General features: G+C 72.1%; 54 protein-coding genes and 1 pseudogene (1 of these 55 running past the window's edge). 30 read left to right on the forward strand and 25 right to left on the reverse strand.

Translation table 11 applies throughout. From position 1 onward, the window contains the following. Window positions 1-20: 20 nt before the first annotated feature. Window positions 21-833 carry an alpha/beta fold hydrolase gene (locus Pma05_RS21420; protein WP_203859239.1) on the reverse strand — a complete coding sequence of 271 codons (813 nt, stop codon included), beginning with the start codon at window positions 831-833 and terminating at the stop codon, window positions 21-23. A 126-nt stretch (window positions 834-959) separates the two neighbouring features. Further along, a complete protein-coding gene (locus tag Pma05_RS21425; RefSeq protein WP_239312805.1) occupies window positions 960-2,129 on the reverse strand; it encodes a MalY/PatB family protein in 1,170 nt (389 codons plus the stop codon). A gap of 149 nt (window positions 2,130-2,278) precedes the next feature. On the opposite strand from Pma05_RS21425, the gene Pma05_RS21430 reads away from it, so the two are divergent. Further along, complete coding sequence (locus Pma05_RS21430; RefSeq protein WP_203859240.1) at window positions 2,279-2,620, forward strand: hypothetical protein; 342 nt, start codon at window positions 2,279-2,281, stop codon at window positions 2,618-2,620. 10 nt (window positions 2,621-2,630) lie between these two features. On the opposite strand, the gene Pma05_RS21435 is transcribed toward Pma05_RS21430, so the two are convergent. Continuing rightward, window positions 2,631-3,161, reverse strand: coding sequence for a hypothetical protein (locus Pma05_RS21435; protein WP_203859241.1), 531 nt, complete (start codon window positions 3,159-3,161; stop codon window positions 2,631-2,633). Window positions 3,162-3,406: 245 nt separating this feature from the next. Then, complete coding sequence (locus Pma05_RS21440; protein ID WP_203859242.1) at window positions 3,407-5,308, reverse strand: ABC transporter ATP-binding protein; 1,902 nt, start codon at window positions 5,306-5,308, stop codon at window positions 3,407-3,409. 145 nt (window positions 5,309-5,453) lie between these two features. On the opposite strand from Pma05_RS21440, the gene Pma05_RS21445 reads away from it, so the two are divergent. Continuing rightward, window positions 5,454-7,070, forward strand: a complete 1,617-nt coding sequence (locus tag Pma05_RS21445; protein WP_203859243.1) for a glycosyltransferase family 39 protein — start codon at window positions 5,454-5,456, stop codon at window positions 7,068-7,070. Window positions 7,071-7,145: 75 nt separating this feature from the next. On the opposite strand, the gene lon is transcribed toward Pma05_RS21445, so the two are convergent. The 6 genes from lon to Pma05_RS21475 all read right to left on the reverse strand — a co-directional run bounded on the left by lon (window position 7,146) and on the right by Pma05_RS21475 (window position 14,489). Continuing rightward, the gene (gene lon, locus Pma05_RS21450) at window positions 7,146-9,488 is read right to left on the reverse strand and encodes an endopeptidase La (RefSeq protein WP_203859244.1); all 2,343 of its coding nucleotides are present in this window, start codon (window positions 9,486-9,488) and stop codon (window positions 7,146-7,148) included. Window positions 9,489-9,682: 194 nt separating this feature from the next. Next, window positions 9,683-10,714, reverse strand: a complete 1,032-nt coding sequence (locus tag Pma05_RS21455) for a response regulator transcription factor (protein WP_203859245.1) — start codon at window positions 10,712-10,714, stop codon at window positions 9,683-9,685. Window positions 10,715-10,847: 133 nt separating this feature from the next. Then, window positions 10,848-12,038 (reverse strand): hypothetical protein, encoded by a 1,191-nt coding sequence (locus Pma05_RS21460; RefSeq protein ID WP_203859246.1) that lies wholly within the window; start codon window positions 12,036-12,038, stop codon window positions 10,848-10,850. A 224-nt stretch (window positions 12,039-12,262) separates the two neighbouring features. Further along, the gene (locus Pma05_RS21465) at window positions 12,263-13,270 is read right to left on the reverse strand and encodes a fibronectin type III domain-containing protein (RefSeq protein ID WP_203859247.1); all 1,008 of its coding nucleotides are present in this window, start codon (window positions 13,268-13,270) and stop codon (window positions 12,263-12,265) included. 119 nt (window positions 13,271-13,389) lie between these two features. Next, the gene (locus tag Pma05_RS21470) at window positions 13,390-13,629 is read right to left on the reverse strand and encodes a DUF397 domain-containing protein (protein ID WP_203859248.1); all 240 of its coding nucleotides are present in this window, start codon (window positions 13,627-13,629) and stop codon (window positions 13,390-13,392) included. Window positions 13,630-13,634: 5 nt separating this feature from the next. After that, window positions 13,635-14,489, reverse strand: coding sequence for a helix-turn-helix domain-containing protein (locus Pma05_RS21475; protein ID WP_203859249.1), 855 nt, complete (start codon window positions 14,487-14,489; stop codon window positions 13,635-13,637). Between the two features lie 266 nt (window positions 14,490-14,755). Between Pma05_RS21475 and Pma05_RS21480 the strand changes: the two genes are divergently transcribed. Together Pma05_RS21480 and Pma05_RS21485 are read left to right on the forward strand one after the other, a co-directional pair. Next, complete coding sequence (locus Pma05_RS21480; protein WP_203859250.1) at window positions 14,756-15,061, forward strand: hypothetical protein; 306 nt, start codon at window positions 14,756-14,758, stop codon at window positions 15,059-15,061. Window positions 15,062-15,117: 56 nt separating this feature from the next. Then, window positions 15,118-15,348 (forward strand): hypothetical protein, encoded by a 231-nt coding sequence (locus tag Pma05_RS21485; RefSeq protein ID WP_203859251.1) that lies wholly within the window; start codon window positions 15,118-15,120, stop codon window positions 15,346-15,348. 36 nt (window positions 15,349-15,384) lie between these two features. On the opposite strand, the gene Pma05_RS21490 is transcribed toward Pma05_RS21485, so the two are convergent. The 6 genes and pseudogenes from Pma05_RS21490 to Pma05_RS21510 form a co-directional block, all read right to left on the reverse strand. After that, window positions 15,385-16,314 carry a hypothetical protein gene (locus tag Pma05_RS21490; protein ID WP_203859252.1) on the reverse strand — a complete coding sequence of 310 codons (930 nt, stop codon included), beginning with the start codon at window positions 16,312-16,314 and terminating at the stop codon, window positions 15,385-15,387. A 203-nt stretch (window positions 16,315-16,517) separates the two neighbouring features. Further along, a complete protein-coding gene (locus tag Pma05_RS21495; protein ID WP_203859253.1) occupies window positions 16,518-17,432 on the reverse strand; it encodes a CU044_5270 family protein in 915 nt (304 codons plus the stop codon). Beyond that, the gene (locus Pma05_RS21500) at window positions 17,425-18,039 is read right to left on the reverse strand and encodes an RNA polymerase sigma factor (protein ID WP_203859254.1); all 615 of its coding nucleotides are present in this window, start codon (window positions 18,037-18,039) and stop codon (window positions 17,425-17,427) included. Before Pma05_RS21500 ends, Pma05_RS21495 begins: the two co-directional genes overlap by 8 nt. Window positions 18,040-18,144: 105 nt before the next feature. Then, window positions 18,145-18,903, reverse strand: coding sequence for an AAA family ATPase (locus Pma05_RS42655; protein WP_307836875.1), 759 nt, complete (start codon window positions 18,901-18,903; stop codon window positions 18,145-18,147). A 16-nt stretch (window positions 18,904-18,919) separates the two neighbouring features. Next, window positions 18,920-19,111: pseudogene (locus tag Pma05_RS43525) on the reverse strand (ATP-binding cassette domain-containing protein); the annotation flags it as partial. Window positions 19,112-19,187: 76 nt separating this feature from the next. Beyond that, window positions 19,188-19,490 carry a hypothetical protein gene (locus tag Pma05_RS21510; RefSeq protein ID WP_203859255.1) on the reverse strand — a complete coding sequence of 101 codons (303 nt, stop codon included), beginning with the start codon at window positions 19,488-19,490 and terminating at the stop codon, window positions 19,188-19,190. 255 nt (window positions 19,491-19,745) lie between these two features. Between Pma05_RS21510 and recD2 the strand changes: the two genes are divergently transcribed. Both recD2 and Pma05_RS21520 read left to right on the forward strand, forming a co-directional pair. Beyond that, a complete protein-coding gene (gene recD2, locus Pma05_RS21515) occupies window positions 19,746-21,941 on the forward strand; it encodes an SF1B family DNA helicase RecD2 (RefSeq protein WP_203859311.1) in 2,196 nt (731 codons plus the stop codon). An 83-nt stretch (window positions 21,942-22,024) separates the two neighbouring features. After that, entirely contained in the window at window positions 22,025-22,603 is a 579-nt protein-coding gene (locus Pma05_RS21520; protein ID WP_203859256.1) for a CGNR zinc finger domain-containing protein, read from the forward strand. A 46-nt stretch (window positions 22,604-22,649) separates the two neighbouring features. On the opposite strand, the gene Pma05_RS21525 is transcribed toward Pma05_RS21520, so the two are convergent. From Pma05_RS21525 to Pma05_RS21535, 3 genes are all read right to left on the reverse strand, one after another. Beyond that, window positions 22,650-23,531 carry a hypothetical protein gene (locus Pma05_RS21525; RefSeq protein WP_203859257.1) on the reverse strand — a complete coding sequence of 294 codons (882 nt, stop codon included), beginning with the start codon at window positions 23,529-23,531 and terminating at the stop codon, window positions 22,650-22,652. Between the two features lie 297 nt (window positions 23,532-23,828). After that, window positions 23,829-26,573 (reverse strand): AfsR/SARP family transcriptional regulator, encoded by a 2,745-nt coding sequence (locus tag Pma05_RS21530; protein WP_239312808.1) that lies wholly within the window; start codon window positions 26,571-26,573, stop codon window positions 23,829-23,831. A 277-nt stretch (window positions 26,574-26,850) separates the two neighbouring features. Next, complete coding sequence (locus Pma05_RS21535; protein WP_203859259.1) at window positions 26,851-27,759, reverse strand: prepilin peptidase; 909 nt, start codon at window positions 27,757-27,759, stop codon at window positions 26,851-26,853. A 432-nt stretch (window positions 27,760-28,191) separates the two neighbouring features. Here Pma05_RS21535 and Pma05_RS21540 point away from each other — a divergent pair, with 432 nt between their 5' ends. The 12 genes from Pma05_RS21540 to Pma05_RS21595 all read left to right on the forward strand — a co-directional run bounded on the left by Pma05_RS21540 (window position 28,192) and on the right by Pma05_RS21595 (window position 37,875). Further along, the gene (locus tag Pma05_RS21540; RefSeq protein WP_203859260.1) at window positions 28,192-28,770 is read left to right on the forward strand and encodes a hypothetical protein; all 579 of its coding nucleotides are present in this window, start codon (window positions 28,192-28,194) and stop codon (window positions 28,768-28,770) included. Further along, window positions 28,764-29,720, forward strand: coding sequence for a hypothetical protein (locus Pma05_RS21545; RefSeq protein WP_239312811.1), 957 nt, complete (start codon window positions 28,764-28,766; stop codon window positions 29,718-29,720). Before Pma05_RS21540 ends, Pma05_RS21545 begins: the two co-directional genes overlap by 7 nt. Beyond that, a complete protein-coding gene (locus Pma05_RS21550) occupies window positions 29,717-30,376 on the forward strand; it encodes an SAF domain-containing protein (RefSeq protein ID WP_203859261.1) in 660 nt (219 codons plus the stop codon). Before Pma05_RS21545 ends, Pma05_RS21550 begins: the two co-directional genes overlap by 4 nt. A 2-nt stretch (window positions 30,377-30,378) precedes the next feature. Continuing rightward, window positions 30,379-31,182 (forward strand): CpaE/TadZ family protein, encoded by an 804-nt coding sequence (locus Pma05_RS21555; RefSeq protein WP_203859262.1) that lies wholly within the window; start codon window positions 30,379-30,381, stop codon window positions 31,180-31,182. Further along, window positions 31,172-32,764 carry a TadA family conjugal transfer-associated ATPase gene (locus Pma05_RS21560; RefSeq protein WP_203859263.1) on the forward strand — a complete coding sequence of 531 codons (1,593 nt, stop codon included), beginning with the start codon at window positions 31,172-31,174 and terminating at the stop codon, window positions 32,762-32,764. Before Pma05_RS21555 ends, Pma05_RS21560 begins: the two co-directional genes overlap by 11 nt. A 226-nt stretch (window positions 32,765-32,990) precedes the next feature. After that, window positions 32,991-33,887 (forward strand): type II secretion system F family protein, encoded by an 897-nt coding sequence (locus Pma05_RS21565; RefSeq protein WP_203859313.1) that lies wholly within the window; start codon window positions 32,991-32,993, stop codon window positions 33,885-33,887. Then, window positions 33,887-34,756: a type II secretion system F family protein gene (locus Pma05_RS21570; RefSeq protein ID WP_203859314.1), complete on the forward strand. Its 870-nt coding sequence runs from the start codon at window positions 33,887-33,889 to the stop codon at window positions 34,754-34,756. Before Pma05_RS21565 ends, Pma05_RS21570 begins: the two co-directional genes overlap by 1 nt. 34 nt (window positions 34,757-34,790) lie before the next feature. Continuing rightward, window positions 34,791-35,024 (forward strand): hypothetical protein, encoded by a 234-nt coding sequence (locus tag Pma05_RS21575; protein WP_203859264.1) that lies wholly within the window; start codon window positions 34,791-34,793, stop codon window positions 35,022-35,024. Window positions 35,025-35,099: 75 nt separating this feature from the next. Beyond that, entirely contained in the window at window positions 35,100-35,516 is a 417-nt protein-coding gene (locus tag Pma05_RS21580; RefSeq protein ID WP_239312825.1) for a TadE/TadG family type IV pilus assembly protein, read from the forward strand. A 14-nt stretch (window positions 35,517-35,530) separates the two neighbouring features. Next, on the forward strand, window positions 35,531-36,061 hold the full coding sequence (locus tag Pma05_RS21585) for a TadE/TadG family type IV pilus assembly protein (protein WP_203859315.1): 531 nt from the start codon (window positions 35,531-35,533) through the stop codon (window positions 36,059-36,061). A 92-nt stretch (window positions 36,062-36,153) separates the two neighbouring features. Continuing rightward, window positions 36,154-36,642, forward strand: coding sequence for a pilus assembly protein TadG-related protein (locus Pma05_RS21590; RefSeq protein WP_239312813.1), 489 nt, complete (start codon window positions 36,154-36,156; stop codon window positions 36,640-36,642). Window positions 36,643-36,657: 15 nt separating this feature from the next. After that, window positions 36,658-37,875, forward strand: coding sequence for a LysM peptidoglycan-binding domain-containing protein (locus tag Pma05_RS21595; RefSeq protein ID WP_203859266.1), 1,218 nt, complete (start codon window positions 36,658-36,660; stop codon window positions 37,873-37,875). 33 nt (window positions 37,876-37,908) lie between these two features. On the opposite strand, the gene Pma05_RS21600 is transcribed toward Pma05_RS21595, so the two are convergent. Next, window positions 37,909-38,757: a Rieske (2Fe-2S) protein gene (locus Pma05_RS21600; RefSeq protein ID WP_203859267.1), complete on the reverse strand. Its 849-nt coding sequence runs from the start codon at window positions 38,755-38,757 to the stop codon at window positions 37,909-37,911. 107 nt (window positions 38,758-38,864) lie between these two features. Between Pma05_RS21600 and Pma05_RS21605 the strand changes: the two genes are divergently transcribed. From Pma05_RS21605 to Pma05_RS21625, 5 genes are all read left to right on the forward strand, one after another. Beyond that, entirely contained in the window at window positions 38,865-39,911 is a 1,047-nt protein-coding gene (locus Pma05_RS21605; protein WP_203859268.1) for an NAD-dependent epimerase/dehydratase family protein, read from the forward strand. Between the two features lie 86 nt (window positions 39,912-39,997). Beyond that, window positions 39,998-40,357: a nuclear transport factor 2 family protein gene (locus Pma05_RS21610; RefSeq protein ID WP_203859269.1), complete on the forward strand. Its 360-nt coding sequence runs from the start codon at window positions 39,998-40,000 to the stop codon at window positions 40,355-40,357. 135 nt (window positions 40,358-40,492) lie between these two features. Continuing rightward, window positions 40,493-40,972: a ribonuclease FAU-1 family protein gene (locus tag Pma05_RS21615; RefSeq protein WP_239312815.1), complete on the forward strand. Its 480-nt coding sequence runs from the start codon at window positions 40,493-40,495 to the stop codon at window positions 40,970-40,972. 104 nt (window positions 40,973-41,076) lie between these two features. Next, window positions 41,077-42,051, forward strand: coding sequence for an EamA family transporter (locus Pma05_RS21620; RefSeq protein ID WP_203859271.1), 975 nt, complete (start codon window positions 41,077-41,079; stop codon window positions 42,049-42,051). 61 nt (window positions 42,052-42,112) lie between these two features. Further along, on the forward strand, window positions 42,113-42,874 hold the full coding sequence (locus Pma05_RS21625) for a crotonase/enoyl-CoA hydratase family protein (RefSeq protein ID WP_203859272.1): 762 nt from the start codon (window positions 42,113-42,115) through the stop codon (window positions 42,872-42,874). A gap of 22 nt (window positions 42,875-42,896) precedes the next feature. Here Pma05_RS21625 and Pma05_RS21630 read toward each other — a convergent pair whose 3' ends face one another. From Pma05_RS21630 to Pma05_RS21645, 4 genes are all read right to left on the reverse strand, one after another. Beyond that, complete coding sequence (locus tag Pma05_RS21630) at window positions 42,897-43,481, reverse strand: pyridoxamine 5'-phosphate oxidase family protein (RefSeq protein ID WP_203859273.1); 585 nt, start codon at window positions 43,479-43,481, stop codon at window positions 42,897-42,899. A 221-nt stretch (window positions 43,482-43,702) separates the two neighbouring features. Further along, entirely contained in the window at window positions 43,703-45,337 is a 1,635-nt protein-coding gene (locus Pma05_RS21635) for a glycoside hydrolase family 13 protein (RefSeq protein WP_203859274.1), read from the reverse strand. 408 nt (window positions 45,338-45,745) lie between these two features. After that, complete coding sequence (locus tag Pma05_RS21640) at window positions 45,746-46,747, reverse strand: LacI family DNA-binding transcriptional regulator (RefSeq protein ID WP_203859275.1); 1,002 nt, start codon at window positions 46,745-46,747, stop codon at window positions 45,746-45,748. Window positions 46,748-46,835: 88 nt separating this feature from the next. Further along, a complete protein-coding gene (locus Pma05_RS21645; protein ID WP_203859276.1) occupies window positions 46,836-48,275 on the reverse strand; it encodes a dihydrolipoyl dehydrogenase family protein in 1,440 nt (479 codons plus the stop codon). Window positions 48,276-48,418: 143 nt separating this feature from the next. Between Pma05_RS21645 and Pma05_RS21650 the strand changes: the two genes are divergently transcribed. The 4 genes from Pma05_RS21650 to Pma05_RS21665 all read left to right on the forward strand — a co-directional run bounded on the left by Pma05_RS21650 (window position 48,419) and on the right by Pma05_RS21665 (window position 53,692). After that, window positions 48,419-49,942: a bifunctional 3-(3-hydroxy-phenyl)propionate/3-hydroxycinnamic acid hydroxylase gene (locus tag Pma05_RS21650; RefSeq protein WP_203859277.1), complete on the forward strand. Its 1,524-nt coding sequence runs from the start codon at window positions 48,419-48,421 to the stop codon at window positions 49,940-49,942. Window positions 49,943-50,375: 433 nt separating this feature from the next. Continuing rightward, the gene (locus Pma05_RS21655; protein WP_203859278.1) at window positions 50,376-51,755 is read left to right on the forward strand and encodes an ABC transporter substrate-binding protein; all 1,380 of its coding nucleotides are present in this window, start codon (window positions 50,376-50,378) and stop codon (window positions 51,753-51,755) included. Between the two features lie 80 nt (window positions 51,756-51,835). Further along, the gene (locus tag Pma05_RS21660; protein ID WP_203859279.1) at window positions 51,836-52,792 is read left to right on the forward strand and encodes a carbohydrate ABC transporter permease; all 957 of its coding nucleotides are present in this window, start codon (window positions 51,836-51,838) and stop codon (window positions 52,790-52,792) included. 12 nt (window positions 52,793-52,804) lie between these two features. Continuing rightward, complete coding sequence (locus Pma05_RS21665; RefSeq protein WP_203859280.1) at window positions 52,805-53,692, forward strand: carbohydrate ABC transporter permease; 888 nt, start codon at window positions 52,805-52,807, stop codon at window positions 53,690-53,692. Window positions 53,693-53,728: 36 nt separating this feature from the next. On the opposite strand, the gene Pma05_RS21670 is transcribed toward Pma05_RS21665, so the two are convergent. Then, window positions 53,729-54,676, reverse strand: coding sequence for a phytoene/squalene synthase family protein (locus tag Pma05_RS21670; protein WP_203859281.1), 948 nt, complete (start codon window positions 54,674-54,676; stop codon window positions 53,729-53,731). A gap of 192 nt (window positions 54,677-54,868) precedes the next feature. On the opposite strand from Pma05_RS21670, the gene crtI reads away from it, so the two are divergent. From crtI to Pma05_RS21685, 3 genes are all read left to right on the forward strand, one after another. Then, entirely contained in the window at window positions 54,869-56,356 is a 1,488-nt protein-coding gene (gene crtI / locus Pma05_RS21675; RefSeq protein WP_203859282.1) for a phytoene desaturase family protein, read from the forward strand. A gap of 242 nt (window positions 56,357-56,598) precedes the next feature. Further along, entirely contained in the window at window positions 56,599-57,270 is a 672-nt protein-coding gene (gene idi / locus Pma05_RS21680; RefSeq protein WP_239312827.1) for an isopentenyl-diphosphate Delta-isomerase, read from the forward strand. Beyond that, a protein-coding gene (locus Pma05_RS21685; protein WP_203859284.1) for a MerR family transcriptional regulator crosses the window boundary here: on the forward strand, window positions 57,260-57,671 show its 5' end (the start). Its footprint extends 515 nt past the window's final position; only the first 412 of its 927 coding nucleotides appear in the window; its start codon is at window positions 57,260-57,262; its stop codon lies beyond the right edge, outside the window. Before idi ends, Pma05_RS21685 begins: the two co-directional genes overlap by 11 nt.

The raw sequence follows: 57,671 nt of genomic DNA on the forward strand, positions 1-57,671 counted from the left end.
CCCAAATCCGGACATCGGGGCTAGGACCGGACAGCGACGAACCATTCAAGCAGCGCCAGGGCGGCAGCCGGATCCTCGACATGGGCGTTGTGCCCCAGACCGGACAACGTACGCGACGCTACGCCCAACCGGGCCAACTCGTCGTCGCCGACCATCGGGTCACGCTCGCCACGGGCCAGCAGCACCGGCACCGACACCGCCGCCAGCAAACTGCCCATCTCGGGTGCCCCGACACCGAACGCGCACGGATCCATCGCCAGCCGCCAGCGGCCGTCCTCGGCTGGGACGATTCCGGCGTCGACCATCGGATCGTCCGGTTCGACCAGGCCGAGCAGGCCGGACACCCGCAGATACCGCTGGACGGCCTCGGCACGGGAGTCGTACCAGGCGACCGGGCGGGCGGCCAGCGCGGCGGCTCTGGCCACTTCCTCGGCCGTCCAACCGACCTTCACACCCAGCCCAACCACCGCCTCGACCGCCCAACCCGGCCCGGTACCGGTCGACTCGTCCGAGCCCCGCCCGGCCAGCGCCAACCCGACCGCACCGCCCAGCGAGTGCCCGAACACCACCACCCGGTCGCCGGGAGCGAACAGCCCGGCCAGGCCGTCGGCGAAGGATGCGAAGGAGTACCGGTCGAGTGGGGCCGAGCCGCCGTGCCCGGGCAGGTCCGGCGCCAGCCAGCGGCCCGGCCAGCGGTCGGCGAGCAGCCCTGCCCAGCCCCGCCACACCGCACCGGTCGCGCCCATCCCGTGCAACAGCAGCAGCACCGGTTGGCCCGTACCACCACCGAGCGCCACCCGCGGGTCCCGGGTCGCCGGATCTCCGTCCGTCATGCCGAGCAGTCTGCCACCGGAGGCCGTCGACACCTGGTGCGACGACCGGCGCGACTTCTGACCCGCCGCCGACCGGTCAACGCAGCGCGGCGGTCAACGCAGGCGGCCGTCAACGCAGTACGGCGGTCAACGCAGCGCGGCGGCCATCCGGCGGACCGCCTCGGTGACCAGTTCCGGCGAGGTCGCCAGGTTGAACCGGGCATGTCCGGTACCACCGGTCCCGAAGAGCGGCCCGGAGACCAACGCGACCCGGCCCCGCTCCAGGAACACCTGGGCCGGGTCGGCCGGTGCGCCGGAGTCGCCGTCCGGCAGGACCAGGTCCCGGCAGTCCAGCCAGGTCAGGTAGGTGCCCTCCGGCGGCCGGTACCGCACCTGCGGCAGGTGCTCGGCGAGCAGGTCACCGAGGAGCCGGCGGTTCTGGTCGAGCCCGGCCAGCAGTTCGTCGAGCCAGGGGCCGCCGTAGCGGAGCGCGGCGGTGTGCGCGAGCGCGCCGAGATGACTGGCGCCGTCGCCGGCCACCTTCGGCATCCGGGCCAGGTCGTCGACGGCCGCCGGCCCGGCGACCGCCAGCGCCGCCTTCACCCCGGCCAGGTTCCACGCCTTCGAGGCGGAGAGCAGCGTGAGGCCGCGTTCACTGCCGGGCATCGAGAGGTACGGCCGGAACGTCACGCCCGGATAGATCAGCGGCGCGTGGATCTCGTCCACCACGACGCGTACGCCGTACCGGTCGGACAGCTCGATCACCATCGCGAGTTCGTCGGCGGTGTGCACGGTGCCGGTCGGGTTGTGCGGGCTGCACAGCAGGTAGGCGGCCTGCCGTCCACCGGCGACGGCCTCGGCGAAGGCGCGGTCCAGGGCGTCCGGGTCGAGCCGGTACTCCGCGTTCAGCGGTGCCTCGACGACCCGCCGGTCCGCACCGCGGAGGAAGTCGTAGAACGGCGGATAGACCGGTGGGCTGATCACCACCGCGTCGCCGTACCCGGTGACCAGTCGGACCGTCTCGACGATGCCGAGCATCACGTCGGGGACCAGCCGGGTGTGCTCGACCGTCGGGGCCCAGCCCCAGCGTTCCCGGGCGAACCCGGCGAGCGCCGACGCGTAGTCCGTACCGTCCAGCGGGTAGCCGGTGTCACCGAGCGCCACCGCCTCGGTCAGCGCCCGCGCGACCGGTTCGGCGAGCGGCACGTCCATCTCGGCGACCCAGAGCGGCAGTACGTCCGGCGGATACCGCCGCCACTTCTCGCTGGTACGGCGCCGCAGGTCAGCCAGGGAAAGGGTCTGCAAGGGGTTGCCCACCAGGCCACGGTACTTGCCCGCCGCCGCTACCTCACGCCCCGCCGGCACGGCTCCCTGGCCGATGGTCGGCTGCCCTCCCGGCCGGGAAGAATCTGTGGCGTAGCGAGCCGAGCAGAGTGGTTCGGCACTCGGAGCCAGGAGCAGCCGCGATGGAGAGACCCGAGCTGATCGCCGCGCTCCGGCGCGGCACGCTGCTGGTGGCGCCCTGCCCGGCCGTCCGACCCGGCTGGCGTGCCTGGGTGTCGGTGGCCGGCGCTGGGATCCGCGACATCCGGCCCGGCTGGCGCAACCCCGAACTCACGCTCCATTGGCAGGTACGGGAGTGGGATCCGGTCTACCTCGCCGACGACCTGTGCTGGGCCGAGGACGACGGCATGCGCGCCCTGGAACGGCACACCTCGACCGGCGAGGAGCAGCTCTGGACGACTGTCGAACGGTTCGGTGGCTGCACCGCCTTCACCTATCCGTGGTACACCGAGTTTCCCGGCTGACGGCCGGCGGCTACGGCATCTGGATGGGATACGACCCCGGCCCGTGCGGCATCGAACTCGGCTGTACCGGATAGGTGTCCCGGCGTTCGGCCTGGGCGAACCCGGCGGCCCGACTGTTCACCTGTGGCCAGCCGCCGGCCTCGTGGAACAGTCGCAGCGCGGTCGCCACCACCTCGGCGAGCGACTCGTTGGCCTCGATCTCGATGGTGGCGCCGGGAGTGTCGATCCGGACCTTGGTCGGACTCGCCGAGCTGTCGCCCGACGACTTCCCCGCCGTCGAGTCAGCCGGGGCGGAGTCGGTTGGCGCGGAGTCGGCCGATGCCGGCGCCGGTTCGGTGGCCGACGGTGCCGGCGTCGCCGCGGCCGGGGCCGGCGCCTCCGCCGTGTCCGGCACCTCCGGCGTGGTCGGCACGTCCGGTGTCGCGGGAGTGGCCGGGATCTCCGGCGGCGAGGTCTCGGGGGCGGGCGAGGTCTCCGGCGCGACCTCCGGTGTGATCTCTGGGGGCGCCGGCTGGGCGGGAATCGATCCGGCAGATGACATGGGTCGGGATGGCTCGGTTGTCACCCCACCATTGTCGGGTCGGGCCGCACCGGTCCGCCACGCCGTCCCCCACCGGCCGCCTCCTCGGCCGCGAGCCGGTCGGGCAACCCCTGCTGTTCGAGCAGCCGCGCCGGTCGAGCAACCCTGCCCATCGAGCAGCCGCGCCGGGGCCGTCGACCCACGCGGCAGCAGAGGCAAGCCGGTCGAGCGGCCGGGCCGGGGCCGTCGACCTACGCGGCGGCGGGTCAGCCGGGAACCAGCGCCGTCTCCTCGGCCCGGGGCCGCTCGTCCTGCTCGAACTGGGTCCGGTACAGCTCCTCGTAGCGGCCACCTACGGCGAGCAGTTCGTCGTGGCTGCCGCGCTCCACGATCCGGCCCTCCTCGACCACCAGGATCTGGTCGGCGGCCCGTACGGTGGAGAGCCGGTGCGCGATCACCAACGCCGTACGGTCGGCCAGCGCCTCGCCGAGCGCCGCCTGCACGGCCGCCTCGGAGGTGGAGTCGAGGTGTGCGGTCGCCTCGTCAAGGATCACCACCCGGGGCCGGGCCAGCAGCAGCCGGGCGATGGTCAGCCGCTGCCGTTCACCGCCGGAGAGCCGGTAGCCCCGCTCGCCGACCACCGTGTCGAGCCCGTCCGGCAGTCCCTCGATCAGGTCGGCGAGCCGGGCCCGGCGCAGCGCGTCCCACAGCTCCTCCTCGGTCGCGCCGGGCCGGGCCAGCAGCAGGTTTGCCCGGATCGTGTCGTGGAACAGGTGCCCGTCCTGGGTGACCAGCCCGAGGGTGTCCCGGATCGAGTCGGCGGTGAGGTCCCGGACGTCCTGCCCCGCCAGGCGTACGGCACCGGAGTCGGCGTCGTAGAGCCGGGGTACGAGCTGGGCGATGGTGGACTTGCCGGCCCCCGAGGAGCCGACCAGGGCCACCAGTTGACCGGGCTCGACCCGGAACGACACGTCGTGCAGCACGTCCACCCCGCCCCGGGTGTCCAGGGTGGCGACCTCCTCCAGCGAGGCCAGCGAGACCTTGTCGGCCGACGGGTAGCCGAAGGTCACCCCGGCCAGCTCGACCGAGACCGGTCCGTCCGGTACCCGGCCCGCGTCGGGCTTCTCGCTGATCAGCGGCTTGAGGTCGAGGATCTCGAAGACCCGCTCGAAGCTGACCAGCGCGCTCATCACCTCGACCCGGGCGCTGGCCAGCGAGGTCAGCGGGGCGTAGAGCCGGGTCAGCAGCAGGGCGAGCGCGACCACGGCACCCGGCTCCAGTTGGCCGCGCAGCGCGTAGAGGCCGCCGAGGCCGTACACCAGGGCGAGCGCCAAGGCCGAGACCAGGGTGAGCGCGGTGATGAAGACCGACTGGACCATCGCGGTGCGTACCCCGATGTCGCGGACCCGGCGGGCCCGGTCGGCGAACTCGGCCGACTCCTCCGCCGGCCGGCCGAAGAGCTTGACCAGGGTCGCCCCGGGCGCGGAGAACCGCTCGGTCATCTGGGTACTCATCGTCGCGTTGTGGTTGGCGGCCTCGCGCTCCAACCGGGCCAGCCGGGTGCCCATCCGGCGGGCGGGCAGCACGAAGACCGGCAGCAGCACGAGCGCGAGCAGGGTGATCCGCCAGGAGATCCCGATCATCACGACCAGGGTGAGCAGCAGCGTGACGAGGTTGCCGACCACTCCGGAGAGAGTGTCGGAGAACGCCCGCTGGGCGCCGATCACGTCGTTGTTGAGCCGGCTCACCAGGGCACCGGTGCGGGTCCGGGTGAAGAACGCCACCGGCATCTTCTGCACGTGGTCGAAGACCGCCGTACGCAGGTCGAGGATCAGCCCCTCGCCGATGCTCGCCGAGAGATAGCGGGTCAGCAGCGCGAGGCCGGCCTCGGCCAGCGCGACGACCCCGATCAGCACGGCGAGCCCGACCACCAGGTCGGTGCTCCCGCCGCCGACGATCCCGTCGACCACCCGGCCGGCGAGCACCGGGGTGGCCACCGCGAGCACCGCCAGCACCACGCTGAGCAGCAGATAATAGGTCAGTCGCCGGCGGTGTGGCCGAGCGAAAGCGGCGATGCGCCGGAGCGTGGCGATGGAGAACGGGCGTCTGTCCTGCTGGGCGTGCATCGCGTGGTAGAGCGAGTTCCACGCCGTGACTTCCATATCCATCGCTGGCACCCCCCTGTGAACACCGAGTCGCCCGGACCCTACCGGCGCCCACCGACACTACGACCTCAAGCAACGTCGAGGTCAACGTCCGGCAGTGCCGTCGGTACGGCACAAACCCGCTGGCCATGTGACAGACTCCCGACTCGTGCCGCTCCGCCTCCCCCGACCCACCCGCCACGGCCGGCCCGCCGCTGCCCGCGACGACCAGGCCGTCGCGCGGCACGGTTGGCTCGGCCCCGCCCGCCACGGCCGGCTCGCCGCCACCCACCATGGCTGGGTCGCCGCCGCGCTGGGTGCGCTCGGTCTGCTCTGGCGGATCTGGCTGACCGTGGTCGGCACCCCGCCCACCAACAGCGACGAGGCCACCATGGGACTGGTGGCGCTGCACATCGCGCAGGGGCGGGACCTGCCGGTCTTCTTCTACGGGCAGCACTACATGGGCACCGTCGAGGCGTACCTGGCGGCGCCGCTGGTCGCGCTGGCCGGACCGTCGGTGACCGCGCTGCGGATCCCCACGCTGCTGCTCTACGCGCTCTTCCTGGTACTGACATACCTGCTGGTCCGGCGCGTCTTCACCGCCGGGCTGGCGGTACTCACCGTCGGGCTGCTGGCGCTCGGCTCCGACCGGATCGTGAAGAACCAGTTGATCGCCGGTGGCGGCTATCCGGAGACCGCCCCGATGGTGGCCGGCCTGCTGCTGCTCACCTACCTGCTGGCCACCCGCGCCGCGACCCGCTGGTACGCCTTCGCCGGCTGGGGCGCCCTGTTCGGGCTGATCGCATGGAACCACTGGCTGCCGGCGCCGTACCTGCTCGGCGCGCTGGTGCTGCTCGGCACCGCCCGGGTGTTGACCCGACGGACCGGCGGGCTGGTCGGGGTCGGGCTGCTGGTGGGGATACTGCCGCTGGTCGTCGGTAACGTGCAGGCCGGCTGGGGCGGGAACTCGATCGGGGTGTTCCTCCAGCTCAACGGGGCCGGTACCGACGCCGGGCTGTGGGAGCGGATCGTCGGCGGCGCCTGGCTGGGCCTGCCGCTGGGGATGGGGCTGTGCGAGCCGAGTTCCTGTGCCGGCTGGTCGCTCTGGTGGGGACCGGTCGTCCTGGCCCTGCTCACCGTCGCCCTGGTGACGGCGGTACGCCAACTCCGCGCCACGGACGCCTCGGACCCGACCGGCCGGGCCCGGCCGGCGATGTGGCTGGTACTGGCCGGCGCCGGCCTGCTCAGCGTGCTCAGCTACGTACGCAGCCCGGCCGCCGCCGACTCACCGGTGGAGAGCGCCCGCTACCTGTCGGTTCTGTTGATCTCGCTGCCGGTGGCGCTCTGGCCACTCTGGCGGCTGGTCCGGGCCGGTGGCCGCCGGGCGGTACCGGCGGCACTGCCGATCGCCGCGCTCGCGGTCACCATGCTGGCCGGCACGGTGAGCCTCACCGGCGCCGTCCCGGAATACCGGGCGGACCGCGAGAACAGGGCGGCGGTGGTGGCGGCGCTGCGCGAGCGGGGCCTGACGTACGTGCACGGCGGGTACTGGACCTGCAACTGGATCACGTACCTGAGCGCGGAGCGGGTCACCTGCGGTGTCGTCGACGACCGGCTCGGCCGGGGGCTCAACCGGTACCCCGGCTACTGGCGCCCGCAGGCACAGGCCGTACTGGCCCCGGTCGGCTCACCGCTGGACGCCGAGCTGGCCCGGCGGATGCCCGGCAGTACCCCGGAGACTGTGGCCGGCTACCACCTCTACCCGGCGCCGCCGCCGGCAACCTGAAAGCCCGGCGGCTGAAAGCCGGCGACGGGCCGCCCGCGCATCGCGGGCGGCCCGTCTGTGGTTCGTCGGGTCGGCTCAGGCGGCGGCCAGCGCCGGGCCGTCGGCGGTGTCGAGCAGCCCCGGGTCGTCCGCCGGCCGCAGGGCCAGCGCCAGTACGTCCGCCACGTCGGCCAGGGTGTGCACGGTCAGTGCCTCCCGCACCTCGGTGGGCAGGTCGTCCAGGTCCGGCTCGTTCCGGGCCGGCACGATCACCTCGGTCAGCCCGGCCCGGTGCGCGGCCAGCAGCTTCTGCTTCACCCCGCCGATCGGCAACACCCGGCCGGAGAGGGTCACCTCGCCGGTCATGCCGAACTCCGGGCGTACCGGCCGGCCGCTGGCCAGCGAGGCCAGCGCGGTGACCATGGTGATGCCGGCGCTAGGACCGTCCTTCGGCACCGCACCCGCCGGTACGTGCAGGTGGATCCGCCGCCCGGCCAGCGCGTTCGGGTCCAGCCCCAGCGCCCGGCCGTTCGACCGGAGGTAGGAGAGCGCGATGTGCGCCGACTCCTTCATCACGTCGCCGAGCTGCCCGGTCAGGGTCAGCCCCGGCTCGCCCTCCATGCTGGTCGCCTCGATGAACAGCACGTCACCGCCGGCGCCGGTCACCGCCAGCCCGGTCGCCACCCCGGGTACCGCCGTCCGCTCCGCCGACTCCGGCGTGAACTTCGGCCGGCCCAGGTAACTGGCCAGGTTGTCGGTGTCGACCCGTACCGGGCCGTCGGTCGAGGCCAGTGCGACCGCGACCTTGCGGAGGATCTTCGCCAGCGCGCGTTCGAGCTGGCGTACTCCCGCCTCGCGGGTGTGCTCGGCGGCGATCCGGCCCAGCGCCTCGTCGGAGACGCTCACCTCGTCGACGGTCAGTCCGGCCCGCTCGATCTGCCGGGGCAGCAGGTGGTCCCGGGCGATCGCGACCTTCTCCTCCTCGGTGTAGCCGTCCAGCGTCACCAGTTCCATCCGGTCCAGCAGCGGGCCGGGGATCGCCTCCACCACGTTGGCGGTGGCCAGGAAGAGCACGTCGGACAGGTCGAGGTCGACCTCCAGGTAGTGGTCCCGGAAGGTGTGGTTCTGCGCCGGGTCCAGCACCTCCAGCAGGGCGGCGGCCGGGTCACCGGCGTACCCGGCGGAGATCTTGTCGACCTCGTCGAGGAGTACGACCGGGTTCATCGAGCCGGCCTCGCGGAGCGCCCGGACGATCCGGCCGGGCAGCGCGCCGACGTACGTCCGGCGGTGGCCACGGATCTCGGCCTCGTCCCGGATGCCGCCGAGGGACACCCGGACGAACTTCCGGCCCAGGGCCCGGGCGACCGACTCGCCGAGGCTGGTCTTGCCGACTCCGGGCGGGCCGCCGAGGGCCAGCACGGCGCCCGAGCCACGACCGCCGACGACCTGGAGGTTGCGGGCCGCGCGCCGGTTGCGCACCGCCAGGTACTCCAGGATCCGGTCCTTCACGTCGGAAAGTCCGGCGTGGTCGGCGTCCAGCACCTCACGGGCCTGCACCAGGTCGGTGTTGTCCTCGGTACGCGTACTCCACGGCATCTCCAGCACCGTGTCCAGCCAGGTACGGATCCAGCCCGCCTCCGGAGAGGCGTCGCTGGCCCGCTCCAGCTTGCCGACCTCGCGCAGTGCCGCCTCGCGTACCTTGTCGGGAAGTTCTGCCGCCTCGACCCGGGAGCGGTAGTCGGCCGAGCCGTCCGGCTCGTCCTCGCCCAGCTCCTTGCGGATCGCGGCGAGCTGCTGGCGGAGCAGGAACTCCCGCTGGGACTTCTCCAGTCCCTCCCGCACATCGGTGTTGATCCGCTCAGTGACCTCCTGCTCGGCCAGGTACGCCTTCACCCAGTCGACCAGCAGTTCGAGCCGGGTGGTCACGTCCGGCGCGGCCAGCAGTTCGATCTTCTGTTCCAGGGTGAGCCACGGCGCGTAGCCGGCCGAGTCGGCCAGCTCGGCCAGGTCGGTCATCCGCTCGACCGCGTCGACGACCTGCCAGGCACCGCGCTGTTGCAGCAGTGACGTCACCAGTGCCCGGTACTCCCGGGCGAGTTCCTTGGCCCGGCCGGCGGGTGCCGGCTCGGTGATCTCGACGGTCTCGACCCAGAGGGCCGCGCCGGGGCCGGGCACGCCGGACCCGATCCGGGCCCGGGACAGGCCGCGCACCACGGCGGCCGGTTCGCCGCTGGGCAGTCGGCCGACCTTCTCGATCGTGGCGATGACGCCGATGGAGCCGTACTCCCCGTCCACCCGGGGCACGGCCAGTAGCTTCTTGTCGCCCGTGGCCCGGGCGGCGTCCACCGCTGCCTGGGTGGTCGCGTCCAGGGTCACCGGGATGACCATGCCGGGCAGCAGGACAGCGTCGGTCAGAGGAAGAACCGGAAGAGTTGCCATCACACACCTGCCATCGTTAGTTGAGCTTGTACGACTCAAGTAACAAACGGTGTTCCATGTTCCGGCTTGTGACCCAGACCACTCCGGCGGCCCGGACGGGTCCCGCGATCTGGTCGTCCCGGATGGGACGGCGTCGGATCCGGTCCGGCGATCCGGCGTCCGTCGGCGCGTTCCCGGTCGGGGCGACGGGACGGTCAGCGTCGGATCCGGGCGAGGGGCTGGGGAACGTACAGGCCGAGGCGCAGCGCGCGGACGGCCGCCAGGGTACGGGTCGGGGCGTCCAGCTTGTCCAGGATGTGTTCGATGTGCGCGGCAACCGTCCGTTGGGTGATCACCAACTGGCTCGCCATCCGCTGGTTGGACCAGCCGTCGACGAGCAGGCCGAGGATCTCCAGCTCCCGCCTGGTCAGGCCGCGCAGGTCCCCGGTCGGGGAGATCAGCACCACCGCGAGCAGGTGCGCCGGTGCCGAGGAGGGGCAAGGCAGCACGGTCACCTGGACGTGCCGGCCGGGCTCGTCCGGCGCCGGGTACGGGCACAGGAACGAGTTGTGCACGTGACCCTCGCGCAGACCCGCCGCCGCCACCTCCAGCACCGGCGACCCGACCGCGAGCAGCGGATGGTCCGACAGCCCGGGCAGCGGCAGCACGTTGCCGCCCCGGGTCAGCACCACGCCGTACTCCGCGTTGGCGACGATCCTCGACAGCGTGACGATCGACCGCATCGGGTCCACGGCGTCGGCCATCATCGGGGTGAGCAGCCCGATGAAGTCCCGGGTCTCGTCGGTCGGCTGGGCCGGGTCGTCGGTGTGCAGGGTGATCAGTCCGAGGTGCCGTCCGTCCGGGCTGAACAGGGTGACGCCGATCCCCTCCCGGTAACCGGCCGGCCCCAGGTGCTCCGCCCAGGACCGCAACTCGTCCAGTGGCACCGGCACGTCGCGTACGCACATCGGCGGCCGGTCCCGGTCCATGCCGACCAACTCCATCTCCCGGTAGTGCTCCGAGCCGTGCATGAAGGCGATGATCGCGGCGTTGTAACCGGACGCGCCCAGCCCCCGGAACTCCCGAAGCTCCGGGTTGAGCAGATGCACCATCGAGGCGACGCTCGGCACCAGCCGGTGCAGCACCCTCAGCAGTTCCCGCACCCGGTCCCGCACGTCTCCCGGTAGCGCCGCGATCCGCTCCACGTCGGTCACGATCTCGGCGGCACCGGGTGGCAGGTCAACCATCCCCCGTACACCGAGCCGTCGCCCGCATGGTGATCCACTCCTCGCCGCATCGACCCGCCCGCACTGGGCCGGCTACCTAAGAGAACGGCGAGCGCCGCCACCGGAAACGGCGACGGATCCGAACGGCGCTCACTCAGTCCGGTGGCGCCGTACCGGGCAGGTGTGGGATGAACCAGCCCCGGCGGGCCGCCCGCAGCAGGGCGACGTGCCGGTCCGGGGCCTGGAGGACGGCGACGCTCCGCTCCACCGCCTCGGCGACCGCCGCGAGCGGCAGGTCGAGACCGACCGCGACGCGCTCGTCCGTCCAGCCGGCCAGGAGCAGTCCCAGGACCACCAGCTCACGACGGTTCAGCGGGCACCGACCACCGGGCAGCGGAGCGAGCATCACCACCCGGGTCAGCGTCGACGGTGCGGCGCAGCCCAGCACCAGGACCCGGAGCAGCCCGTCCCGCACGTCCCCGGCGCCACCCACCGGCCGGGACGCCGGTCGGGACGCCGGTGGGGACGCCGGTGGGGACGCCGAACCGGACGACGGCCGGCGGAGCGGCCGGGCGTGCCAGAGGAACGAGATCGAGCCGTCGCCGTCGGGCGCCTGCTCGCCGACCACCGCCAGCAGCGCCGAACCCACCGCCAGCAGCGGATGCCCGGGCAGGCCGGAGAGCGGCAGCGTCTCGCCCGTACGGGTCAGCACCACCCCGGCGACCGCGTCGTGTACGACCCTCGCCAGCACCGACAGCGACCGCAACGGGTCGAGGGTACGGGCGATCCGGGGCGCCAGTACCCGGATCAGGTCCCGCTCCGCGTCGGTGGGATGGTCCGGGTCCTCGGTACTGAGCACGAGCATGCCGAGGTGCCGGCGGTCTCGGCTGAACAGTCCGACCGCCAGGCCCTCCCGGTAGCCGGCCGGGAGGTAGTAGTCGCTCCAGACCGGGTACTCGGTCGCCGGAACCGGCAGGTCCCGGCCACGCTGCGGAAGGGGCGACTCGGTCAGCCCCGCCTGCTCGGCCTGTGACACCACCTCGGGAGTCTGGAAGTAGTTCCGGATCCGGTCGTCGTACCCGGTGCTGGCCACCTCGGCGAAGAGGTGCTGCCGCTCGTCGAAGAGGGAGAGCCACGCCGCGTCGTACCGGACCACCCGGCGGAGCAGGACGAACCACTGGGCCGGCCGGTCGGCGCCGACCGGGCTGGCGACGACCGCCGCCGCCTGCCGGAAGAGGTCGGTACGCGAGGCACCACCGCCCGCAGGTACGCCGGCACGTGCCTCGGGCGGGCCAGCGCGGTGACCCGCAGGTGTCCCGTTGGCAGGTCGCCCACCGGTCAGCATCCGGACCCTAGGCGCATGCGATCGGACGACTCCTTCGGATATCGGCATTCCTGTCAATCGACAGCACCGGCACAGGTGCGATTACCTAGATAAACGCCGGTCGACATCACAGGACACGCGGCACCCGAATCCGGGGAGAAACCGGCCCGGAGACGGACGGCGGGCCCGCTGGCGCGTAGTCGTGGAGGGCGCGCACGCTCCGGCGCGCCCTCCACCCGTGTCGGCTATCCGACCTCGCAGACCTGGCCGTTCAGGGCGATGCCGCTCGGCCGGAAGATCCCGCCGCCGAGGTACCCGATGCTCACCGTGACCCCCGGATCGAGCACCGCGTTCCAGCTCAGGTTCCGGGCGGTGACGATGCCGCCGGTGTGGCTGACCAGCGCGGCGTTCCAGATCGCGCCGATCTGCTGCGAGTCCGGCAGCGCCCAGGTCAGGCCCCAGCCGTTGACCTGGGTCGGTGCGACGTTCCGGACCGCGATCCAGGTCTCCGCGCCCCGGCGCGAGGGCCAGGCGGTGCAGGTGGGCGCCGGCCCGGTGGTCACGGTCACCACGTTGGACAGCGCCGAGGGGTTGCCGGCCTCGTCCACCGCCCGCACCGCCAACCGGTAGGTGGTCCGGGGCGTCAGGCCGGCGATCGTCGTGCTGGTGCTGGGATAGGCGGGTGGCATCAGGTAGACCCGTCCGACCACGGTGTTGCCGGTCGGCGTGAGCGACAGCACCTCGTACTGGGCGAGCAGCACGTTGTCGGCGGACGCTCCCCACCTGAGCCCGACGGTGTTCTCCCCGACCGCCCCCACGGTGAGGGCAACGGGTGGAGTCGGCGGCTGGCCGTCCCCCGGCGGCATGGTGAAGCGCAGCGACGGCGGCGCCGCCGACCGGTTGCCGGCCGCGTCCACCGCCCAGACCCCGAAGGTGTACGTCCGGGACGGCAGCATTCCGCTGATCACGATGCTGTTGGTGGGGGTCCGGTGCAGCATCGCGATGTCGGTGAAGATCTGCGACACGTGGTACTCGGCCACCCCGACGTCGTCGGTCGAGGCCGCCCAACTGAGCTGGACGGAGTTGGCGGTGGTGCCGACGACGGTGATCGGGCCGGGAGTACTCGGCGGCTCGGTGTCCTCCGCCGCCGCGTGCGCGGCGGTGCCACCGGTGCCGGCCAGGGCGACGACGAGGAAGGGCAGGATCAGGGTACGGGCCCAGCGGCGGGCCGGTCGGGACGGACGACTGCGCACGGGAATCCTCGCTCTCGACTACCGACGCCGGGGCGCCCGGACGTCGGAATATTCATCGTGAACGATGGATAACTGCCCGGGATCCCCCGCCCGGCCAGTAGTCGACGGGGCTGGTCCGGTCAGTTCTCCGGACCGAGCAGACCGCTCCGGACGGCGTCGAGAAAGACCGTCCAGCCGGCGCCCCGGTAAACGAGTACGGGCCCGCCCCGGTCCTTGCTGTCCCGCACCGCCACCCGACCGCTGCTGTCCAACACCGGCCCCGCCTCCACACAGTTGCCGTCCCCGTTGCCGCTACGGGTACTGACGTGCCAGGCCACCTCGGGCAGCGCGACGGCCCGCACTGCGTCGTGTGTCGCCATGTGGCTCACTCCAGATGTGCTTCCAGATCCGACAGGAACGCGAGAGTGGCCTTCTCCGACAGGGCCACCTCGCGCAACCGATCGTACGTCCGGAGCAGAGTCTCGGCCGAGTCGCCTTCCACCACGACGTTGCCGGCTGTGGTCGAGATGTAGCCGGCCACCGGGTAGGGCGGGCGCATCTGGAACACGTCGAAGGCACCGTTCGGGCTCGGGTGCGCACCAACCTCCGCAGGAAGTACCAGCACCTCGACGTGCCGGTACCGGGACACCTCGCGCAGATGGGCAAGTTGCGCCCGCATCACCTCGGCGCCACCGACCAGCCGCCGCAACGAGCCCTCGTCGATAACAGCGGAGAGCCGGACTGGCTCGTCGCCCTCCAGCCGCTGCTGTCGAATCATCCGCAGCTCGATGAACCGGACGATCTGCTCCTCGGTCACATCGGGATGAGCTGCGCGGATCAGTGCTTCGGCATACTCGCGGGTTTGCAGGAGACCGGGCAGCACGCCGACCTGGAAGGAACGGATCTCGGTCGCCCGGCTCTCCAGCCAGATCCAGTCGATGAGGGACGAGGCGACGTTGGCGGTGAAGCCGTCCCACCAGCCCTTCTGCCAGGCGTCCTCGGACATCGTCTTGAGGTCTTCCCGGCGCTGCCGGTCGTCGATCCCGCAGATGTCGAGGTAGGCGAGCACTTCGGGTACTCGGGCCGGCAGCATGCCGGACTCGATGCGGCTGACCGTGGACGGGTCGCGCTTGATGAAGTCACCGACCGCCTTCAAGGTCAGCTTCCGCGACTCGCGCATCTCGCGGAGCTGTTGACCGAGCCACTGCGCCCGCAGCGTGAACGCCTGCTCGTTCGGCATGACACCCTCCTCGCCATCGACTGTCCGGAAGCAGCATCCAGCAAGACTCGTTGATATGCAAGCTTGCACAGACCTCGATTTATGTGCATGCTGAACGTACATCCACAGTCACCTGACGCGATACCCCGAAAGCCGGATGGGCGCTCGGCCGCCGACGGCACGGCCCGCCGGACCCGCCTCTTCCCCCGAAGAACGGCGGGCCGGGCGGCCGGGCGCCCATCCACCTACCCGCACGACACCGACCCTCGGGACTGAGGGGACAGCCGATGACGACCTACCGTTCCCGGGCGAGCGTCGAAGCAGACGCGGCACATCAGGTGCTCGCCGCGCACGTACCCGATCGGGAGACCGGCGTCTGTCCGATCTGCCTGGTCGCCGGCCCGTGCCAGCCGGCCAACGTGGCGGCGAACCGCCTGGTCGAGCTTGGCCTACCGGTGCTGCCACCGGTCGTCCCGCACACCGGACGCGGCCGACTGCTGGCGTACGTCGGGCCGGTGCTCCGGGTGGCACCGCTGCTCACCGTCGGCTGGCGCCGCCGCCTCGGACTCGTGGACGGCGACGGTGGCCGATGACAGGGCTGCCGTTCGACCCACTCCATCCGCCCGCCGAGCCACCTCCGGGTTGCCCGATGCCCACGCTGTGGCGGATCGCGTACGCCCTGCACCAGCTCCATCGTGCCGACGGCAACCGCTGCGCCTGTGGTGCACGGCATCCCTGCACCCACCGGCGGGCCGCCCTGCGCGCCCTGGTCGAAGCCTGCGGCGTACGCCTGCCCGTGCCGCGCGCCGACATCTTCGACCTCTGGCACGGCATCCTGCTCGTCAGCCCGCCCATCCGCCCACACGACCCGAACCGCTGATCGGACACCGAGCGCTCGGAACCCGCCAGCCAGTCGCTACGGCTCCGGCTTCGGGGTCACCAGTTGAGAGGCGACGCTGGCACAGATCCGCGCGCCGTAGTCGAGACCCCGCGCGTCGGGGTAGCGCGTCTGCACCGCCAACACCCACTTGTTACTGACGGCCAGACAGTTGACATGCCACTTGCCGTCGTAGGCGAGCGAGGTCCAGCCGTTCTTGATGCTCACCGGGTCCGTTTCGAGCAGCTCGTCGGGCAGTCCGTCGATGATGCCCCACCGGCCGCCCTCCCTCGTCGCCTGCTGATCCCTCTCGGCGGTGGTACCCCAGACGTTGCGCATCTCCCTAAGGACCCACTTGGTCCACTCGGACCCCGCCGCACGGCCACTCTTGACACACTCGCCCAGCCGTACGGCGTCCTGGGCGCTCATCTCGGTGAAACTCCACCAGCCGACGTAGCCGGGCCTGGTACTCGCCCTCGTGTTCGTCAGCCCGCACCGCGAGATCATCCGTTCGATCACCGCCGTCCGGCCGCCGAGGTCGTAGAGCGCCTCGGCCGAGTCGTTGGAACTGTTGCGGATTGCCTGGCTGGCCTGTCTCAACCGCCTGTCCGACGGCGTATTGCCCGCCGAGGCCGTACGGCGCAGGAAGTCCGAGACGATCCAGATCTTGATCATCGATTCGGTGGAGTTGGTCGATCTGGCGCTGTTGGCCGAGCCGGTGATCTGTTCACTCTCGCGGTCCAGCAGGGCCCACGCGAAGAAGCCGTCCACCTTCACCGAGACCGGACTGTCGACCAGGGTCGGCGGCGGAGGCGGTGGCGGAGGCGGGGTCGACGCGGCGGGGACTCCCGAGCCGGCAAAGGCCGTACCGGGGACGGCGGGGAATCGGGCGTGTCCGTCGAGCACGAGCAGGGCACCACCGAGCACGATCGACACGACCGCGAGCACCAGGACCAGGCGAGAACGCATGAGTTCCAACCTCCAGGGGGTCGGGCGGGGGTCTCCGCAGCCGCCACGGAAGGGAGCGGTCGGTCCGATGCGTGCGCGACGTGGGCGCACAGCCGGGGCAGCTCGACAGCGCGGACCGACGGGAAAGCTCGGGCGGGCCGCCGCGCGGCGGCCCGCCCGAGGTGGTACGGGTGAGGTGGTACGGGTGAGGTGGTACGGGTGGGTCAGCCGGTCTGGCCTACCTTGTCGACAACGGAGAGGGCCAGCACCGCCGACGATCCCGAGACGCCGAGGAAGGCGTAGCTCTTGGCATCGAAGACGAGGACGATGTCGCCCGTTCCTCCCTGCGTCGGCCAGGTGATTCCGATCCCTGGCCGGCCTGCGCCGTCCTTGACGTTCTCGACGGCGCGTAGACCCGGCACCGCTGCCGCAGCCTCGTACAGCGCGGCCCGCGACTGCGGTCGTAGGTAGCCGTAACCGAGATCCATCACGTCCTTGCCGGCGGCGTTCACCGAACCGGGCTCGCCGCTGCGGTGCTCTGCCAGGTAAGCCCCCATCGCCGCCGCGTCGGTGGGCAGGTCGAGGTAATTGGGTTCCGGGGTACACGGCTCGGTCCGGCCCGGAACTACCAGGTTGCCGCGCTCCGCGTTCCTCCGCCCGTCCCGGCAGCCCGGGTGAAGGTCTTCGGTCTTGCCGTCGGCAGAGGTCGTCCTGATGAGGCCGTCCCTGGTCCCGTCCACCGACAGCCAACTCTCGTGCAGGTTCCGGCCCTCCTGGCTCCGGGTATAGATGAACTGGTCCGGACGAGGGGCGACGTCGGGCAGCCGGAGCGCCGCAGCCGCCGCGTCCCGCAGCACCTGGCGAGCGTCGGCCTTGGCAGCGGGCACGTCACCGCCGACCCGATCGGGAGCGAGCACGAATACCGAGACGATCGCCGCCGCGAGACCCGCCGCCGCCACACCGCCGAACACGAACCGCCAGCGTCGGCGAGCCTCGCGTCGGATCGTCGTGGGCGCAGGAGACGCGGCGGGCGTGGGAGTCATCGCGGCCAGGATCCGGTCACGGGTCGGCGCCAACTGGTCGGGGGTTGCCAGCGGGATCTCCTGACCCACCTGCTGGAGCAGTCGCAGATCATCCATTGCTGAGTGCCTCCTTGATGGTGCTGGTGGAGTCGCCGCCCAGTTCCGTGCGGAGCAGCTTGCGGGCGCGGTTGAGTCGTGAACGCACGGTGCCGACCGGGATCGCCAGCGCGGCAGCGACCTCGTCGTAGGTCAGTTCCTCCCAGGCGACCAGCAGCAGCACGTCGCGGTCGCCGGTGGAGAGCCTGGCCAGAGCGCCGAACAACACCTGGCGCAGCGACTGCGCGGTCACCGCCGTGGCGACCCGGTCGGCGTACGACGGCTCGCTCGTCGCCGGGACGTACGCCTGGCGCAGCCGGTACTCGTGCTCTTCCTCGCGTCGGTGCTGGCTGACGACGTTTGTGGCAATCCCGTACAGCCACGGCCGGGCGTCGACGTGGGCGGTGTCGAAACGCTCCCGACGACGGAACGCCGCCAGGAACGTCTCGCCGACCATGTCGTCCGCGACACCGGCACCGAGCCGCCGCGCCAGGTAGCGATGGATGTACGGCGCGTGCCGGTCGAAGATCGCCGCGAAGCTCTCGGGATCCTGGACGGACCGCTCGATGACCGCCGCGTCCGTCAGTGTGGTGACGTCGACAGCCTTGACCCGTCTTAGACGTTTCATGCACGACCTTTCGCGGAGCAGGGCATCATCGCCTGTTATCCGCAGGCCGCGGGAAAACAGTTCACGACCCGGCACCGGTGCTGGCGTACGAGGGCTGGCGGACGATCAGTCGGCGGTGAGGTCGCGGCGGATCGCGAGCACCGCGCCGGCCAGGGCCAGCGCGGTCCAGGCGGCGGCGATCAGCAGACTCGTCCGGTCGCCGCCGCCGGCACCGAGGAACGCCGAGAACGGCAGCGGCGCGGAGAGCCGGCCGAGCAGGCCCTCCACGAAGACGATCTCACCCGCGTGCTCCGGGGAGAGGCCCCACACCTCCAGCGCGTGCCCGTCCGAGCTGACCCGGGCGCCGGCCCGCTCGAACGCCTGCCACAGCCGCCGGGGATCACCGCCCCGGATCCGGAGCCGGCGGGTGGTGCCGCCGTACAGCTCGGCGAGCGGGGCGGCGCACCTGACCCGACCCTTGGCGATGATCACCACGTCGTCGATGAGCTGGGCCAGTTCGGCGAGCAGGTGACTGGAGATCAGGACGGTGCCGCCGGCCCGGGCGTGCTCGCGCAGCAGCTCGCGCAACCAGGCGATCCCCTCCGGGTCGAGGCCGTTCGCCGGCTCGTCCAGGATCAGTACCGGCGGGCTGCCGAGCAGCGCGGTCGCCACCGCGAGCCGCTGCCGCATGCCGAGCGAGTAGTCGCCGGTGCGCTGGTCGGCGGCGTGCGCCAGGCCGACGTACTCGATCAGGTGGTCGACCCGGGACCGGCCGGCGCCGGCCAGGATTGCCTGGGTGACCAGATGCGCCCGGCCGGACCTGGCCGGGGTGGCTGATGCCCTGTTCGAGGACGGCGCCGACCTGCCGCAGCGGATGTGCCAGATCGCGGAACCGCCGCTTGTCGATCAGTGCCCGGCCGGACGTCGGGCGGCTCAGCCCGAGCAGCATCCGCAGCGTGGTGGTCTTACCCGAGCCGTTCAGCCCGAGAAAACCGGTCACCCGACCCGGTACGGCGGAGAACGTCACGCCGTCCACGGCCCGGACCCGCCGGTACTGCTTCGTCAGTTCGATGGCCTCGATCATCGTGGCCATTCTTACCCGGCCCGCCACTACACAGGGGGCAGCCGATCCCGCCTCCCCGGCGGCCCGCCTCCCCCCGGGTCGGCGGCTACATGCGTTGCAGTTGGCCGGTGTCGTCGAGTTCGCGCAGCCCGGCGGCACCACCGAACTCGCGCTCGACCATCTCCTGGAAGGCCGGCGGGACCGGCCGCCCGGTCGCCGCGTAGAGGCGTTTGATCGCCGCGCCGGGGCGGCGGATGTCGTCCAGCATTCCCGGGTTGATCCGGTCGAACTCCGCCTCGATGATCCGGGTGGCCGTCTCGCCGACCGTCTCGTCCCGACTCCTGGCCAGCATCACCAGGAGATCGTGCAGCTCACCGTCGATAACCAGCGCCCGCGCCCCGTCGTCCATGGCCTCACGCTAAGCCGGGCCGTGCCGGCGTGGGCCGGGATCTCCGCAGTTGGCGACGGCCGGGGCCAGCGGGCCCACCGGGGCGACCGGGGCGACCGGGACGTGGGTGACGCAGCCGTGCTGCATGATGCTTCCGTGACCGGACAGCAGGCGCCGACCGCCCCACGGCAGGCGCCGACCGAGGCACCGTCGGCGTCGACCGAGGCACCCTCGGGGTCGACTGCCGAGCGCCGTCCCGCCGACCGGTCGGGCGGCGTGGTGCTGGAGGCGGTGCTGGAACGGATCACCTATGCCAACGAGGAGACCGGCTACACCATCGCCCGGTTCGCCACCGAGCGGACCGGCCCCGACCTGCTGACCGTGGTCGGCTCGCTGCTCGGGGTGCAGCCCGGCGAGAGCGTACGGCTGGTCGGGCGCTGGGGCACGCACCCGAAGTACGGGCGGCAGTTCGAGGTGCAGTCGTACACGACGGTGCTGCCGGCGACGGTGCAGGGCATCGAGCGATACCTCGGCTCGGGGCTGATCAAGGGGATCGGCCCGAAGATGGCGGAGCGGATCGTCGGGCACTTCGGCGTCGACACGCTGCGGGTCATCGAGGAGGAGGTCGGACGACTGGTCGAGGTCCCCGGGCTCGGCCCGAAGCGGACGAAGCTGATCGCCGCCGCCTGGGTGGAGCAACAGTCCATCAAGGAGGTGATGGTCTTCCTCCAGGGCGTCGGCGTCTCCACCTCACTGGCCGTACGCATCTACAAGAAGTACGGCGACGGGTCGATCTCGGTCGTCCGCAACGAGCCGTACCGGCTGGCCGCCGACGTCTGGGGGATCGGGTTCAAGACCGCGGACACCATCGCCCAGGGCGTCGGCATCCCACACGACAGTCCGCAGCGGGTCCGGGCCGGCATCCAGTACACCCTCTCCGAGGCGGCCGACGGCGGGCACTGCTACCTGCCGGAACCGAACCTGATCGCCGACGCCGCCGAGATCCTCGGCGTACCGGTGGAGCTGGTGCGGGGCTGCCTGGCCGACCTCGCCGCCGACGAGGGCGTGGTACGCGAGGCGGTGCCGAACGCGAGCAGCAGTGAGGGCGGCACGATTCCGGCGGTCTACCTGGTGCCGTTCCACCGGGCCGAGTCGGCGCTCGCCGCCAGCCTGCTGCGGCTGCTGCGACACCGGAGCGACCGGATGCCGGCATTCGCCACTGTGGACTGGGCGAAGGCGTTGACCTGGTTGCGTACCCGGACGGGTGCCGAACTGGCCCCGGAGCAGGAGGCCGCGGTCAGGCTGGCGCTGACCTCGAAGGTCGCGGTGCTGACCGGCGGACCCGGCTGCGGCAAGTCGTTCACCGTCTCGTCGGTGATCGCGCTCGCCGCCGCCAAGGGCGCGAAGATCGTGCTGGCCGCGCCGACCGGCCGGGCCGCGAAGCGGATGACCGAACTGACCGGGCATCCGGCGGCGACCGTACACCGGCTGCTGCAACTGCGGCCCGGCGGCGACCCGACGCACGACCGGGACAACCCGATCGACGCCGACCTGGTGGTGGTGGACGAGGCGTCCATGTTGGACCTGATCCTGGCGAACAAGCTCGTCAAGGCGGTCGCGCCCGGCGCGCACCTGCTGCTGGTCGGCGACGTCGACCAGTTGCCCTCGGTCGGGGCCGGCGAGGTGCTCCGGGACGTACTCGGTGCCGAGTCGGTCCCCCGGGTCCGGTTGACCAAGATCTTCCGGCAGGCCCAGAAGTCCGGCGTGGTGGTCAACGCGCACCGGATCAACGCCGGCCAGTCGCCGCTGCTCGGCGAATATCCCGACTTCTTCCTCTTTCCGGTGGACGAGCCGGACGCTACCGCCGAACTGGTGGTGGACATCGTCGCCCGCCGGGTGCCGCGCAAGTTCGGCCTGCGTCCCCGGGACATCCAGGTGCTCACCCCGATGCACCGGGGTCCGGCCGGCGCCGGCAGCCTGAACACCGCGCTGCAACAGGCGATCTCGCCGTACCGGGAGGGGCAGCCGGAGCGCCGGCACGGTGCCCGGGTGTTCCGGGTCGGCGACAAGGTCATCCAGATCAGGAACAACTACGACAAGGGCGCCGCCGGGGTCTTCAACGGCACCGTCGGGGTGGTCACCGAACTGTCGGTGGAGGACCGGAAGCTCACCGTCCGCACCGACGAGGCCGAGGAGATCGGGTACGACTTCGACGAACTCGACGAGCTGCAACACGCGTACGCCATCACGGTGCACCGGTCGCAGGGCAGCGAATATCCGGCCGTGGTGGTACCGGTGACGATGGGCTCCTACACGATGCTGCAACGGAACCTGCTCTACACGGCGGTGACCCGGGCCCGGAAGCTGGTGGTACTGGCCGGGTCACGCAAGGCGCTGGCCATCGCGGTCCGTACCGCCGGCACCGGTCGCCGGCACACCGCGCTCACCCACCGGCTGGCATCGACCCGCTGACGTCCGAACTCATTCCGAGGCATTGACTAAAAAGAATTGATAGCGGCTACCTCAGGCTGGCACCGGGTGCGTACGGTGGCGCCATGAGGCAGCCCGGTGACCGTTCCCCCGCGCCCGGACCGCTGGCACTGGTGCAGGACCTGTTGAACACCGTCGACATCGAGGCGGGCCGCGACCGGCTGCGTACGATCGCCGAACTCACCGCCTTCGCCGCCGCGCACGACGCGGCCGGACTCAGCTTCACCGACTCCGACGTGACCGAGACCCGGCGGTTCCGGGAGGCGTTGCGGGACGCCTGCCGGGGACACGCCGGCAGCGAGGTACCGGCCGCGTCCGCCGCCGCGCTGCGCTACACCCTCGGCACGTCCCCGCTGCTGCTCACCATCGACGGGACCGGTGCGGCGCGGGCGGTGCCGGCGACCGGGCTCGGCGGGTCGGCGGCGCTGATCGCCGGCGTGGCAGCCGCGATCCTGAACGCCGCCACCGCCGGCACCTGGCCCCGGCTGAAGGCGTGCGCCGCGCACCGCTGCCAGTGGGTGTACTACGACCACAGCCCGGCAGGGCGGGGCCGCTGGTGCACGATGAGCATCTGCGGCAGCCGGGCCAAGATGCGCGCCTACCGGGCCGGCCGGTCGGCCACCCGCTCCGGCCCGGCCGCCTGACGCAATCGACCTTTCCACCTGAACCGATCGGCGCGGGGGATTCCCGCTACTGACCGTAGGCCTTTGCGGTCCAGCCGAGCGCGCCGAGGGAGCCGCCCTTGATGTCCGTGCCGACTCCGTCCGTCTTAAGGGCGTCGAAGTGCACGGAGGCCACGCCGGTGGCTTTGATCCCGAGCAGCGGCCGACCGTCGGGGTGCGCGGCACAGTAACCCGTGCTGAGGCTGGTGAAGGACGCCCAGCCGCTCGCCCGCAACACCTTCGAGGCGATCGTCGTCGGGGTGGCCCGGTTGATTCGCCACTCCCTGAGCTCCCCGTTGGTCGTGGTACCGATCAGCACGTCCACGGCGGCGCTGCCCGTTCCGCCGCTGCGCTCGTAGGTCAGGGTGTTGACCGTGTCCCAGCCGACGCCCTTCAGCTTCGTCGGCGCCGAGAGGGTGAACACGTCGTCCACGTAGGTCTCCGTGTAGCGGTAGAGCGAAGTGCCCTCCACGCGGTAGAGGTACGGCGACGCCGATGCGAGGATGCGGGTACCGGCGAACCCGTTCTTGAGGCGGCTGGCACTCTTCGCCGTGACCCTCCAGGTGCCGTCGACCAACTCGCCCTGACGGCTCACCTTGTAGAGCCAGCCGTCGGTCGGGTGGGCGGCGTACTCGGTGCTGCGGAAGCTGGTGTCGTCACCGGAGCCGCCGATCTGCTGATGCGCCGACGGCACCCAGCCAAGATTGTCGTTGGCGTAGGCCTTGGTGCTGGTCGTCCTGTCGGAGTAGACGTAGCTGAGACGCTGCCCATCGGAACGGTATGCCGCCGTGGAAACACCGCAGTCCGCGGGAACGTCGCTGAGCGCCGCGTTCGCCGGCCCGGCGGGCACGACGACTCCGGCCACGGCGAAACCGGTCGCGACAGCGGTCAGCGCCGTCGCGGCGGCCACGATGGATTTACGCATGAGTACAGATCCTCCAGGTGGGGCTGGTCGTTCTTGGTCAGATTCGAGTCGCTGGGCGCCTCGTCGTCCGAGCTCTGCGCGTCGTCGCGCGCCCCGGGCACGGGGTGCTCTCCGATGGGGCAGTGCGGACGGTGAAACCGTACGGTGGGGTGCGTACAACCCAGGCACAACTGGCGTACAGGTCGACCACCCGCCCGGGTCATCCGGGTGTGATGTACCCGAGACCCTGACCAGCAGCGCTTCGCCGCGGTCGCCGCCCGCCGTCGACGGCTGACCGGAGGATCAACCCATGCGTTCAAGACGGCGGCGGATCTCCTCGGCTGCCGGATCGCTCAGATCGTCGTAGATCTGCGTCGCTCGCCGCCATGCGGCCGCCGCCCCGGGCAGGTCGGCCAACGCTTCCCGCGTCTCGCCGAGCCGGATGAGGGTTTCGGCCTCGTGGTACCGGTCCGCAGAGTCGCGGAAGAGCTGAATCGCCTGTTCGTAGCAGCTCAGTGCCCGACCGTGTTCGCCGAGGCGGTCGTACGCGAAGCCGAGGCTGTCCAGCGTCGCCGCCTGACCGTTACGGTCGCCGCTGCGTTGTTGCTGGGCGAGTGCCTCCGTGCAGCTCGCGATGGCCTGGGCAAAGTCGCCCGTGCTGGCGTGCAACCAGCCGATCGCGTTCAGCGTCCGTGCCTCCCCGGCTCCGTTGCCGGCCAACCGGTAGAGCCGCAGCGCCTCGCGGCCGTGCGCGAGCGCCTCGTCCAGCCGGCCGCGCAGGTAGCAGAGTTCGCAGTAGTTGTGCAGGGTCTGCGCCTGGCCGGTCGGATCGCCGAGGCGTTCGTGTAGTTCGAGTGCGCGCCTCAGCCGATACTCGGCAGTGTCGTGCTGACCGAGCCGGGTGAACGCGCGGGCCAGCAGCCGGTTGGTCGCGGCCTGCCCGGCGACGTCGTCGATCTTCTCGGCGGCCACGAGCGCGACCTGCTGGGTGGCGAGTTGCTCCTGCCAGAGACCGCGCGGTGCGAGGAACGTGTTCAGCGTCCAGGCGATCTGCCAGGCGTACGCCTCGAATCCTGTCTCGGCGGCCTGGACGACCAGGCGTTGCAGCACATGTTGCTCCGCCGCGAACCAGGCGAGTGCGGTGTCGTGATCGGTCGCGGGTCGGCCCGCGTACGTCGGCAGCGGTGGCACCGGGTCGATGGGCGCCCACTGCGGCTGGAGCAACAGGGCGGCGGGATAGGCGTTGTGCAGGTAATGGTCGTACAACCGGTGTCTGGTGGCCACCTGTTCGTCGGTGTGCTCCGACGATTCCGTGAGCTCGGCCGCGTAGCGTCGCAGGAGATCGTGGAAGGCATACCGGCCCGGCATGTGTTCGGTCAACAGGTGGAGCCGGGTCAGCTCACGCAGCGCTGGTACGACGGCCGGTACGGACACTCCGGCGAGTGCCGCGGCGGTGTCGGCCGTCAGATCGGGGCCGGGATGCAACCCCAGCAGTCTGAACAGTCGTGCCGAGTCCCGGCTCAGAGCCAGGTAAGACCACGAGAAGACGCGCCGGGCGTCCCCGTTCGCCAGGGCGTCGAGTCTCGCCTCGGCCGCGTGCAGCTCGGCGGCGAAGGCGTCGAGTGGGAACGAGGGGTGCATGGCGATGCGGGCGGCCACCATCGACAGGGCGAGTGGAAGTCGGCCGGTTGCGGCGATGATGCCGGCAGCAGCGGCTGGCTCGGCGACGAGTCGGTTGGAGCCGAGCCTGCTGGCCAGCAGGCTCATCGACTCCTCAGGGGTGAGTACGTCCAGCGTCAGGGGTACGGCGCACTCCGCGGCGACCAGGCCGCTGAGCTGATCGCGGCTGGTGACCACGACCACACACCTGCCGGCACCGGGCAGCAGGGGACGTACCTGGGCGGAGTCGCGTGCGTTGTCGAGCACCACGAGCATCCGGCGGGAGGCCAGCAGGCCGCGGTAGAGCCCGGTCCGTGCCTCCACGCTGGCCGGGATCCGATCGTGGGGCACGCCGAGCGCCTCGAGGAAGCCGAGCAGGGCATCGGCCGGGGACACCACGTCGGCATCGTCGTACCCGCGAAGGTTCGCGTAGAGCTGGCCGTCGGGGAAGTGCCCGGCCACCCGGTGTGCCCAGTGCAGGGTCAGGGTGGTCTTACCGACCCCGGCCATACCGGACAACGCGGAGATGGCCACCGTCGTCGGCCCCTGCGCCTCTCTGTCGAGGAGCGTGTCAAGGCTGGCGAGCTCGGCGCTGCGGCCCACGAATCCGGACACCGCGAGAGGCAGTTGCTCGGGACGTCCACCGAGCGGATCCGGCAGTGCGACGTCGGGCACCGGCCCGCCCGATCCGGTAGCCGGCTCCGCAGCGAGGTTCGGGCGGTGGTGCAGGATGTCGTTGTGTAACTGGATCAGCTGTGGCGCCGGGTCCAGACCGGTCTGCTCGGCCAGTACCTGCCGCGCCTGCCGGAACGCGTCGAGCGCGGCGGCCACATCGCCGATCCGGTACAGACCGAGCATCAGCTGACCCCACGCCCGTTGCCGCAGTGGACTCCGATCGAGCAGGGCCCGTAGCCGCTGGACCACCTCGGCCGACGAGCCGAGCGCCAACATCGCCTCGGCCAAGTTCTCCTCGGCGACCATCCGCCGTTCCTCCAACTGCCGGACCCGCCGGGCCACCAGTGGATGCGGCGGCAGATCGGACAGCGCCGCTCCACGCCACATGGCGACGGCGGTGGCGAGTTCGCTCTCGGCCCGGACCGCGTCTCCGGCGGCGAGAGCGTCCCTGCCGCGGGCCGCAGCCGCGTCGAACCGGTCCAGATCCCGCTCGTCGGGCTCCACCCGGAGCCGGTAGCCACCGGCCGCGGCGGAGATCCCCTCCCACGACTCGCCGCCCCCCAGTGATCGCCGCAGTCCCCGCACGTAGGTGCGCAGGTTGGCCGCCGCTGACGGGGGTGACCCGTCGGCCCACAACACCGCGGCCAGCTCATCCGTGCCGACGACTTCATTCGGCCGCATCAGCAGGGCCGCCAGCAGCAGGCGCTGCTTCACAGAGCCCAGCGAAACCGGTCGGCCCTCGCGCCAGACCACCAGCGGACCAAGAAGGTCGAAACGCATAAGCACCGTCCATTTGTACCGGACAGGCGCCGCACCTGGCACGGGTCCCAGGTTGGGCGACCCGGACCGGCCGGGGCCGCAATCCCAGCTTACGTGCTTGGCGAACCTCTTCGTTCGGTCGCGTCCGGCCGGTGCGACCGGCCGATCAGCTAGCCCCGACCAGAGCCTGACGCTGGCGTGCCTTCACCGGGTCGGCCGTGAGACCCCACGCTCAGCTCAGCGCCAGGGTGGCCAGGGTGCCGAGGACCAGGAACGGGCCGAACGGGAGGTGGCCGCCCCGGCCGATCCGGCGGGTGGCCAGCAGGGCCAGCCCGCACAGCGCCGAGGCACCGAAGGTGAGCAGCGCGCCGACTACCACCGCCGGCCAGCCGAGCCAGCCGAGTACCGCGACCGCGCTCAGCGCCAGCTTGGCGTCGCCCAGCCCGAAGCCCCGACGGCCGAGCAGCAGGGTGGTGCCGGCGAGGAACAGCGCCGCCCCGAGCCCGGCCAGTACGGCCCGCCACCAGGCCGAGAAGTCGCCGTCGACCAGGGCCGCCACGCCGAGCAGGCCCAGGGTGCCGGCCGCGGCGGCGTACGTGAGCCGGTCCGGCAGCCGGTGTACGGCCACGTCGACGAAGAGCAGCGGCACGGCGCACACCGCCCACCAGCCGAACGCGATCGACTCGATCGGCGGCCGGGCCGCCACGAGCACTGCCGCGACCGCGAGGAGCAGGGCGAACTCGACGGCCAGCGGTGGAGCGCCGACCCTGGCTCCACAGCCGGCGCAGGTGGCCGACGGGGTGAGCGGGCGCAGCGGCCCGGCCGGGCCGACCGGCGTGGCACAGTGGTCGCAGGCGGACCGGCGCGGCTGGCCGTACGGCACCGACTCGGCGGCGACGAGCCAGCGCAGTACCGGGGCGACGGCCAGCAGCGCGAGGCTCCGCGTCGGCCAGCGCGATCCGGGCCGACATTGGGTACGCAGAGTAACTTCATGATCGCGATTCGCGGATCTTCCCTGCTTCGGCGCGCCCGTACCCGCCACACGGACGGCGGCCGGATCACGCCGTGGCGGCGGCCCGGCGAGCCCGGCGCGGCCCCCCGGAGGCCCCGGTACGGAAGCTGTCAGATCATCGTCATCCATGGCATTTCGCTCCACCGGGCCGGCACAATCAGAACGGAAGGGGCAGCGGATCTTTCCCGCTCGCCAGCTATTGATCAAATGCGCTCCATCGATCGACATCTTAGGATCAAGACGTCGGTCGACAACAGAGATCGTAACCGTACGTATTCTCTCAAATAGCCCCTGTTGTATCGTCGGCGGTCAGCCTATGCTCGCCATCTGGACGACGCACAACCGTCGGCCAACAGGCAACAAGAAGATCGATTGGCAATACCATACCCAGAATCTAGATCGACTTACCCGAATGTGGATGCAGCGGCGCCGGGCCCGGTCGAGGGCCTTCGGGGCGGAGCGGCCGTGCCCACGTCCCGGCCGCCGGATCGGATCGGCGGGAGCCAACCCGGTCAACTCCGCTCAGGTGGGCGGTCAGCGGCGGAGCAGGAGGAGGCACCGTTGCGAACGCGGCAACCGGCGTACCTCTGGCAACCGGCGTACCTCTGGAGCGCCCTGCTCGCGGTGGCGCTGCTCGTCGGCGGCACCGGCTGCGGCAACCGGCCGGGCAGCGCCGCGGCACGCGACACCGACGCCGAACCGGCCGCCAGCGCCGACGCCCGGGCCGCCGAGGCGGAGAAGTCCGCACTCGCCGCCTATGCCGGCTATCTGGCCGCCGTCCGGAAAGCGGAGCAGGCCGGCGATCCGCTTGATCCGCAACTGCGGAAATATCTCGCCGATCCACTACTGACCCGGGTCAGGCTCACCATTCGCGATGCGAAGGAGCACGGCGCGATGCGTACCGGAAAGCTCGTCTCCAATCCGACGGTCACCGCGGTCGACCTCGACTCCGACCCGGCCACCGTCTCGATCCAGGACTGCATCGACGCCACCGGCTACCGGCTGGTCTACAAGAAGGACCGGAAGGTGGTCCCAGGCTCGACCAACGGCCGGCACCTCGCCACCGCGACCGCCACCCGCTATCCCGACGGCCGCTGGCTGATCAACGTCGGCGCCTCGCACGAGGACCAGCCGTGCTGACCCGGCGAGGGTTCGCGCGGGATGCCCTGGCCGGGTTGAGTCGGCAGGCGCTGGCGACCGGTGCGCTGGCTGTGTTGGCGCTGGCCGCCGGGCTGGTGGTGACCGGCGGTCCCGCCGCCGCCGCCCCGGGGGCGGAGTGCCCACCCGGGCAGGGCAACTGCGACGTCTGGGAGAACCTGCCCGGCGAGCCGGGTGACGACGAGGGCGACGGTTCGGGCTCCGGTGACGGCGGCGGCTCCGGCGGTGGCGACCGGGTCTGCGAGAAGGACGACGGCACCCGGGTGCCCTGCTACGACAACGTGCTCGGCTGGTTCAACAGCGCCGACGACTGCTACTACAAGCGGGCCGAACCACAGCCACCGGACGTCGAGGAGGGGAAGACGGCATACCTGCGGACGTGCAGCGACGCGGGCAGTTCCGAACTCGTCTTCCTGACCGACCCACCGGCCGGCTTCGCACCGCCGGACCCCCAGCAGATGGCCCTGGACCTGTACGCCAACCTGGTGCTGGACCCGCCCGAGATCCGTACCGCGCCGAGTGACGCGCCCGGACTCGTCGGCGTGCCGGTCTGGCTGCACGACGCGTCGAGTTGGGCGACCATCCGGAAGACGGACACCGAGGGCGGCGTGACGGTCTGGATCGAGGCGATCCCGACGAAGATCGTCTGGCGGATGGGCAACGGCGAGACGCTGGAGTGCACCCGGGCCGGCATCCCGTTCAAGGCCGGCACCCACGACCCGCGCCGGCCACCCGCCGAGGCGTGCGCGTACGCGGGTTATCCGCGAGCGAGCAGCACGAAGCCGGGTGGGCGGTACGAGATCACCGCGGTCAAGCACTGGACGGTGCCGTGGGGCAGCAGCACCGGCGAGGGTGACGAGGACGCGCTCTCCACCAGCCGCGAGGCCACGACCTCGATCCGGATCGACGAACTCCAGGTGGTGACGAGGTGACCGTGGCGACCACTCCGACCACCGGGGCGCCGATCGACGCGCCGATCACCCCGCCCCGGATCGTCCGGCAGCGCCGGATGCGACCCGGGCTGCTCGGCCTCGCCGTACTGCTGATCGCGCTCGGCGGGCTCGGGTCCGCGTTCGCGGTCACCTCCGTACGCGCCACCGGCAGCTATCTCGCGGTCGCCCGGGCCGTACCGGTCGGCACCGCGCTCACCGCCGACGACCTGGTGGCGGTCCAGGTGGCCGGCGGTCAGGGCCTCGAACCGGTGGCCGCCGACCGGATCGAGGAGGTACTCGGCAAGCGGGCCACCGTGACCCTCACCCCGGGCACCCTGCTGACCATGGCGCAGCTCACCGACAAGCCGCTGCTCGGCCCCGGCCAGCAGCAGATCTCGGTCGGGCTGCGCCCCAGCGAGGTACCGGCGAAGCGGCTCCGCCCCGGCGACAAGGTGCTGCTGTTCAGCACCGCCGGCGACGACGCGCGGGCCGCCGCCGCACCGGCCACCCGGTTCCAGGCCACCGTGATCGACATGGCCGCACCGGCCAGCAACTCCGTGGTCCTCTATCTCGCGCTCGCGGCCAAGGACGTGCCGGCGGTGGTGGCGCTGGCCACCAGCGACCGGATCGCGGTCGTGCTGAACGCGGCAGCCTGACCGTGGCCATCGTCGCCCTCGTCTCGGCCAAGGGATCGCCCGGGGTCACCACGACCGCACTCGCCTGCACACTCACCTGGCACCACCGGGTGGTACTGGCCGAGTGCGACCCGTCCGGCGGATCGGTGCTGGCCGGCTATCTCGGCGGGGCGCTGCCCGGACCCCGGGGCATCGGCGAGCTGGCCGTGGGCGAGTTGCGGGACGGCAACCTCGAAGAGGCGTTCTGGTCGCAGCTCGTCGACCTCGACGCGCCCAAGCGGGAACGGCTGCTGCTGCCCGGCGTGGTCGACCCGGCGCAGGCCGGCAGCGTCGTACCGCTCTGGCAGCGGTTCGCCGACTTCTTCTCCGGGCTGGCCAAGGGCCGTCCGGCGTACGACGTGCTGGTCGACTGCGGTCGGCTCCAGGTGGTCGGGCCGCCGTGGCCACTGCTCCGGGCCGCCGATCTCGTGCTGGTCGTCACCACCGCCCGGCTGCCGCACCTGTCCAGCACCCAGGCCACCATCCGGGCGATCGAGCGGGACTTCGCCGAACACCGGGTACCGGCCGACACGCTGCGACTGCTGCTGATCGGCGGGGAGCACGGCCGCACCGAGGTGGGCAAGGCGCTCCGGATCCCGGTCATCGCGCAGTTGCCGGACGACCCGCGTACCGCCGAGGTGCTCAGCCACGGCGGCACCGTACGCGCCAACCGGCCGCTGATGCGCGCCGCCAGCGGCCTGGAGGTGCCGGTCCGGGCGGTCCTGGACCGGCGCCGGGCCCGGCTCGGCTGGCCGGCCGCGATCGAGGGGGTCTCCGGTGCGATTTGAGCCGGTCTACTCCGACCCACGTCCCCGGGACGACCCGGACGCCGCCTCGAGCGCCCCGATCTGGCAGGTCGTCCCGCACAACGGGCACCGGCCGGTGCCACTGCCCAGCGGCGGTGCGACGCCGCCGTACGACGGCACGGCAGCCGCGCCGTACCCGGTGGTGCCGCAGCCGGTGACGCCGCCCGCCCCGCCCCGGCCCCGGGTCGACTTCGCGGTGGTCCGGGAACTCCGGCGGGAGCTGAGCGAGCGGCTGACCCTGTGGCAGCGCGGTCGGGAGTTCAGCACCGCGGAGGAGGACGTCGAGCGGGCCCGGCTCGCCGTGACGGTGGTCGCCGAGTACGCCGACTCGACCCGACGGGCCGGTACCCCGATGTCGGCGGCCGAGGAGCGGATGCTGCTCGACCAGGTCAACGCGGAGCTGGTCGGGCTGGGCCGGTTGCAGACCCTGCTGGTCGACAACTCGATCGAAGAGGTGCACATCCTCGGTTGCGACTCGGTGCGGATCACCCGGCGCGGCGGTGGCGTCGACTGGGCCGAGCCGATCGCCGACAGCGACGAGGAGATGGTGGAGATTCTCCAGGCGGCGGCGCGCCGGGCGGGTGCCACCGAACGGTCGCTCTCCACCTCGAAGCCCACGCTCGACCTGCAACTGCCGGACGGCAGCCGGCTGGCGGCGGTCTTCCTGGTCAGCCACCGCCCGTACGCGGTGATCCGGAAGCACAACACCATCGAGGTGACCCTCGACGAGATCTCCGGTGGCCGGGCCGACCTGGACGAGATGCTCGACGGGCTGATCCGGGACTTCCTGCGCGCGGCGATGCGGGCCGGGCTGAACATCATGGTCGCCGGGCTGGCCGGGGCGGGCAAGACCACGGTGATCCGGGCGCTGATGGACGAGATCCCGGCCGACGAGCCGTACGTGCTGCTGGAGGAGAGCCGGGAACTGCTGCCGGCCCGGCGGGGGCGCAAGCACCGGGCGGTGATGAGCTTCGAGTCCCGGGAGGGGCACGGCGACCGGGGGCCGGACGGCCGACCGGCCGGTGAGGTGACGATCGCCGACCTGATTCCGGTGGCGCTGCGGATGGGCGTACTCCGGATCATCGTCGGGGAGGTCCGGTCCCGGGAGATCGTGCCGATGCTCCAGGCGATGACCACCAGCCGGGGTTCGATGTGCACGATCCACGCCCGTACCCCGGCCGGGGTCAGCGAACGGATCATCGAGTTGGCGCTGTCGCACGGCCGGGAGATGACCGTCGAGCAGGCCCGGCGGATGGCCGGGAACGCACTCGACCTGATCGTCTACGTGACCATCGAGGACGAGACCGCGATCGGTGGCCGCAAGCACCGGTTCGTCTCGCACGTCGAGGAGGTCATCGGGGTCGGCGAGGGCAACCGGATCACCACGACCACCGTCTTCGGCCCTGGGCCGGACGGCCGGGCGGTCCCCCGCCACCTGCCGGAACGGGTCCGCGACCAGTTGCTCCGGGTCGGGTACGACGCGCGGCTGCTGACCCGCTACATCGAGGCGGCTACGGGCGCGTGGCGGCGGCCTCGGCACAGTCGGCTCGGGCGGCCGGCATGAGGGGCGGCGGGCTTGTGGTGGCCGGCATGGGGGACGGCCAACTTGCGGCGGCCGACATGGGGGACGGCCAGCTTGTGGGCTCAGGTCCGGCTGCGCGGGGCTGGGTCGGGCCTGCCGTGCCCGGCTCCGGGCGGTCAGGCTTGATCCCTCCGCCGGGCACGGCAGGCCCGACCTCGGTGGTGCCGGTCGCGGGCTGCCCGCCGGGTCCGGGGGTGGTGTGGTGACGCTGCCGTCGAACATCGAGCTGATCGCCGTACTCTCCGGGATCGCGTGTGCCGGTGGGCTGGTACTGGTGGTCGTGGCGCTGGTCGGGACGAAGCGGCCGGCCCGGCCGATGCGGGAATCGGGGCTGCGTCGGCTCTGGCTCGGCTCCGGGACGAGTGCCCGGGAGCGGCGGGCGCACCAGACGCTGCTGGTCGGGGCGATCCTGGCCGGGGCGGTGGCGTTCCTGCTCACCGGGCTGCCGGTGGTCGGGCTGCTGGTCGCCGTCGCGGTGCCGGGCGTGCCGTGGCTGCTCGGCACCGGTCGGGCCGAACGGCGGGCGATCAACCGGATCGAGGCGATCGGCGAGTGGACCCGCCGGCTGAAGGACGTCTCCGGCACCGGCCAGGGCCTCCAGCAGGCGATCATCGGTACGGTCGCGACCGCACCCGAGCAGGTCGACGAGGAGGTACGCCTGCTCGCCGCCCGGCTGGCGGCCGGCTGGCAGGCTCGGGCCGCGCTGCTGGCGTTCGCCGAGGAGATCGGTGACCCGGTCTGCGACCAGGTGGTGGCGGCGCTGATCCTGCACCTGACCGACCGGGGCGAGCGGTTGGGCGACGTACTCGGGGCGATCGCCTCGGCGGCGGCGGCCGAGGTGGTGACCCGGCGGGAGGTGGAGGCGAAGCGGGCGCAGCCCCGGTTCGCGGTGCGCTTCCTGACCGGGATGACCCTGCTGGTCCTGGCGTACGGGTTGGTGAACCCGGACTACATGGAGCCGTACGGGACGCCGGACGGGCAGTTGGTGATGGTGCTGCTCGGTTCCGCCTTCGTCGCCCTGCTCGCCTGGGTACGGGCGATGAGCCTGCCGCCCCGACCGGCCCGGTTCCTCGCCCCGCCGGACCGCGAGGAGGCGCTCAGATGATCCTGAACTGGTACCTGACGTTCGGGGTGCTCGGTGGGGCTGCGGTCGGGTTCGGACTGTTCCTGCTGGTTCGGGAGGCGTTGCCGGCGACTCCGGCGCTCGGTCCGGCGTTGCGTCGGCTGCACCAGCCGGCCGGGTTGAGCCGGCCGACCCGGGCTTCCCGCCGCGACCTCGAATGGCTGGCCGGGGCGGCTCGCTGGCTGCGTCCGCCGCACCGGCAGCTCGCGCTGATCGGGCAGTCGCCGGAGCAGTACACGCTGTCGCTGCTGCTCTCCGGGTTGGTCGGGCTGGCCACGCCGGCGGTGTCGACCGCGATCCTCTTCGTCGCCGGGATCCGGCTGCCGTTCGTGGTGCCGACCGTCGGCGCCCTCGGCTTCGCGCTGCTCTGCGTCCTGCTGGCGCACCGGAGCGTACTGGTGAAGGCGGAGCGGGCCCGGCGCGAGTTCCGGCAGGCCGTCTGCGCCTACCTGGATCTGGTCGCCCTGCAACTGTCGGCCGCGCACGGGCCGGTGCAGGCGCTGGAGCGGGCGGCCGAGGTCTGCGACGGCTGGGTCTTCGAGCGGATCCGGGAGGCGCTGCGGCTGGCCCAGCTCCAGATGCACTCGCCCTGGGACGAGCTGCGCGAACTGGCCGAGAAGATCGGCATCCCGGAACTCGGTGACGTCGGGGCGATCATGCAGTCCTCCGGTACCGAGGGCGCACAGGTACACGACTCGCTGCGGGGTCGGGCCGACTCGCTGCGCGACCAGATCCGGACCGACAACCTGGCCCGGGCCGAGGCGGTGACCAGTCGGCTGGACGTACCGGGCGCGCTGCTGGTCTTCGTACTCGTCGGCTTCGTCCTCTATCCGTTCGTGGCCCGGATCTGACCCCGAACCACCGTTGCACTGAAGGGAGACCGCAATGTCGATCATCAACTACCTGCACATTGCGCTCGTCGTGCGGATCGCCGAGCTGCGCCGTACCGGTGAGGGGGACCGGGGTGACAGCCCGGTCCCGACCGCGGTGATCATCTTTGGCCTGGTGGCCGCGGCCCTGGCGGTCACCGTCGCCGTGTCGCGAAGCGTCACGGACTGGATGGACGCGATTCCGGAGCCGGGCGGTGGCGCGGACACCGGCGGACTGCCGCAGGAGTAGTCCGTGCCACGACCGCCGCGCGTCCGCATCCGGCACCGGGTCCCGGCGACGACGGCCGGGAGCCGGTGGCGCCGGATCGTCGGCCCGGACCGGCTGGTCGGTGCGGAGCGGGACCGGGGTGCCAACCCGGTCGAACTGGCCGTGCTGATGCCGGCCATCCTGATCCTGCTGCTCGCCTCGATCCAGGCCGCCGCCTGGTTCATCGCCCGGTCCACCGCGCTGAACGCCGCCCAGTCCGCGGTGAGCGCGCAGCGCGCCTACCAGGCCGAGCCGGGGGTGGGACAGCAGCGCGCCGAGGACTTCCTGGAGCGGGCCGGTGACTGGCTGGTCCGCTGGGAGGTCACGGTCACCGTTCCGGAGCCGGACGACACGCAGGTGAGCGCCACCGTCACCGGGGAGCCGCTCCGGGTGGTGCCGCTGATCTCGTTGCCGCCGATCAGCGAGACCGCCTCCGGCACGGTGGAGCGGTTCACCGACGAGGAGGCGCCGTGACAGGCGCGGGTGTGCTGCGGGGGGCGCGCGGCCGGGACCGGGGCTCGGTCTCGGTGGAGACCGCGATCCTCACCCCGGCCTTCCTGGCCCTGGTCGCGCTGGCCGGGGTCGCCGGCCGGACCGCCGTCGCGCACGAGGCGATCGAGGTCGCCGCGCACGACGCCGCCCGGGCCGCCTCGATCTCGCGTACGGCGGGCGACGGGCGGGACGCGGCACGGGCGGCGGTGCTGAGCCGGCTCGACGCGGAGGGGCTCGCCTGCTCGGACGAGCCCGAGTTGGACTTCGCCGGTACGGTCAACGGCCAGCGGGCCGGCTTCGACGAGGTGTACGTCACCGGACTCGGCACCGATGCCTCGGTGGTGGTCACGGTCACCTGCGACGTCTCCGTACGGGACCTGCGGATGCCGCTGCTGCCGGGGGTACGGACGTACAGCACCGTCGAGGCGACGTTCGCATCTCCACTGGACCGCTACCGTGGCCGGGCTCTCGGGTTCGGATTTTCCGAAGCGCCCACCACGGCGAACCCGAGTACTGGTGGTGCGTGATGAGCGCAGCGCCGGGTTCGCCGGCCACCTCGATGGCCACCGCTTCCGGTCGACGTCTGTCTCCTCGACGAGCGGCGTCACATGGCGAGATCTTGACGACTTGTTCTCGCTCCAGCAGCAACAACTCGTCAAGATCTACTTTCCCGGTGGTGCCGGCGGTCGGGCCGGACGCGGGGCGGGTCAGCCTGTTCCTTGCGGTCGCGCTGATCGGCGTACTCGCGATCATCGGGCTGGCGTACGACGGTGCCGGCCAGCTCCGCACGATGCAGCGCGCCGACAACCTGGCGGCCGAGGCGGCCCGGGCCGGCGGCCAGGCGATCGACCTGGGGCAGCTACTCCTCGACGGCACCACCCTGCTGGACCAGGCCGCGGCCCGGACCGCGGTCGGCAACTACCTCGCGAGCGTGGACGGCGTCGAGCGTTGGGACGTGGACTTCGCGGTCGCCGGGGACAACTCCACCCTGACGGTCGACCTCGAACTCGACTACGACACGGTCTTCCTCGACCTGTTCGGTTTCGCCGACAACATCACGGTGCCCGGTACGGCCACCGCGACACTCCTCACCACGACGAACCGCTGAATAGGGGGCATAGCCATGCCTGCATCCCGGGCGGCCCGCCGGGCCGGCCAGTTCTGCACCGGGCTCGGGGCGTTGATCGTCCTGATCGGACTGCTGGTCGGCGCGCCCCTGGCGCTGCTGGCGCTGGCCGGCAACCCGCTGCCGGACCACGTACCCGGACTCGGCGAGATCGGCACCACGCTGACCAGCCGGGACGACGGTCAGCTCTTCCTCCGAGCGCTGGCGGTCGTCGGCTGGGCCGGCTGGGCCACCTTCGCCCTCTCGGTCGTCGTCGAGATCCCGGCCAGGATCCTGCGCCGGCCGGCGATCCGGCTGCCCGGACTCGGCCGCCAGCAACGCTGGGCCGCCACCCTGGTCGGCTCGGTGGCGCTGGTTCTGGCGGTCAGCCCGGCTGCCACCGCCGCCAGCACCGTCCTCGGGCCGACGACGACGGCAGCGGCGGCAGTGCCCCAGCCTCGGATGGCAGGGCAGCCGGGCATGGCAGGGCAGCCGGTGGCCGCAGGGCAGCCCGTGAACGGGGCACAGGTGGTGAGCGTGGGGCAGCCGGTCAGCGGGGACGGGCCGGCGTCGGGGCCGGCGCCGCACTGGCTGGCGGCGGAGCCGGCGTCCGGACCCGCGCCGCAGTGGCTGGCCGGGAAGCCGCAGGAGCAGCCGGAGCCGGTCTACCGGGTGGAGAGGGGTGACTACCTGGGGCACATCGCCGGCCGCTACCTCGGCGACTTCGACCGCTACCCCGAGTTGGCCCGGCTCAACGAGATCCGCGATCCGGACCGGATCCGGCCTGGCCAACTGCTGCACCTGCCGCCGGCCGCCGAGGACCGGGGCGCCCGCCAGCACGCCACCGGGCTGGTCGCGACCCCGCCGCCGCCGCCCGGCGGATGGCCGGAGAGCGTACCCGTGGATCCGCCGCCGAAGCCCCAGCCGGACGCACCGCAACCGGCGGCGCCGAAGGCCGGGCAGCCGGACGCACCGCAACGACCGGCCAGTCCGCAACCACCGGCCGACCCGCCGCCCGCCCAGCAGTCCGGTGGTGGTGGTGACGACGGCAGCACGTACACGATCAGCGCCTCCCGGGCCGGTGAGGTGGAGGAGTTGAACCGGCCGCTCGCGGTCTCGGCGGTGATCGCGGTGGCCAGCATCGTCGGCGCGCAGATCGGCGCGGTCTTCGGGCTCAGAAACCGCTCGGGCCGTCGGCCATCGCTGCCGAACGGCCGGCACCGCTCGACCGGCTGAACAGGAAGTACCGGGAAACCCGCCGATCCGCCGTCAGGGGAGGCGGGTCTGTAGGACGCCGCCGACGACCCGGGTGGGCAGGACCTGCTGGTCGCTGCTGGCCGGGCCGTGCACCACCTCGCCGCCGTCCAGCTCGAACGTGCTGCCGTGCCAGGGGCACTTCACGCAGGTACGGCCGTTCTCCCGGACGACCTGGCCGGCGCCGAGCGGGCCGCTCTGGTGGGCGCACCGCTCCAGCATCACCGTCACGTCGTCGCCGTCCCGGTAGACCACGACCGCGATGTCGTCGATCCGGCGGGTCAGCAGCTTGTTCTGCGGCAGCGCGGACATGTCCGCCACCGCGTGCCAGCCGTCCTCGATCCGGCGCAGGTCCGGCACCCCCTGGTTGACGCTCGCCGCCTGCTTGTAGGCGAGGTGCCCGCCGAGGAAGCCGCCGCTGCTGACGGCGGCCAGGCCGAGGTAGCCGAGGGTACGGCCGAGGCCGTGCCGGCCGGTCAGTCGGGCGGCCAGCGAGCCGGCGTACAGTCCGATGGCCATGCCGTTGGCGAGCGCGTGCACCAGGCCGACCCGCTGCTGCTCGCGGGAGAGCGACCCCCAGTCGTTCCAGCCGGTGATCGCGGTGGGCAGCGCGGCGGCCGTACCGATCGCCACCAGCGTGGTGGCGGCCCGCCGCTGCTGGGGCATCAGGTCGAGGACCGCCGTACTGAACCAGGCACCGATCGGCACCTGCACCAGCGCCGGGTGCAGGGGATGCCCGATCGCCACCCCGTGCAGGATGTCGCGCAGCCGCTGTGGGCGGATCGCCGCCGCGACGATCCGCTGGACGCGTTCCGCCGTCCGGTCCAGGCTGGTCGCCTGCTCAAGTCTGGTCAAGGCTCGCACCGGCCGCGACTTCCCACTTCTGAGCAGGACAAACCCGATGTCCTGACGACCGGCCCGACAACCCCCCGAACGGGTTACCCGGACGCCCGCCGGGTAGACCCGCCCACATGCGGATCGCGATCACCGGAGCCACCGGCAACGTCGGTACGGCGTTGCTGCGCCGGCTGGCCCGCGAGTCGGACGTCGAGGTGCTCGGCATCGCCCGACGCTGCCCGCCGCCGGGCGCCGGACCGCCGTACGACGGGGTGCGGTGGCACGCCGCCGACCTCGGTGACCCGGGCTGCCTGCACCCGCTCGCCGAACGGCTGGCCGGGCTGGACGCGGTGGTGCACCTGGCCTGGCAGATCCAGCCCAGTCATCAGCGGGCGCGGCTGCGCCGGACCAATCTCAACGGCAGCCGGCACGTGGTCAACGCGATGCTGGCGGCCGGGGTACCGAAGCTGGTGTACGCCTCGTCGATCGGCACGTACGCACCCGGGCCGAAGGACCGGCGGGTCGACGAGGACTGGCCGGTCTCCGGCGTCGGGCGCTCCGGTTACAGCGTCGACAAGGCGGCCGTGGAGGCGATGCTCGTCGATGCCGAACGGGACTATCCGGTACTCCGGGTCACCCGCCTGCGGACGGCGCTGGTGCTCCAGCACGACGCGGGGGCCGAGATCACCCGGTACTTCCTCGGCCGGTTCGCCCCGGTCTCGCTGCTGCTCCGCGCGGGCCGGCTGCCGATGGTGCCGAGGCACCGGCGGCTCCGGGTCCAGGTGGTGCACGCCGACGACGCCGCCGAGGCGTACCTGCGGGCGCTGCGCAGCGACCGGACCGGGGCGTTCAACATCGCCGCCGAGCCGGCGGTCGACGGGCCGCTGGTCGCGGCGGAGCTGGGCGGTTGGGCGGCGCCGCTGCCGCTGGGCCTGCTCCGGCTGCTGACCCGGGCCGCCTGGCGGACCCGGCTGGTACCGGTCGACGAGGGCTGGCTGGAGATGGGCGCGGCGGTACCGCTTCTGGACTGCTCCCGGGCGGAGCGGGAGTTGGGCTGGCGGCCCCGGCGGGACGCCCGGGAGGCGCTGCGCGACCTGCTGGCCGGGATCGCCACCGGTTCGGGGACGGCCAGCCCGCCGCTGCGGCCGACCGAGCGGGCCACCGGCCGCCGGGCGGCCTGACCCGCCGCGCGGGGGTGGGCCTTTCCGGGGGTACGGGGCGCCAAGAGGCGCCGCCCGAACCCCGACGGATGGCACAGTGGAGCACCATGGACCGGACTGGGGTGCAGGACTGGATCGCCGGCTACGAGCGGGCCTGGCGTACGCCGGGCACCGAACCACTCTCCGCGCTCTTCACGCCCGACGCGAGCTACCTGCCGGGGCCGTACCGGGAGCCGGTGGTCGGCCTGCCGGACATCTCCCTGATGTGGGAGGCCGAGCGGGAGGGCCCGGACGAGGAGTTCGAGATGACCAGCGGGATCGTCGCGGTGGACGGCAACGTCGGCGTGGCCCGGATCGAGGTTCGGTACGGCACCGGCGAGGAGTTCCGCGACCTCTGGATCATGACTTTCGCCGGGGACGGCCCGTGCGCGGCGTTCGAGGAGTGGCCCTTCTCGCCGCCCTCCTGACCCGGCCCCGGACCCACCGCGCAGTCGTCCGGTACCGTCGGCCGCGACGGCACCAGCGGCGGGGGCGGGCGGTACGGCATGACGGTCCGGGACCATCTCAGTGGCAGTAACAGTGGCGGTGGCGAGGTCCTCGCGGTGGGCCAGCCGGTGACGATCCACCTGGTCAAGGCACCCCGCCCGGACCTGCGCTATCCCGCATCGGTGCACTCCGACGACGGCACCCACCTGGTGGTCCGGGCGCCCTGGGCCAACGACATGGTCCGGGACATGGGCTTCGTCCGGTTCGAGCCGGGTGACGTCTGGACCGAGCACTACTGGCGGGACCGGTGGTACTCGGTCAAGGAGGTGTACGACGCCGCCGGCACGCTCAAGGGCTGGTACTGCGACGTGACCCGGCCGGCGACCGTGCGGGACGGCGTGGTGGTGGTGTCGGACCTCGACCTCGACCTGTGGGCGTCCGCCGACCTGAGCCGGGTACTCCGGCTCGACGAGGACGAGTTCGTCGCCAGCGGCCTGCCCGAGCGGGATCCGGCCACGGCGGCCCGGGCCCGGCAGGCCCTCGACGAGCTGGCCGAACTGGCCGCCGACGGCTTCGACACCCTCACCGCGCGCTAACCGGCCCACGGCGCGGTAACCCGCGGGCGGCGCGCCACATGACTCCGCCCGCCGCGCGGTAACCCGCTCGCGTCCGGAGTGGCCGGGGCCGGAGGATGATCGGCATGTCCGGGACGTACACCTCTGCCGTGGGCCCGTCGGGTGCGGAGCCGGCGCCACCGGGTCGACTCGCCGCACTCGTCGGGCCGGACGCGGTGCCGCCACCGCTGCTGATGTTGCTCGGCATGGTCTCCACGCAGGTCGGCGCGGCCATCGCCACCCAACTGTTCAGCACCACCAGCCCCGGCGGTACGACGGCACTGCGGCTCGGCTTCGGCGCCCTGGTGCTGCTCGCGCTGGCCCGGCCGACGCTGCGGCTCGGGAGACGCACCGTCGGGCTGGTCGTGGTGTTCGGGGTGGCGATGGCCGGGATGAACCTCGCCTTCTACACCGCCCTGCAACGGGTGCCGCTCGGCATCGCGGTCACCATCGCGTTCACCGGTCCGCTGCTGGTCTCGGTCGCGGCCAGCCGCCGGGTCCGGGACCTCGGCTGGGTCGTGCTGGCCGGGCTGGGGGTGGCACTGCTCGCCGGCCTGCTCGACCTCGGTGCGCTGACCGGCTCCAGCTCCGGGGGTACCGGTCCGCTCGACGGTACGGCGCTGCTCTGCTGCGGGCTCGTCGCGCTGGGCTGGGCCGGATACGTGGTACTCGGCAAGGCGGTCAGCACCCGGGTCGGCGCCGCTCGGGGGCTGGCCCTCGGGATGGCGGTCGGGGCGGTCTGCGTACTGCCGTTCGGGGTCGCCGGCAGCGGGTCGGCGCTCTTCGACCCGTGGACCATGACGCTGGGGCTCGGGGTCGCGCTGCTCTCCTCGGTGCTGCCGTACTCGGCCGAGATGGCGGCGCTGCGCCGGATGCCGGCCCGGGTCTTCGCGGTACTGCTCAGCCTGGAGCCGGCTGTGGCGGCGCTGGTCGGGCTCACCCTGCTGCACGAGACGCTGGGCTGGCCGCAACTGCTCGGCATCGGCTGTGTGGTGGCCGCCTCGCTGGGCGCGATCACCGGCCGACCGAAGCACTCCGGCCGACCGGAGCGCTCGGGCTGACCGGAGCCGCCGACGACACTGGGGGATGCGGACCGGGTACCGGGGCGGGCATCCTTGTCCGGTGGGCGTACGAGTCGAAGAGAACGGTCCGGTGCGGACGGTCGTGCTGTCCCGGCCGGAGAGCAGGAACGCGGTGGACGGCTCGACCGCGCGGGAGTTGGCCGCCGCGTTCCGGAGCTTCGACGCCGACAACCTGGCCTCGGTGGCGGTGCTCTGGGGCGAGGGCGGCACGTTCTGCTCCGGCGCCGACCTGAAGGCGATCACCACCTCCAGCGGCAACCGGGTCGAGCCGGACGGCGACGGTCCGATGGGGCCGACCCGGATGCGCCTCGGCAAGCCGGTGATCGCCGCCGTCTCCGGGTACGCCGTCGCGGGCGGGCTGGAGCTGGCGCTCTGGTGCGACCTGCGGATCGCCGAGTCCGACGCGGTGTTCGGGGTGTTCAGCCGCCGCTGGGGCGTACCGCTGATCGACGGCGGGACGGTGCGGCTGGCCCGGCTGATCGGGCAGAGCCGGGCGATGGACCTGATCCTGACCGGCCGCCCGGTGCCGGCAGCGGAGGCGTACGAGATGGGGCTGGTCAACCGGCTCGTCGAGCCGGGCGAGGCACGGGCCGCCGCCGAGGCGCTGGCCGCCGAGATCGCCGGTTTCCCGCAGACCTGCCTGCGCAACGACCGACTCGCCATGCTGGCCGCCGCCGGCCTGCCGGAGGAGGAGGCGATGCGTACCGAGCTGGCGTACGGGATGAACTCGCTCGCCACCGACGCCACCGAAGGGGTGGCCCGGTTCACCTCCGGCGAGGGCCGGCACGGGTCGTACGGGTGACGTCCGGGCGGAGTCGGGCGATCTAGGCGGGCAGCGGCGGGAGCGGGAGCGGCAGCGCGGGCAGGCCGTCGAGGCTGCTCCCGACGTGGTCCTTCCGCTCGCAGTACGCGGCGAACTCCTCGTCGGTCTTCCGGCCGAAGTAGTCGGTGTGCAGCGTCCGTTCCTCGCGGTAGTCCATGAACGGGACGGAGTAGCCGCAACTGTCGCTGATCCGCCGCGCGGTGACCAGCACGATCGCCCGCAGCCCCGGTGACCCGGCCTGCTCCGGGAAGTGCCGGATCAGCTCCGCCCACCGGGCATCGTCCCGGAACACCGCCTCGCCCCGGCCGTGCACCCGGACGATGTTCGGCGGGCCGTCGAAGGCGCACCACATGAGCGTTATCCGCCCGTTCTCCCGCAGGTGCGCGACGGTCTCCGCCCCGCTGCCGCCGAAGTCGAGGTATGCCACGGTCTGCTCGTCGAGTACCGCGAGCGACCCGGCGAGCCCCTTCGGCGAGAGGTTGACATGCCCGTCGGCGGCGAGCGGCGCGGTCGCCACGAAGAAGACCTTCTGCTCCTCGATGAAGCTCCGGAGCCTGCCGTCGATCCGGTCGTACGTCTTACCCATCCGGCCATCCTCCCCCTGGTCAGCTCTTGCCAACCGTAGTCACGGCGGGCAACTCCCGGGGCCGGGAAGAGGGCCGGCGGGCCACCCGCGCGGTGAGCCCGCCGGCGGCGGGGTCGGCGTCCCCACCGCCGGCGTGCACCACCGCGACACCGGTGAGGTCGGCGTACTCACCGGAGCCAGCACCACCGCTACAACGGTGGCCACGACCGGCCCGCGCACCGTCAGCTCGGATCGACGGTACGCAGCCAGACGGCGGTGTCGGAGGGCAGCAGGTCACCGTCCACCGGCCGACTGGCCAGTAGGCGGCTCTGATGCGGCGGCAGCTCCACGGGTCCCGTGGAGAGGTTCACCACGCAGGCGAACCCGGGATCGCGGGCGAAGGCGAGTACCCCGTCCGGCGCCGGCAGCCAGCGCAGCGTGCCGTCGCCGAGCGCGGGCAGGCTGCGCCGGATCCGGATCGCCTCGCGGTACAGCTCCAGCATCGAGTGCGGGTCGCTGGTCTGGGCCTGCACGGTCTGGTCCTTCCAGGCGGCCGGCTGCGGCAGCCAGGGCGGAGTCGACGCGTCGTCCGGGCTGAACCCGAACGGTGCGGTGTCGCCCGACCAGGGCAGCGGCACCCGGCAGCCGTCCCGACCCGGGTCGACGAATCCGGAGCGCGGATACATCGGGTCCTGGCGCAGCGCCGGTGGGATGTCCTCGACCTCCCAGAGCCCCAGCTCCTCGCCCTGGTAGACGTACGCGGCGCCGGGCAGGGAGAGCGAGAGCAGCGCGGCGGCCCGGGCCCGCACCGTACCCAGCTCCAGGTCGGTGTACGTCCCCTCGCGCTTGCTGGCGAAGCTGAACGTGGTGTCGGTCCGGCCGTACCGGGTGACCACCCGGGTCACGTCGTGGTTGGAGAGTACCCAGGTGGCCGGTGCACCGATCGGGGCGTGCTCGGCGAGGGTGCCGTCGATGCTCTCCCGCAGCTTCGCCGCGTCCCAGGCGCAGGTGAGGAAGTCGAAGTTGAACGCGGTGTGCAGCTCGTCCGGGCGCAGGTAGTTGGTGAACCGCTGCCGGTCCGGCAGCCACACCTCGCCGATCAGGGCACGCGGCTCGGGATAGCCGTCGGCGATCCGCCGCCAGCTCCGGTAGATGTCGTGCACCCCGTCCAGGTCGTGGAACGGATGCGGGCCGCCGTCGACCACCTCGGGCAGGGTGGTGTCCTTGAGCAGCAGCGCCGCCGAGTCGATCCGGATGCCGTCCACCCCCCGGTCGAACCAGAACCGCAGGATCTCCTCGAACTCGGCGCGTACCTTCGGGTGGTCCCAGTTGAAGTCGGGCTGCTCGGCGGCGAACAGGTGCAGGTACCAGTCGCCCGGGGTGCCGTCCGGGTTGGTGGTCCGGGTCCAGGTCCGGCCGCCGAACTCGCCGATCCAGTCGGTCGGCGGCTGGTCGCCGTCCGGGCCGCGACCGGGACGGAACCAGAACAGCTCCCGCTCGGGGGCGCCGGGGCCGCCGGCCAGCGCGGCCTGGAACCACGGATGCCGGTCCGAGCAGTGGTTCGGCACCAGGTCGGCGATGATCCGCAGGCCCTGACCGTGCGCCTCGGCGATCAGCTCCTCCACCTCGGCGAGCGTCCCGAAGACCGGCTCGACGGCCCGGAAGTCGGAGACGTCGTAGCCGGCGTCGGCCATCGGCGACGGATACCAGGGGCCGAACCAGATGGCGTCGACGCCCAGCCCGGACAGGTAGCCCAGCCGCTTCCGGATGCCGGCGATGTCGCCGATGCCGTCGCCGTTGTGGTCGGCGAAGCTGCGCGGGTAGACCTGGTAGATCACCGCGTCTCGCCACCACCGGCGGCTGTCTGATGTGGACACGAGTACCTGCTCTCTGGATCGGTCCGGTGAGCTGTCCACCGGCACCTGCACGCTGGGTCCGGGCGGTCGTAGTGTGATGGGACCTCTGATGTGCCTCGTTTCGTGCCGATGACGATACAAACTCGATTCCGGCACCGCAATAATCCGACAGAACTCTGAAAGATGGCGACTTAGGTCGGGCCGGCCCCGGCTGCGGACAGAGCTCCGTCGAGCGGGAGCGGGGCAGCCAGGGGCGAGGCGGTCCAGGGCAAGGCGGCCGGGGACGGGTGGCTCCGCGGATGTGGTGGCGTGGCGGCGGACGAGCCGGGTGTCGGCTGCCGGGTGGCCCGGGTGTGCGGGCCCCGGTCGCTCAGTGCCCGGGTGTACGGGCCCCGGTCGCTCAGTGCCCGGGTGCGCGGGCCCGGTCGCTCAGTGCGCGGGTGCCGGCGCGGTCGAGCCGCGTACCACCAGTTCGGGCTCGAAGAGCAGCTCGTCGGTGAGTACCCCGACACCCTCGATCTGGTTCACCAGCAGGTCCACCGCGGCCTGGCCCATCATCTCGATCGGCTGCCGGACGGTGGTCAGCGGCGGGTCGGTGCAGGTCATCAACGCCGAGTCGTCGAAGCCGACCACCGAGATCTCGGCCGGTACCGACCGGCCCAGCCGGCGGGCGGCCCGGATGGTGCCGAGCGCCATCACGTCGCTGGCACAGATGATCCCGGTCACGCCACGCTCGATCAGCTTGCTCGCCGCGACCCGGGCCCCCTCCATGGAGAAGCTGGACCGCTCGACGCACTCCTCGTCGTCGGCCCAACCGGCGACGTTCGCCATCGCGGCCAGCTTCCGGCGGGACGGTACGTGGTCGGCCGGTCCGAGTACCAGCCCGATCCGCTCGTGGCCGAGCGACCGCAGGTGCCCGTACGCCTGCTCGACCGCCACCGCGTCGTCGGTCGACACGCACGGGAAGCCCAGCTCGTCGACACCGGCGTTGACCAGTACCACCGGCAGGCCCCGGTCGGTGAGCCGCCGGTAGTGGTCGTGCGGGGCGTCGGCCAGCGCGTACGAGCCACCGGCGAAGATCACCCCGGAGACCTGGTGGTCCAGCAGCATCTCCACGTAGTCCATCTCGGAGATGCCGCCGATGGTCCGGGCGCAGAGCGCCGGGGTGAGCCCGCGCTGGGCGAGCGATCCGGTGACCACCTCGGCCAGGGCCGGGAAGATCGGGTTCTGCAACTCCGGCAGGACGAGCCCGACCAACCGGGCCCGTTCGCCGCGCAGCTTGCTCGGGCGCTCGTAACCGAGCACGTCCAGGGCGGTGAGCACGGCGACCCGGGTGCTCTCGGAGACGCCGCCCCGGCCGTTGAGCACCCGGCTCACCGTGGCCTCGCTGACCCCGGCCTTTCGGGCCACCTCGGTGAGTCTTCTGGTCACGGCCGCGATAGTACGACAGGCACTTGCAAAAACCGAACCAAAGTTCGCCGCGCTGCCGCAAGAACCGGCGCTACCGCAACAAACCGCGTTACCGCAACAAAGCGCGCACGGCCGTCTCGATCGCCCGGTGGAAGGTCGGGTAGGCGTAGATCATTCCGGCCAGCGTCGTCACGGGGACCTCGGCGTGCACCGCCACCGCCAGCGCGCTCAGCACCTCGCCACCGACCGGGCCGGCCGAGGTCGCCCCGACCAGTACGCCCCGGTCGGCGTCGGCGACCAGCTTGACGAAGCCCTCGTCGCCCACCTGGTGAATCCAGCCCCGGCTGGACTCGGATAGCGGAGTGAAGCCGACCTGGACGTTCAGCCCCCGGTCCCGGGCCTGCCGCTCGGTCAGCCCGACCGCACCCACCTCGGGATCGGTGAAGGTCACCCGGGGCAGCGCCCGGTAGTCCGCCCGCCGGCCGTCGCCGGCCGTGTCGTGCACGCCGGCCCGGCGCAGGATGTCGTCGATCGCGATCCCGGCCTGGTACATGGCGACGTGGGTGAAGGCGCCGTGCCCGGTCAGGTCGCCGACCGCCCAGATCCCGTCGGCGACCCGCATCCGGTCGTCCGTCGCCACGAACCGCCGCGTCGGGTCCAGCCCGACCGTCTCCAGGCCGAGCGTGTCGAGTACGGCCCGCCGGCCGGTGGCCACCAGCAGCCGTTCGCCCCGGAGCCGGTCGCCGTCGGACAGGTGCACGGTGAAGCCGCTGCCGTCGTACTCCACCCGCTCGGCCCGGGCTCCGGTGTGCACGGTCACCCCGTCCGCGCGCAGCGCCGCGGCGACCCGCTCGGACGACTCCGGCTCCTCCAGTGCGAGTACCCGCTCACCGGCCTCCACCATCCCGACCCGTACGCCGAACCGGGCGAAGACCTGTGCCAACTCCGCGCCGATCGCGCCGCCACCGAGGATCACCAGCGACCCGGGCAGCTCGGCCAGTTCCATCGCCTCCCGGTTGGTCCAGTACGGCGTGCCGGCCAGCCCCGGCACCGGCGGGATCACCGGCGTGGTGCCGGTACCCAGCACGACGCCGACCCGGGCCCGGAACGTCTCGTCGCCGACCCGAACCAGGCCGGTGCCGACCAGCCGGCCGGTGCCTCGGACGAACCGGCCCCCCTTCGAGGTGAACCGCTCGACCCCGGCGTCGTCGGTCCAGCCGGCGGTGGCCTCCTCGCGGATCCGCTTGGCCACGATGCTCCAGTCCGGCTCGACCCGGGCCTGCCCGGCCAGGTGGTCGACCCGGCGTGCCTCGGCCAGCGCGTTGCCGGCCCGGATCATGATCTTGCTCGGTACGCACCCCCAGAACGGGCACTCGCCGCCAACGAGGTTGCGCTCGATGCCGACGACCGAGAGGCCGGCGGCGGCGAGCCGGTTCGCCGTCTCCTCACCGCCCACGCCCAAGCCGACCACCACGACGTCCGCGTCCGCCGTCACATCGGTGGGCGCGATCTCGTCAATCTCCACGTGCGTCCGGTGCTGTTCAGCCATACCGCCAGCTTTCCCGATCCGGCCCCGGCCGGCCAGGTGCCTCGGATCACCCGGTCTACCCGGATCGGGGCGTACGCTGCGGCTGCCCGGGTCGGCCCGTCGCGGGGTCGGATCGGCGTACGGCCACGGGGAGGGGCAGCCGGATGATCGACGTCGACGTGCTGGTCGCCGGGTACGGACCGGTCGGCGCCGTACTGGCCGCGCTGCTGGGGCGGCGCGGCGTCTCGACGATGGTCGTCGATCCCGAGGCGGCGCCCTGCGCACTGCCCCGGGCTGCCGTACTCGACGCCGAGGCGCTGCGGGTGCTGGTGGGCCTGCCCGAGGTCGCGGATCTCGACCGGTGGGCGGTCGGGGTCCGACACTCCCGGTTCCTGGCACCCGACCACCGGCTGCTGCTCAGCCTGTCGCCGACGGAGAGCGGGTTCGGGGTACCGGCGGCGGCGCTGATCGACCAACCGGCCCTGGAGACGGCGCTGCGCTCCGGTGTCGCCGGACTGCCCGACGTGGCGGTACGCCTCGGCCGTTCGGTGGCCGCCCTCGACCCGGCCGACGACCACGTCCGAGTCGGGCTCGACGACGGTACGACCGTACGCGCCCGCTGGGTGGTCGGCTGCGACGGCGCGTCCAGCACCGTACGACGACTGGCCGAGCTGCCCTTCCACGGCCAGACGTACGCCATGCCGTGGCTGGTGGTGGACGCCGAGACCGACGAGGCCGAGGTGGAACCGTCCACCTCGATGGTGCTCGACCCGCGCCGGCCGCTGGTGACGATGTCCAGCCCCGGCCGGCGCCGCTGGGAGTGGATGCTGCATCCGGACGAGGACCCGGCCAAGATGAGCACTGCGGAGTCCGTCCGCCGGCTGGTCGCCGAGTGGACGCCGCCGGAGGCGATCCGGATCCGCCGGGTGGCCGTCTTCACCTTCCACGCCCGGCAGGCGACGCGGTGGCGCCGGGACCGGATCCTGCTCGCCGGCGACGCCGCGCACCTGATGCCGCCGTTCGCCGCCCAGGGCCTGGCCAGCGGCATCCGGGACGCCCAGAGCCTCGGTTGGCGGCTCGCCGACGTGCTGCGCGGGCTCGCCGACGACGGGCTGCTCGACGGGTACGAGCGGGAACGCCGGCCGCACGTCGCCGAGATGATCCGGGTGAGCCTGGCGGTCGGCCGGGTGCTGCAGACCCGCAACCGCGCCGGTTCGGCGGTACTCCGGTCGCTGATCAGGGCCGTGGCGGCGGTCCCGGGGCTGCCGGCCGGGGCCGCCCGGCAGAGTCGGCCGCGACCGGCGCTGCCGAAGGGCACCGCGGGCGACCTGCCCGGTGCGGGCCGGATGCTGCCGAACCCGCTGGTGTCCACGGCCGCCGGGCCGGTCCGGCTCGACGGCCGGCTCGGCTCCGGCTGGGCGGTGATCGGGGTCGGCTGCGATCCGACGGCCGTGGCGGATGCCGACGCACTCGCCTGGATCGCCGCCCGCGACGCGGTGACGCTGACGACCGACCAGCCGAACCCCGGACGGCCGGAGAGCGGGTCGATCGACGACGCCGCCGGCGCGCTCGGCCGAGGGCCGACCCTGCTGGTGGTACGCCCGGACCGGTTCCTGCTCGGCGCCGTACCGCCACCGCTGCGTGGTCGGGACCTCGACCGGGCGGTCCGCAGCCTCGGCGGGCAGTAGCCGCCCGGACCCGCGCGCCCGATCGCCGCGCTGCCGGTTTGCTGGTCGCGATCTGTCTTCTCTGGACATTCTTCTGCCGGCGTTCTGTCGGGTACCCGAAGGTCGCCTGGCGCTCGCAAGCGTTGATCTGCGACGCACCCCGGCTCACCGGCCACCGAGCTGCCCGAAGCCGTCGCCGGCAGACCTCCTGAAAGCCTTTGATTTCGGACAGGGTCTCACATCGTTGTCATCATTTGCCGTAATCAAGTCGTGTCTTTTCATGGCGCAATCGATATCTTGCGGAAATGAGTCCGCCTCGCTACAGTGACCCCACTCACACACGACGCCACACAGCTCCAGGGCCGGTCACCTGGCGGGTGCGGACCAGCGGCAGGGCGCCTGGCCACGGTGACGCCAGGTCATGGAGACTCCCCGTTCCCGAAGGGATGGACAGATGTCCGTACCGCAGTACCGGAAGGCCGCGGCGCTGGCGCTCGTGGCCGGCCTGGGACTCAGCCTCGCGGCATGCTCCACGAAGAGCGACGACGACAACTCCGACGCCGGCGGCAAGGTCACCATCACGGTCGACTGCCAGCCGGTCGGCTCCCAGAAGGAGCTGTTGCAGAACTGGAACGCCGACGTCGCCGAGTTCCAGCGGCAGAACCCCGACATCGTCATCAAGAGCGTGAGCGTCGGCGAGCAGTGCAACAACCCGCCGGACTTCACCGCCCGGCTCGCCGGTGGCACCGTGACCGACGTCTTCTACGGGTACATGACCGATCTCCAGCAGGTGCTGGACTCCGGTCAGGCGATGGACATCACCGAGTACGCCAACAAGGAGAACGTGCCGACCTGGGACAGCGTCGACCCGGCGCTCAAGGAGGTCTTCACCGACGGCGGCAAGCTCTACGCCGTACCGGTGAAGAACTACTCGATGGGGCTGGTCTACAACAAGGTGCTCTTCCAGCGGGCCGGGCTGGACGTGAACAACCCGCCGAAGAGCTGGGCCGACGTCCGGGCCGCCGCCAAGAAGATCTCCGCGCTCGGCAACGGCATCGCCGGGTACTCGGAATACAGCGCCGGCAACACCGGAGGCTGGCACTTCACCGCCCTGCTCTACTCGCAGGGTGGCCAGGTCCTGACCCCGGACGGCAAGAAGGCCGACTTCAACAACGCGCAGGGCAAGCAGGTCCTACAGAACCTCAAGGACATGCGGTACGGCGACAACAGCATGGGCGCCCGCCAGCTTCTCCAGTGGGGTGACCTGCTGACCAACGCCGCCGCCGGCAAGGTCGGCATGTTCGTCGGCGCACCGGACTCCACCCAGGCGATCGTCAGCCAGTTCCAGGGCAAGTTCCAGGACTGGGCGATGGCCCCGATTCCCGGCCAGGACGGCCCGGCCAAGGGGACGCTCGGCGGTGGCGAGGGCTACTTCTTCAAGAAGGGCCTCACCCCGGAGCAGGTCAAGGCCGGTCTGAAGTGGATCGCGTACCAGAAGTTGACGGTGGGCAAGGGCCAGTTCGACTACGTACGGGCCAAGCCGCAGAACTACCCGGTGGGCCTGCCACAGCCGCTGCTCTTCGCCAACGGCAGCGAGGCGCAGAAGCAGGAACTCGAACTACGCAAGGCGAACGCGAACGTCGACACCGCGAACTTCGCGATCTTCGAGGCGACCCCGGTCGCGATCAAGGGTGAACCGCGCAACGCCCAGGCGGTCTACGCGGTGCTCGACGCCGCGATGTCCGGGGTGCTGACGAACCCGAACGCCAATGTCGACGCGCTGCTCAAGACGGCCGAGGACAAGGTCAACCAGCTCCTGGCCGCCGAGAGCTGATCCCCGGTGGTGTGGGGGCCGGCGGGATCGGTCCCCACACCGTTGGCACCCTCCGCTCACCGACTTTTCCAGGAGTTGCCTTGGCGATCACCACCGCCCCGGGTACCACCAGGCCGGGTCGCCCCGCCCGCCCGTACGCGGAACGGCCACGGCGCGCCACCGGCCTCGGCCGGAAGGTCCGGGACAACCTCACCGGGCACGCGTTCCTGATCGGGGCGGTGCTCTGTTTCGTCGTCTTCTCCTGGTACCCGATGATCCGCGGCATCGTGATGAGCTTCCAGCGCACCCGCCGGGGCGAGACCACCTGGGTGGGCTGGGACAACTACCTCCGGATCCTCGACGACCCCAGCTTCTGGCCCGCCTGGAAGAACACCCTCTATTTCACGGTGCTGGCGCTCGTCCTCGGGTACGCGGTGCCGTTCTTCGTGGCGATCCTGCTCAACGAGTTCCGGCACGCCAAGGGGTACCTGCGGATCCTGGTCTACCTGCCGGTGATGCTGCCGCCGGCCTCGGCGCTCTTCCTCTTCAAGTACTACGCCTACGATCCCAGCGAGGCCGGGCTCTTCAACGCGATCCTGAAGGCGCTGCACCTGCCGACCTCGGAGTGGATGCAGTCGCCGGAGATGACGATGCCGGCGATGGTGATCGCGTCGACCTGGATGAACATGGGCAGCGCGGTGCTAATCTATCTGGCGGCGTTGCAGAACATCCCCGGCGAACTCTACGAGGCGGCCGAGCTGGACGGCGCCGGGATCTGGCGGCGGATCGTCAACGTGACCATCCCGCAGACCCGGCTGATCCTGCTGCTGCTGGCGATGCTCCAGATCGTCGCCACGATGCAGCTCTTCATCGAGCCGCTGATCCTGGCCAACGGCGCGGGCGCGGAGGACTCGGCGACCTCGGTGGCGTACCTCATCTACCAGCACGGGTTCTTCCAGAACGACCTCAACGGCGCGGCGGCGCTCGGCGTGATCATGCTCGTGGTGCTGGCCGGCTTCTCCGCCGTCTACGCGCGGCTGACCTCGAAACAGGACTAGGACGGGCGAGACATGGCACAGGACTCCGGCACCCGGACCCTCATCTCCCCCGCCCAGCTCCGCCGGGGGCGCGGCAGGGTCGTCTACTGGACGCTGCTCACCGTCGTCGTGCTGGTGTTCACGCTGGCCTTCCTCGGGCCGCTCTACTGGATGGTCACCGGGGCGCTCAAGTCCGGCCAGGAGATCGCGCAGACCCCGCCGACGCTCTTCCCGAACGATCCGCAGCCGCAGAACTACGTCGACGCGTGGAACAACCTGGACCTGGCCAAGCTGCTCTTCAACACGTTCTACTACGCGGCCGGGGCGCTGCTGTTCCAGCTCGTCCTGGACACCGCGGCGGCGTACTCGCTGTCGAAGCTGCGGCCGATCTTCGGCAACGCGATCCTCGGGCTGATGCTGGCGACGCTGATGATCCCGGCGATGGTCCTGATCGTGCCGCAGTACGTGACCGTGATCGACCTGCCGATCCTGCACATCAACCTGCTCGACTCGCCGTTCGCCATCTGGCTGCCCCTGGTCGCGAACGCGTTCAACATCTTCCTGCTGAAGCGGTTCTTCGACTCGATCCCGGAGGACCTGATGGCGGCGGCGGTGATGGACGGGGCGACGCCACTGCGTACGCTCTGGTCGATCATCCTGCCGATGTCGCGGCCGATCCTCGGGGTGGTCTCCATCTTCGCCGTGACGGCGGTCTGGAAGGACTTCCTCTGGCCGAAGCTGGTGATGCCGTCCCCGGAGACCCGTACGGTCAGCGTCGGCATCTACGCCTTCTCCGCCGGTACGCCGATGAACATCGTGGTCGCCGCCTCGGTGATCGCCGCGATCCCGACCGTGGTGATCTTCCTGATCTTCCAGCGGAACATCATGTCCGGCCTGACCACCGGCAGCATCAAGGGATAGCCGGCTGCATCGAGGCACAGCCGGTTACCGGCTGTGCTACGGGACGGCCAGCGGCTCGGCGACCCCGCGACCTGCCCCGGGTGGCGCCCCGGGAACGGCCAGTGGGGTGCCGGTCGGGGTCAGCAGGGCTCGGGCGACGACCGCCGCCCGACGTCGGCGCGGCACGACGGCCCGGCCGGCGAAGACGTCGTACCCGGCGGTGACCACCTCGTCGAGGATGCCGCCGTACAGCAGGTAGGCGGTGCGGATGCAGGACTGCGAGGCGGGGACGAGCAGGGTCACCCCGGCCGCCGCGGCGGCATAGTGCTGCCGGGCGCGGCTCACCTCGTACTCGATCAGGTGCCGGATCGGCGGCGTGGCCCGGCGCCGTCGCGCGGCGGCGACCAGGTCGGCGCGGGTGACCCCGAACCTCGCCAGGTCCTCGGCCGGCAGGTAGACCCGGCCCCGGTCCAGGTCCTCGGCGACGTCCCGGACGAAGTTGGTGAGCTGGAAGGCGAAGCCGAGCTGCCGGGCCGGCTCGCGGGCGGCGGCCGGGTCGGCGCTGCCCAGGATCGGCAGCATCATCGTGCCGATCGCCGCCGCCGAGCCCGACATGTAGTCGAGCAGGTCGGTGTAGCGGGGGTAGCCGGTCACGGTCAGGTCCATCGCCATGCTGCGCAGGAACGCCGCGAAGTCGGCCCGGTCGAGGTCGAAGACCGCGATGGTGTGCAGCACGGCCGGCAGCAGCGGATCGGTCACCGGCTCGCCGCGCAGCCCGGTGAGGAACCGCTCGGACCAGTCGGCGAGCCGGGCGGACCGTACCGGGGTCGGGAGTTCCTCGGTCCGGTCCACGATCTCGTCGGCATACCGGGTGAAGCCGTAGAGCGCGTGCACGTGGCGACGTTTCCAGGCGGGCAGCAGCCGGGTCGCGAGATAGTAGGTCCGACCATGCCGTCTGTGCAGTTCACGGCAGCGTTCGTAGGACCTGCCGAGACTGGTCTCCACCGACCCTCCAGGGCTAATCGACGCATCAATCGACGCAACTCGTAGGCTTCAGGGTACGCTCGACCGACTCTCGCCCGCGCGGGCGCGGCCTGCCTAGGTGCCAACAGGGGATCTTTCAGTTACAAAAACGAGAAGAACCGTGCCTTGCTGACCTTGGACGAAGGATGATGATCGGTTCCAGGAGGTGATCGGGTGCGAACCGTAGCTGGACGGACCGACCGGGTGGTGGTGGTCGGCGCCGGCCTGGGCGGCCTCGCCTGCGCCCTGCACCTGGCCGGGGCCGGACGCCAGGTCACCGTGCTGGAGCGCGAGTCCGTGCCGGGTGGCCGGGCCGGCCGGCTCACCGTCGACGGGTACGAGTTCGACACCGGGCCGACCGTGCTGACCATGCCCGACCTGATCGCGGAGGCGCTGGGGGCGGTCGGCGAGGAGTTGGACGACTGGCTCGACCTCGTACCGCTCGACCCGGCGTACCGGGCGCACTATCCGGACGGGTCCACCCTGGACGTCCACACCGACACCGCCCGGATGGCCGGGGAGATCGCCCGGGTCTGCGGCCCCCGCGAGGCCGACGGCTATCTGCGGTTCGTCGACTACGCCCGCCGGCTCTGGCGGCTCGAACGTGCCGACTTCATCGACCGCAATCTGGACCGCCCGACCGACCTGCTCACCGCCAACCTGTTCCGGCTGGTGGCCGCTGGTGCGTTCCGGCGGTTGCAGACCAAGGTGGACCAGTTCTTCGCCGACCCGCGTACCCGGCGGATCTTCTCCTTCCAGGCCATGTACGCCGGCCTCGCCCCGCACGACGCGCTCGCCATCTACACCGTGATCTCCTATCTCGACTCGGTCGCCGGGGTCTACTTCCCGCGCGGCGGCATCCACGCCGTCTCCCGGGCGCTGGCCGGTGCCGCCGAGAAGCACGGCGTACGGATCCGGTACGGCAGCACGGTCAGCCGGGTGGAGACCTCCGCCGGCCGGGCCACCGGGGTACGCACCGCCGACGGCGAGTTCGTCCCCGCCGACGTGGTGGTGCTCAACCCGGACCTGCCGGTGGCGTACCGTGACCTGCTGCCCGACGCCGCTCCCCCGCGCCGGCTGCGCTACTCGCCGTCCTGCGTCGTGCTGCACGTCGGCGCCGGGCAGGGCTACCGGGGCATCGCCCACCACAACATCCACTTCGGGCGGGCCTGGCGGCGCACCTTCGACGAGGTGATCCGGCGGGGCGAACTGATGTCGGACCCGTCGCTGCTGGTCACCAACCCGAGCCGGACCGACCCGTCGGTCGCGCCGGCCGGCCGGCACGGCTACTACGTGCTCGCCCCGGTGCCGAACCTCGACCGGGGCGCCGGGCTGGACTGGCGCGGCGACCTGCCCCGACGGTACGCCGACGACCTGCTGGCCACCCTGGAACGCCGGGGCTACGTCGGGCTGGCCGACAGCGTCGAGGTACTCCGGGTCGTCACCCCGGCCGACTGGGCCGACGCGGGGATGGCCGCCGGTACGCCGTTCGCAGCCGCGCACAGCCTGTGGCAGACCGGCCCGTTCCGCCCCGGCAACCTGCATCGCACATTGTCCAACGTGGTGTTCGTGGGTTCCGGCACGCAACCCGGGGTGGGCGTGCCTATGGTGATGATCTCCGGGAAGCTCGCCGCCGCCCGGGTGACTGGAGGTGGCCCATGACAGCCGACCGCAACACGCCAAGCCGAAGCGACGACGCGAGCCGGAGCCACGACGCGAACGGAAGCGACGGCGCAAGCAGAGGCGACGGCGCGGACCGGGGTGACGATCCCGGGAACCGGAGCGCGGAGGCGGACCGGAGGGCTCCCGAGGCGGACCGGGGCGAGGGGGCGGACCGGGGCGAGGGGGCGGACCGGGGTGGCGACCTCGGCGACCGGGGCCGGCCGACCGACCGGGAGCGGCATCTGGTGGAACTGGTCGACGAGGCCGGCACCCCGCTCGGTGCCCGTACGGTCGAGGAGGCGCACCGGCCGCCTGGCCGGCTGCACCGGGCCTTCTCCGTACTCCTGGTCGACCCGACCGGCCGGATCCTGCTCCAGCAGCGGGCCGCCGCCAAGACCCGGTTCCCGCTGCGCTGGGCCAACACCTGCTGCGGGCACCCGGAACCCGGCCAGCCGCTCGACATCGCCGCCGGCCGGCGGTTGCGCGAGGAACTCGGCATCGAGGCGGTGCCGCTGACCGAGATCGGGGTGTACCTCTACCGGGCCGAGGACCCCGGCACCGGCCGGGTGGAACACGAGTACGACCACGTGCTCCGAGGTGCCTTCGACGCCGGCCGCACGGTGCTGCCCGACCCGGACGAGGTGGCCGACCTGCGCTGGGTACACCCCGACGAGCTGCGGGCCGGGCTGGACGCCGACCCGGAGGCGTACGCCCCGTGGCTGGCCGGGGTACTCAGCCGGCTGACCGGCCCGGCACAGTCATCGCCGGCACAGGCGTCACCGATGCAGTCGTCACCGGTGCAGTCGTCTCCGGCCGGGGCGCCGCGCCGGTCGGGTAACCGCGGCCGGTGGGAGCAGGTACCAGCTCCCACGGGTCAGGAGGACAACCCGGCGGAGCGGTCGGGTGGCCGATGACGGGCTGAGCGCCGGGGCCGTCGCGCGGCGGCTCGGCATCGCCGTCACCACCCTGCGGAGCTGGCACCAGCGGTACGGGCTGGGCCCGAGCCGGCACGTGCCGGGTCAGCACCGGCGGTACAGCGTCGAGGATCTGGACCGGCTGGACGTGATGCGCCGGTTGACCGCCGAGGGGATCGCCCCGGCCGAGGCGGCGCACTGGGCGCGCCGAGGTGGCGTACCCGAGGAGGAGCCGGACCGGGACGGGCCGTTGCCGGCGCGGACCGGCGGAGGCACGGTGATCGCGGTCGGCCCCGCCGGCCCGGCGGCCCGAGGCCTGGCCCGGGCGGCGATGCGACTCGACCCGCTGGCGATGCGCGCGGGCATCGGCTCGGCGATCGACGCCGACGGGGTGGTCGCGA

It is taken from the genome of Plantactinospora mayteni, assembly GCF_016862935.1.
GTDB lineage: Bacteria > Actinomycetota > Actinomycetes > Mycobacteriales > Micromonosporaceae > Plantactinospora > Plantactinospora mayteni.

Coding starts and splice junctions, on each gene's coding strand:
- Pma05_RS21420 (WP_203859239.1), bottom strand. CDS start 833: ATGACGGACGGAGATCCGGCGACCCGGGACCCGCGGGTGGCGCTCGGT.
- Pma05_RS21430 (WP_203859240.1), top strand. CDS start 2,279: ATGGAGAGACCCGAGCTGATCGCCGCGCTCCGGCGCGGCACGCTGCTG.
- Pma05_RS21435 (WP_203859241.1), bottom strand. CDS start 3,161: ATGTCATCTGCCGGATCGATTCCCGCCCAGCCGGCGCCCCCAGAGATC.
- Pma05_RS21440 (WP_203859242.1), bottom strand. CDS start 5,308: ATGGATATGGAAGTCACGGCGTGGAACTCGCTCTACCACGCGATGCAC.
- lon (WP_203859244.1), bottom strand. CDS start 9,488: ATGGCAACTCTTCCGGTTCTTCCTCTGACCGACGCTGTCCTGCTGCCC.
- Pma05_RS21455 (WP_203859245.1), bottom strand. CDS start 10,714: ATGGTTGACCTGCCACCCGGTGCCGCCGAGATCGTGACCGACGTGGAG.
- Pma05_RS21460 (WP_203859246.1), bottom strand. CDS start 12,038: ATGCTGACCGGTGGGCGACCTGCCAACGGGACACCTGCGGGTCACCGC.
- Pma05_RS21470 (WP_203859248.1), bottom strand. CDS start 13,629: ATGGCGACACACGACGCAGTGCGGGCCGTCGCGCTGCCCGAGGTGGCC.
- Pma05_RS21475 (WP_203859249.1), bottom strand. CDS start 14,489: ATGCCGAACGAGCAGGCGTTCACGCTGCGGGCGCAGTGGCTCGGTCAA.
- Pma05_RS21480 (WP_203859250.1), top strand. CDS start 14,756: ATGACGACCTACCGTTCCCGGGCGAGCGTCGAAGCAGACGCGGCACAT.
- Pma05_RS21485 (WP_203859251.1), top strand. CDS start 15,118: ATGCCCACGCTGTGGCGGATCGCGTACGCCCTGCACCAGCTCCATCGT.
- Pma05_RS21490 (WP_203859252.1), bottom strand. CDS start 16,314: ATGCGTTCTCGCCTGGTCCTGGTGCTCGCGGTCGTGTCGATCGTGCTC.
- Pma05_RS21495 (WP_203859253.1), bottom strand. CDS start 17,432: ATGGATGATCTGCGACTGCTCCAGCAGGTGGGTCAGGAGATCCCGCTG.
- Pma05_RS21500 (WP_203859254.1), bottom strand. CDS start 18,039: ATGAAACGTCTAAGACGGGTCAAGGCTGTCGACGTCACCACACTGACG.
- Pma05_RS21510 (WP_203859255.1), bottom strand. CDS start 19,490: ATGGACGACGGGGCGCGGGCGCTGGTTATCGACGGTGAGCTGCACGAT.
- Pma05_RS21520 (WP_203859256.1), top strand. CDS start 22,025: ATGAGGCAGCCCGGTGACCGTTCCCCCGCGCCCGGACCGCTGGCACTG.
- Pma05_RS21535 (WP_203859259.1), bottom strand. CDS start 27,759: ATGGATGACGATGATCTGACAGCTTCCGTACCGGGGCCTCCGGGGGGC.
- Pma05_RS21575 (WP_203859264.1), top strand. CDS start 34,791: ATGTCGATCATCAACTACCTGCACATTGCGCTCGTCGTGCGGATCGCC.
- Pma05_RS21595 (WP_203859266.1), top strand. CDS start 36,658: ATGCCTGCATCCCGGGCGGCCCGCCGGGCCGGCCAGTTCTGCACCGGG.
- Pma05_RS21605 (WP_203859268.1), top strand. CDS start 38,865: ATGCGGATCGCGATCACCGGAGCCACCGGCAACGTCGGTACGGCGTTG.
- Pma05_RS21610 (WP_203859269.1), top strand. CDS start 39,998: ATGGACCGGACTGGGGTGCAGGACTGGATCGCCGGCTACGAGCGGGCC.
- Pma05_RS21620 (WP_203859271.1), top strand. CDS start 41,077: ATGTCCGGGACGTACACCTCTGCCGTGGGCCCGTCGGGTGCGGAGCCG.
- Pma05_RS21630 (WP_203859273.1), bottom strand. CDS start 43,481: ATGGGTAAGACGTACGACCGGATCGACGGCAGGCTCCGGAGCTTCATC.
- Pma05_RS21645 (WP_203859276.1), bottom strand. CDS start 48,275: ATGGCTGAACAGCACCGGACGCACGTGGAGATTGACGAGATCGCGCCC.
- Pma05_RS21650 (WP_203859277.1), top strand. CDS start 48,419: ATGATCGACGTCGACGTGCTGGTCGCCGGGTACGGACCGGTCGGCGCC.
- Pma05_RS21655 (WP_203859278.1), top strand. CDS start 50,376: ATGTCCGTACCGCAGTACCGGAAGGCCGCGGCGCTGGCGCTCGTGGCC.
- Pma05_RS21665 (WP_203859280.1), top strand. CDS start 52,805: ATGGCACAGGACTCCGGCACCCGGACCCTCATCTCCCCCGCCCAGCTC.